Genomic DNA, 56151 nt, shown 5'->3' with positions numbered 1-56151 from the left:
CGCCGCAGGTCACCGATGGTGAGCGCGCGGCTCAGCCGGCGGGTCGTCGCGCCGAGCTCGGGTCGCCGGAACTGCACCAGCCGGCGCAGTTCCGCGGGCCTCGGTAGCTGCCGCGCCGTCGAGATGGGCGCGAGCGGGAGCCTCCGTCGCACGTGGTGATCCCCTCGTGGGTCCGCCTGGGTCGCTCCCGCGAGCCAACGCCCCGGGTCGCGGCGGGCGCAACTCGACGGAGGGCTCAGGCGCCGAGGCCGGCGAGCCGCGCCGTCGATCGCTCCGGTCGCGACGCGACCGTCGTCCCGACCAGCAGGGAGCACACGACGGCGATGGCCGCGATCACGGCGGGGAGCCCGACGACGTCCGCCGCCAGCGGCACCGCGACGACGACGGCGGCGGCCGTCAGGATCAGGGCCGGGCGGATGACCGGCCGGTCCACGATCGGGGCGTGCACGGCCCAGAGGAGGACCAGGAACGCGCAGGTGGGGATCGCCACGGCGTAGCCGACGCCGGTCGCCGACACGTCCACGGGGTGACCGGTGTGCTCGACGGCGACCTCGAGGCCGGCGCCGAGGGCGGCGAGCGCCGCGAAGATCCCGTAGTGGCCGTACCCCCACAGGAACGACCGGTGGCGGCTGCGGGCGAGCCCCTCCCCCGCCGGCTCCAGGAAGTACAGCCACCAGAGGGCGAAGAGGAGGACCAGCCCGCTGACGGCGATGGTCACGAGGGACCGGCTCACCCCGGCGCCGTCCGCGGTCGCGGCCTGCACCCCGGTCGACGCGGCCAGCACGCTCTCACCGAGCAGGATGATCACGAACAGCCCGTAGCGCTCGGCGATGTGGTGCGGGTGCCAGCTGGTGCGCCGGGTCCGCTCCGCCCACCGCGGCACCGCCAGCTCGAGGACGACCAGGCCGAGGAACACCGGCAGCAGCGCCGTCTCCGGCAGGACGCCGGTCTCCGCGCACACCAGGCGGGCCAGCCAGCCCACCTGGACGACGGAGATCCCGAGCGCGTAGCGGAAGGCGGTCCGCCGGCCGTCGGGGTCCTCCAGCCCCGCCCGCACCCACTGGGCCACCAGCCCGACCCGCATGACCAGGTAGCCGACGGTGACGGCCCGGTAGTCCGACTCGGCGAACGCGGCCGGCACTCCCGCGGCGAGCACGAGCACCCCCGCCATCTGCACCATCGTCATGAGGCGGTAGGGGACGTCGTCGGTGTCGTAGGAGGAGGCGAACCAGGTGGAGTTCATCCACGCCCACCAGATCGCGAAGAAGACCTGGAGGAAGGGCGTCAGCTCCTCGAGGGCGTGGCCGGCCGCGATGCCGTGGGCCAGTTCCGCGGTGATGCTCGCGACGGCGACGACGAAGGTGAGGTCGAACAGCAGCTCCAGCGGGCTGGCGACGCGGTGTGCCTCGTCGGTCGGCCGTCCGCGCATGCGGACGCGCACTCGTCGCCCCGAGGGGCCGGCCTGATCCGTCACCGCGCCAGCCTAGGCAACGCGACGGGCCCGTCGCGGCGGAGAGAGATGCCCTCGGCGCGGTCCCCGCTCGCCGGGGAGACCGCGGATCAGTGCGCCAGTGCGTCCCCGGTGGCTCGCCGGATCGCCTCGTAGCAGTCGCAGGCGTGCGACTGCAGGCGTGGCCGGTCGGTGATGCCGATGGACCCGCGGGTGTAGGTGATGCAGCCGTCCTCGGCCAGGGACTGGGCCACCTCGCTGACCGACGTGCGGCGCACCGCAAGCATCTGGGCGAGGAAGTGCTGGGTGAGGTCGAAGCGAGAGCTGTCCATGCGGTCGGCCGTCATGAGCAGCCACCGGGCGGCTCGCTGGCGCACGGTGTGCACCCGGTTGCAGGCGGCGTTGCGGCTCACCTGGGTGAAGAGGGCCTGGGCCGACCGCTGGAGCATGGCTGTCAGCGGGCCGTCGACCTCGGCGATCTGCTCCCGGAACTGGTCGACGCCCATCGCCAGCGCCCGACCGGCCACCTGGACCAGGGAGCGTTCGGTCGGGGCGTCGGCGCCGAGGAACACCGAGAGGCCGACCACGCTCTCGCGGCCGATGGTGGCGGTCTCCACGACCTGGTCGGCGTCCAGGTCGGCCACGACGGAGACGACGCCGACGAGCGGGAAGAACACGGCCTGGATCGGTGCCCCGGGCTCGTGCAGCACCCGCCCCAGGGGGAGCGGTACCTCGTGCAGATCCGGCAGCAGCGGGGCGAGGGCGTCCTCGTCGAGGCCGGCGAGGACGGCGTTGCAGCGTGCCGTGTTCGCAGAAGTCGGGGCGATGGCCACGAGTGGCTCCTCCGTGCCGTGTCACCGGGTGCCGAGACCGCAGGCGGGACGGGTGATCCCTCGTCCATGGTCCGTGCGCTCGGGCGGAGGCTGCCCCTGCGAGCGGGGCGGTCCCATCGTGACAGACGGGGAGCCGCAGTGACGACGAGCGGGGCACCCCATCCGGTGCAATGTCAGGTACCGTGCACACGTCCACTCGGCCGGCGCCGTGACCGGGTGGATGTCCCCGTCACCATGGCGGTGGTCAGCCACCTCGACCCGGGACGAGGGAGGCGGGCTCATGACCGGCTCCGCGGGCGCCTCCGGCACGCCGGGCATCCGGGAGGCGCTGGGCGAGCTGGCCGGCCTGCTGCTCGCCGAGGAGAACACCCAGTCGGTGCTGCAGCGCATCGCCGACCTGGTCACGCACGTGATGCCGGAGAACAGCGAGGCCTCGATCACGGTGATGCGCGACCAGCAGGCGATGACCGCGGCCTCCACCGGGGAACTGGCGCGGCACCTCGACGAGACGCAGTACGAGCAGGGTCACGGCCCGTGCATGGACGCCGCCGTCGGCGGCGAGTTCACCGAGATCACCGACGGCCGCTCGGAGAGCCGGTGGCCCGACTACATGGAGACCTTCGTCGAGCGCGGTGCCCTGAGTTCGCTGGCCGCGCCCGTACCCGCCGTGCAGTTCGCGGCGGCGCTGAACGTGTACTCGCCGGTGACCGGTGCCTTCACCGACGAGCACCGTCGCGCCGCGGCCGAGTTCGCCGCCTACGCCGCGGTCGCGCTGGCCAACGTCGACGCACTCCAGGACGCCCGCGACCAGGCCGAGAACCTGCGGTTGGCGATGGAGTCCCGGGCCGCCATCGAACAGGCGAAGGGCATCGTGATGGAGCGGTACAAGGTGACCGTCGACGAGGCCTTCCGGCTGCTGGCCGGCGTGTCCATGCACACCAATCGCAAGGTGCGCGACCTGGCCGAGCACCTGGTGCTCACCGGAGAACTGGACCTCTGACCCGCCGCACGAGACGGACGAGGCGACGACCCCGCGCCGCCCACGCACCACCGAACGCGCAGCCACCGCCTGACAGGACCGCCGATGACCGACCCCACCACCCCCGCCGAGAACCCGGCACCGGCCGCCTCCGGCGAGCTCACCTCCACACCGTCGGCGGAGCTGGCCTGGGCGTTGAGCCGGATGGCCGGGCTCGTCCTGTCCCGGGAGACCGTGGACACCGCGCTCGAACTGGTCACCGCCCTCGCCGCGACCGCCACCGCGGGCACGCTCGGGTCGGCGGTCACCATCGTGGACGAGCACGGCAAGCGCTCCCGGGCCGCCTCCAACCAGGCGGCCGAGCAGGCCGACGCCCTGCAGTACGAGCTCGACGAGGGCCCGTGCCTGACCGCCTGGCGGACCCGGGAACTGGTGCGCATCGACGACACCACGACCGATGCCCGCTGGCCCCGGTGGAACGAGGCGGCCAGCCGGCTGGGCGTGCGCTCGGTGCTCAGCGCACCGCTGCTGGCGGCCGACGAGTCGATCGGCGCCATGAAGGTCTACTGCGAGCGCCCGGTGAACTACGGCCCCCACGACGAGCACGTCATGCGCCTGCTCGCGGCGCAGGCCGCCATCCTGCTCGCCAACAGCCAGAGCCTGCAGGAGGCCCGCCGGCTCAGCCGTCAGCTCACCGACGCGCTCACCAGCCGGGACGCCGTCGCCCAGGCGATCGGGGTGCTCCTGGCCAAGGGCGCGGCCGACCGCCAGGACGCCTTCGCCACGCTTGCTGCCACCGCCCGCCGGTCCGACCGGCCGATCGAGGACGTCGCCCGCGCCCTGCTCGCCGCGGTGACCGCGCGCACCAGCGACTCCGCTGCCACCTGAACCGTCCGCGATGATGACGAGCAGTGAGCGCTACCGACGCATGGACGCCGCCCGGGTGCATGCCCAGCTGAGCGTGCAGGACCTGTGGCTGCGTTACCTCGCTCTCGGTGGCACCGGTGACGCCTTCGACCTCGACGGCTACCTGCAGGGCCTGGTGCCTCTGGACACCTTCCAGCAGGACGTCCTCGCCCAGGCCCTCAACGAGGCCAGCAGAGACGTCTACCAGAGCCACCTGGTCCCGTTGTCCACACCACCGGCGGTGGACGGCCGGGACGACGACCGGCTCCGCAGGCTCATGGACCAGCTGCTCGGCCATGGAGCGCCGGCGCCCGGGCCCGACCTCCGGCCGGGCGGCGACCCGGAGGCCTGAGGGCCCGCGGACCGGCCGTGCCGTGCCGCGGGCCGCGGTGCCGGCGCACCGGCGTCGGCACCGGCGGCACGCCTGGGGGACCAGTACGGTCGGGCGGCTCACCGTCGGACCGGAGGTGTCCGTGTCGCTCCCGCCGCCGCCCGCTCCGGGCTGGTCCCTGCAGCTCGTGGCCGCCGCCTACCGCGTCCAGACGCGGCTCAACCGGCTCCTGTCCGACCGCGCCCGCCGCCGCGGGTGGACGACCGCGGCGCTGGGCTACCCCGGCTACGCCGCACGGGGCCGGGCGCGGGTCCGCGGGCGGCTGCTGCTCGCCCCGGCCGGCACGGACCCGAACGCCCGCCTCGACATCCCGGGCTGGCGCCGCCTGCTGACCCTGGAGCAACCGCACGGCGAGATCGACGTCAGCCTCGGGAGCACCCGGGTCCGGGCGCGCGCCGACGAGGCGGGGCTGATCGACCTGACCGTCCCGGTCGACCTGCCACCGGGACCCGGTGCGGCGCTGCTGCACGTGGACGGCCGCCCGCCGGTGCCGGCGCCGGTCCACGTCGCGGCACCCGACGCGGTCCGCGGTGTCGTCTGCGACATCGACGACACGGTGTGGATCACCGGCATCCGGCATCCGGTGCGGGCCGCCTGGCGCACGTTCGCGGGCAACGGCGAGACCCGGCGTCCGGTGGCCGGCATGGCGGCACTGCTGACCTCCCTGGCCGCCGCGGCGCCGCACGCGCCGGTCGTCTACGTGAGCAACGGACCGTGGAACCTGGCCGGGCCCATCACCCGCTTCCTGGCGCGCAACGGCTTCCCGCCCGGCGCCCTCCTGCTGACCGACTGGGGCATCAGCCCGCGCGCGTGGTTCCGCAGCGGACAGGCGCACAAGCGGGCGTCCCTGGAACGGCTGGTCCTCGACCTGCCCGGCGTGCGCTGGGTGCTGGTGGGGGACGACGGCGAGCACGATCCCGAGATCTACCGCGACTTCGCGCGCTCGCACCCGGAGCAGGTGGCCGCCGTCGCGCTGCGCACGGTCGCCCCGATGGGCACCGCCGCGCCGGCGGGCGACGAGCGGGTGGGTGCCGTTCCCGTCGTCCGCGCCGGCGACGGCACCGCGCTGGCCGCACGGCTGGACCGGTGGGGCGTGCTGCCCGTGCCGGTCAGCTCCGGCGGTCGACGACGGCGAAGGCGACCGCTCCGACCGCGATCTCCGCGACGAGCAGCAGGGTGAGCACCATCTCCGCGCGAGCGCCGAGCCCGATCGCGATGGCCGCCACACCGGTGAGCGGCACCGCGAGCAGCCCGAGGACGGCGAGGGAGCGGGTCAGCAGGGCGTCGTCGCGCTCGTCCCCGGTCCGGGTCCAGGCGCGCTCGAAGGTCGTCGCACTGCCGGGGCGCCGACTCACCCGCCAGGCCATCACCCCGGCGCCCGCCAGGCTGGCCGCCGCCCCCCACAGGAAGCCGGCGCCCATGTCGCCCGGGCCGTACTCGCGCAGCGCCAGCCCGGTGACGATCAGCAGCGTCAGTGCCACGAGGGCGGCGCCGAGCGCGAGCGCCGGCTTGGGGCGGGTCCGTCCGACAGTCGGCACGGGTCTCTCCTCGGCAGTGTGCGGGCGGGTCGCATGGTCAAGCGACCTTGACAGGACGAGCGTGCTCGACATGGACGGACATGTCAAGTCCCCTTGTCACCCGCGCGGCGAGCGTCCGCGGCTTCGCGGCCGACGGCGGCACCGTCGTCGCGCTGGGGCCGGAGCCCGGGCCGGTGCAGCGGGTCGCCGCGGAGACCGGCGGCATCGCGGTCGTCGGTGACGCGGCCGGGCCCGCCGACGTGCGGTGGGCGGTGGCGGCGGCGCGAGAGGCCGGCGGGCTCGACGCGGTGGTCACGAGCGCCGGCGGCGGCAGCCGGTCGGGCGGGGTCCTCGACGTCGACCAGGAGGCCTTCGACCGCGAACCGCGGGTCGACCTGACCACGGCGGTGGTCACCGTGCGGGAGACGCTGCCCGCCCTGCTGGAGCGGGGTGGCGGCTCGATCGTCGTGGGCGCGTCCGTGGCGGCGCTGGCGTCGGCACGGGGCCTGATGACCTACACCACCGGGAGGACCGCCCTGCTCGGGTTGCTCCGGTCCCTCGCCGTCGACCACGGACCGCAGGCAGCTCGGGCGAACGTGGTCGCGCCCGGCGGCACGCGCACGCGGATGCTGCAGCCGATGATCGACCGGGTGGCCGAGCGCCTCGGGTCCGACGAGGACGACGCCGTCCGGCGGCTGACCGCCGGGACGCCGCTGCGCCGGTTCGCCGACCCCGAGGAGATCGCCGCGGTCGCCCTGTTCCTCGCCTCCGACGCCGCCTCGTTCGTGACCGGCAGCACCATCGTGGCCGACGGTGGACGGTCCGCGGTGGACGTCGGGACGCTGGCCGCGGACCTCATCGGCTGACGGGGCCCGGCTCACGGCCGCAGCGGCAGGGCCACCACCTCGAACGGCGCCGTCGGCGTCGGCTCCTCGAACCGGCTGTCGACCAGCAGCAGCCGCCCGCGTGCCTCCTTCGCCGTGGTGAAGACCCGGGCGGGGTCGGTGGGGGTCTCCTGCAGCAGCCGGGCGGAGTCGGCGTGGCGGCCGAGTTCGAGCGTGGTGAGCACCCGCGAGAAGTTGCGGACGACGGTCAGCGTCGACCCCCGGAGCACCAGCCCGTCGGCGTCGGTCAGGTCGACGTCGCCGGTGTCGATCGGGGTGACCGCCCCGCTGCGCAGGTCGAAGCGCCACAGTCGGCCGACGTTGCCCTGCGCCACCACGAGAGCACGCCGGTCCGGCGAGACGACGATCCCGCCGAGGTTGAAGCCCGTCTGGGTCGGGATCGTCCCCGTCGCGTCCACCCACACGCGGGCCATCCACTGCCCGTGCTCGCGGGCCACCCGGAAGACCTGCGGCGCGTTGGAGTTGGTGACGTAGGCGGCCCCGTCGGGGCCGATGGTCACGTCGTTGAGGAAGGCGTCGGGCACGCCGAGGTCCAGCGCGGCGAGCAGGCGGCCGTCCGGGGCGTAGACCCACAGGTCGGGGCGGTCGGCGTCGATCCCGTTGGGCCCCCCCGCGACGTAGACCCGGCCGCGGTGGTCGGTGGTGATGCCGCGGGCGGTGGTGCGCCCGTCCGCGCCCTCGTCCAGCCAGACCTCGGTCTCCCCGGTCCGCACGTCCCCGCGGTGGATCTCGCCGCCGGTGGTCTCGCTGACGTAGAAGGTCCGCTCGGCCGGGTCGACGCCGATGCCCTCGAACTTCGACACGTACTGGTCGCCGTCCAGCCGGTAGGTGGCGGGGCGTTGCCCGACGCCCTCGTGCGCGGCCGCGGGCGGTGCGCCCAGCAGGGCGGCGACCCCGAGCGAGAGGACGGCGGCGGGGAGGAACGGGCGGCGCATGGCGACTCCTGGGTCCGATGGCGGTCCCTCCACCGTGCCGGGCGCTCCCCGGCACGGCATCGGCCGGACGGCGACCCCCGGGGCGCCGTCCGGGGGGCGCGGTCCTGGCCGATCGGATGATGCCGCGGACGCCCGGCGGCCCGTAGCGTGTCCCAGTTGTGACCGAGCTCCGGCGCCGGGACGGCGTGCACGGCATCCTCGCCGGCGTCGGCGGGACCGGGTGGCTCGACGGAGCCGTGGTGCTCCTGACCACCGCGTCCGCGATCCGGTACGTCGACGCGCACGGCGCCGACGGCCGCACGCCGGCCGTGCTGGCCGGCGCCGCGGTGCTGGTCGCCGTGTACGCGCTCCAGCGCCGGGCCGTCCGCCACGGACACCGGAGGCGGGCGATCGCGGGCTGCCTGGCCCTCGTCGCGACCTGGCTGGTCCTCGTGGTCCTCGCGCCGTCGTTCTCCTGGGTCGCGGTGCCCCTGTCGTTCGTGGCCCTGCGGGTCCTGCCGTACGCCGCGGCCGGCGCCGTGGTCGCCGGCATGACCGCGACCGTGGTGGTCGCCTGGACCCTCATGCTGGGCGCGGTCGACCCGACGATCGTCGTCGGACCGGCCTGCGTCGCCGGCCTGGCCGTCCTCGCCTACCGCGCGCTGGACCGCGAGGCGGTGGCCCGCCAGGAGCTCCTGGGTGAGTTGCAGGAGGCCCAGGGCGACCTCGTCGAGGCCCAGCACTCGGCCGGCGCCCTGGCCGAGCGGGCCCGGCTGTCCCGCGAGATCCACGACAGCGTGGCGCAGGGGTTCTCCAGCATCAACCTCCTGCTGCAGGCGGCCGAGCAGTCGTGGTCGGCCCGGCCGGACGCCGCCCGTCAGCTCGTCGCCCAGGCCGCCGCGACCGCGCGGGAGGGGCTGGACGAGGCGCGCCGGGTGGTGCGCGACCTGGCCCCCGCGGAGGTGTCGGCGGGAGCCGGTCCGGCGCTCGAGGCGGCGCTGCGGCGCACCTGCGAGCGCGCCGTGCAGGGCACCGACGTCCGCGTCGCGGTGCACGTCGACGGCCGGCCGGTCGACGTCCCGGCCGACGTGGCCACGGCGGTGCTGCGGACGGCGCGCGGCGCCCTGGCCAACGTCGTGGAGCACGCCGGCGCGAGCACGGCGACGGTGTCCCTGACCTACCAGCCCGACACGGTCTCCCTCGACGTGCGGGACGACGGCCGGGGGTTCGACGTCCGGCGGTCCGGCACCAGCAGGGACGGCCGGGGCAGCGGCCTGGCCGGCATCCGCAGCCGCGCCGACCAGTTCGGCGGCGCGGTGGCGGTGGAGACGGCGCCGGGCGAGGGCACCGCGATCGCCGTCTCGATCCCGCTGAGGAGCGCCGATGGACGGCGCTGAGGCGATCCTGATCGTCCTCGTCGACGACCACCCGGTGGTGCGGGCGGGGCTGCGGGCGCTGCTCGAGGGGCAGCCCGACCTGGCGATCGTCGCCGAGGCCGCGGGGGCCGCTGAGGCCGATGCAGCAGTGGCTCGCACCCGGCCCGACGTCGTCCTCATGGACCTCAACCTCGGCCCGGGCGAGGGCGGCGCGGAAGTGACCGCGCGGCTGCGGGCCCGCCCGGAGCCCCCGCGGGTCCTCGTGCTCACCACCTACGCCACCGACGCCGACGTCCTGGCCGCGCTCGACGCGGGAGCGGGTGGCTACCTGCTCAAGGACGCGCCACCCGACGAGCTCTTCCGCGCGGTGCGGGCGGTGGCCCGGGGCGAGACCGTGCTGGGCTCGGAGGTGGCCGCGATCCTGGTGCGGCGGGTCAGCTCCCCCGAGCCGGCACTGACCGAGCGGGAGGTGCAGATCCTCGGCCTGCTCGCCGGCGGTCTGGGCAACCGGGAGATGGCCCGCCGGCTCCTGGTCAGCGAGGCGACCGTGAAGTCCCACCTCTCGCACATCTACGGCAAGCTCGGCGTCGACACCCGGGCCGGCGCGGTCGCCACGGCCATCGAGCGGCGGATCATCCGCGCCTGACCCCGGTCACGAGCGGTCCTGCCGGAAGACCACGACCAGCACGCGTAGCACCAGGACGACGGCGACCACGAGCAACCCGTAGCCGAACACCGGGAACAGTCGCACCGAGTCGGTGACCTGCGGACCGCCGGGCATGTCCAGGAAGAGCACCGCCATGAGGCCGGCCGCGGCCCCCAGCAGCGCGGACAGGGTCAGGTGCACCAGGCCGGTGACCAGCCGGCGGTCGCGGGCGTCGGCGAACAGCCGGACGTTGACCCCCAGCCGGCCGTGCTCGACCGCGTCGGCGATCCGGTCGACCCGGCGCGGCAGCCGCCGCAGCAGTGGCAGCAGCGCCGCCAGCTCCTCCTCGGCCGACCGCCGCAGCCGCTGCGGGGTCAGCGACTGCGCCACCCGGCCCCGGCCGGCCGCGCGGGCCTCCGCGACGAGGTCGAAGCCCGGGTCGATCAGCGCCAGCGTCCCCTCCAGCGTGGCGAAGGTGCGGAAGACCGCGGCCACCTGCGCGGGGATCGGCAGGCGGTGCGCGGTCACGAGCCGGAACAGCGCGCCGAACGCGGCGGCCCCCACCGACGCACCGGGCGCGGTGAACCGGACGATCAGCACGCCGAGGGCACGCTCCAGCTCCCGCTCGTCGATCTCCGGCGGCCGGTCGAGGAGCTCCAGCAGCGCATCGCCGGCGGTGAGGGAGTCGGTGCTGCCGAGCGCGGCCATGAGCCGGCCGAACGCCGTCCTGGTGGTGCTGTCCAGGCGCCCCACCGAGCCCAGGTCGAGCAGCCCCAGGGCCCCGTCGGCCTGCAGCAGGACGTTCCCGGGGTGCAGGTCGACGTGGAACAGACCGTGGTCGAGCACCTGGTCGAGGACCGTGGCCAGCAGCGCGCCGGCGACGGCCGAGCGACGTCCCGGGCCGAGCTCCGCCAGCGCCGGGCCGGCCGACCCGAGCGGCGTCCCCTCCAGCCGCTCCATGACCAGCACCCGCCCGGTCGACAGGGCGGCATGCGGCGTCGGCACCCGGACCCCGCGGCTCGGTGACGCGCGGAGGGCCGCGGCCATCGCGGTGAGGTTGTCGCGCTCGGTGGTGAAGTCCAGCTCCTCCCGCAGCGCGTCGGCGAAGCCCGTCGCCAGCCCGACCAGCCCGAGCGAACGACCCCACGGCGTCCGGGCCTCGAGGGTCCGGGCGAGCGTGAGCAGGATGTCGAGGTCCCGCTCGACGACGGCGCAGACGCCGGGCCGCTGCACCTTGAGCACCACGTCGGCACCGTCGAACGACCGCGCCGCGTGCACCTGGGCGACCGAGGCGGCGGCCAGCGGCTCGGGATCCACCGCGGCGAACACCTCCTCGACCGGTCGCCCGAGCTCGGCGAGCAGCACGGCACGCACCTCCTCCCACGGGACCGGCGCCGCCTCGTCCTGCAGCGCGGCGAGCTCGTCGGCGAACTCCGCCGGCACCAGGTCCCGCCGGGTGGACAGCTGCTGGCCGAGCTTCACGAAGGTGACGCCGCCCTCGTCCAGCGCGCGGCGGAGGGACCGCGCGAGCTCCCGTCGCGCGGCCGCGGACTCCACCCCGGCCGGCCGGCGTCCCCGCAGGAACCGGCCCAGGCCGTGGCGGACGGCGATCTGCAGGATCTGGGCGTACCGGTGCGCCCTGGCCGCCCGGCTGCGCCACCCCCGCCAGAGCTCGACCGGCCCGGGCAGGGAGCCCTCGGGCACGACCACGTCGGCGATCACGACCACCGCCATCGCCGCCAGGCTGGCGCAGCACAGGGCCAGGGCAGCGAACAGCAGCGCGGTCCCCGGATCGGCCTGCTCCGGGTCGGGCAGGAACGCCTGCAGGACCGGCCCCGCGACCAGCAGGGCCAGTGCGGCCGCCAGCACCGCGCGCACCGGCCCCAGCCGGACACCGAGCAGCCGCCGGATGACGGCGCCGAAGAGGAGGACCGTCAGCACGACGGTGGGGACCAGCAGGACTCCCTCGAGGATGCCGTCCATGTCGCCGACCTCTCCCTGGGCACCGTGCCCCGTGCCTACGTGCCAGGTCCCCGGGCAGTCAACCCGCGCGCCGGCGGTGGGCCGGGATCGGCGCTCAGCCGACCAGGGGCCGGAGGTTCTCGCTCCACACGTCCCAGCCGAGCCGGGCGATGAGCGCCGTGACCACCACGAGGAAGGCGACGCGGATGAAGCCGCTCCCCCGGGCGGTCGCCGCCCGGGAGCCGAGGTAGCCGCCGAGCATGTTGGCCGCGCCCATGAGCAGCCCGAGCCCCCAGAAGACCGACCCGTGCGGGACGAAGAACAGCAGGGCACCCAGGTTGGTGGCCACGTTGACGATCTTGGCCTTCGCGCTGGCGGACAGGAAGTCGTACCCGAGTAGGGACACCATGGCGAAGACGAGGAAGGACCCCGTCCCCGGACCGAGGACGCCGTCGTAGAAGCCGATCACGGACCCGACGGCGACGGCGACCCCGTGGTGCCTGCCCCCGCGGTGGCGCAGCGCCGTCACCTCGCCGAGCGCGGGCCGCAGCAGGGTCACCCCGGCGATGAGGACGAGCGCGACGACGATGACCGGCTTGAACACCGCGGCCGGCAGCAGCGAGGCGAGGGACGCCCCCGCGAAGCTGCTCACGAGCGCGACCGCGGCCATGGGCAGCGCCGTCCGCAGGTCGGGGCGGGCGCGGCGGTGGTAGGTGACCGCGCTGGTCGCCGTGCCGAACACCGACGCCAGCTTGTTGGTCGCCAGCGCCTGCACCGGGCTGAGCCCCGGCACGAGGAGCAGCGCGGGGAGTTGCAGCAGACCACCGCCCCCGACCACGGCGTCGATCCACCCGGCCGCCAGCGCCGCCACGAGCACCAGCACGAGGACCGTCGGGGTCAGTCCGTCCGGGAGCAGGCCGGCCGGCAGGGCGTTGATCATCCGCGCCGGCGCGGCCGGGGGCCGGCGACGTCGTCCTGGCTCAGCACGGGATCGACAACCGCGCAGACGTCGCTCTGTTCCCCGGCGGGCGGACCGCCGGACCCCGACACGTCCGCCCGCGCGGCTCCGCGCGTCCGGGCACACATTCCACCAAGAGGCCGCCGGACTTTCGCGCGGGTTGTGCCAGTGCGCCCCTCGGGGCCCGGACCGTAACGTCACAGACAGCAGCCAGGCCGTACCGGTCCGTCACTTCCGGTGCGGCACGCATCCAGTCGAGGAGCCCCCCGTGTCGTCGTTCTCCCGCCCGTCCCTGACCCTGCTCACCGACTCGTCCGCCCCGGCGACCTGGACCGACACCACGCCGGTCGACGAGTCGTGGCGCCTGGACGCGCTGTGCGCCGAGACCGACCCCGAGGCGTTCTTCCCGGAGAAGGGCGGCTCCACGCGCGAGGCCAAGCGGGTCTGCGTCGGCTGCGCCGTGCAGACGGAGTGCCTGGAGTACGCGCTGTCCAACGACGAGCGGTTCGGCATCTGGGGCGGCCTGTCCGAGCGCGAGCGCCGGCGGCTGCGCCTGCAGCGGCGGATCCCGCTCAGCGCCTGACGGACCCCGGGCGGCTCAGGCTGCCCGGTGGGTGATGACCCCGCGTGCCGCGAGATCGGCCCGGATCCGCTCGGCACGGCCACGGCGGACGGCGGCACGCTCGCGCAGCATCGACGCCAGCACCGGGTTGCCCAGGCGTTCGGCCCGGACGGTCAGCACCGTGGCCAGCTCCACGTCCATCGCGGCCCGGCGGATCCGGTCAGCGAGCTCGGCGCCGCCTGCCGGTGCCCGACCGGTCAGCCGCGGCGCGGGGTCCGCGGCCACGGCGGCGATGATGCGGTCGACCGCATCACCCCGGCCGGCCGGTGAACCGGCCGTCCGCGTGGTGGGAACTGCCAGCGTCATCGCGCTCCCCCTGCCTCCTGGCGGCCCCGCTCCGACGTGGAGCGGCCCTGTCCGAGCAGCCCCGACGACGGTGCGCCGGGCCGGACGGATCGAGCATGCCGCCGGACCGGCGGACCGGTACATCCCCCAAGCCGGGTGGACGTCGGCCGGCTCGTCCGGGATCGCCCGCGCCCACGCCCACGCCTCTTGTCAAACGCGAATGAGGCGTTCACTGTTGCGTCGTGCTGATCGCGGAGCAGGACCACCGGGGATGGGACGCCGTCGAGATGGCCCGGCTGGTGCGCGCGGGAGAGGTCACCCCCGCGGACCTGGCCGAGACCGCCCGCGCGCTGATCGAGCGCTGGGCGGGGCTGAACGCCGTCGCCGCCGTCGCTGATCCCGACGCCGCCGTCCCCGGTCACCCGGCGACGGCCGGCCCGCTGGCCGGCGTCCCCGTGGCCGTCAAGGAACTCCTCGCCTGGCCCGGACTGCCCTGGACCATGGGCTCCCGGCTGATGGCCGGCACGCCGGCGCCCGGCGTCTCGCCCTACGCCGCCCGGCTCCGGGACGCCGGTCTGGCGGTGGTCTGCTCCGCGACCAGCTCGGAGTTCGGGCTGCTCGGCAGCACCGAGACGGCCCTGCACGGCGAAACGCTCAACCCCTGGCGCGCGGGCCTGTCGGCCGGGGGCTCCTCGGGCGGGTCCGCCGCGCTGGTGGCCGCGGGGATCGTCCCGCTGGCCCACGGGAACGACGGCGGCGGCTCGCTCCGCGTCCCCGCCGCCCTCACCGGCGTGTTCGGGTTCAAGCCGTCGAACCGGCGGTGCGTCCCCACCGGCCCCGACCTCCCCGGTCTCCCCGCGCTGGTCGTGGACCACTGCATGAGCCGCTCGGTGCGCGACAGCGCCCACCTGCTGGCGGCCACCGAGCGCACCGGCCCGGACGCCGTGCACCCGCCGATCGGGCTGGTCACCGGCCCGGACCCAAGGCGGCTCCGGATCGCCGTGCTGGTGCCGACGCTGACCGGGCGCCAGCCCGACGAGGCCGTGCGGCGCGAGCTGGAGCGCGCCGCCGGGCTCTGCGCGTCCCTCGGCCACCGCGTCGACGTGACCGACGCCCCGGACGTCGACGGGGCCGCGGTCAGCCAGGGCTTCTTCACCGCGGCCGCGCTCACGATGACCCAGGTCGCCGAGGCGTTCGCGCCGGTGCTCGGCCGGCCGCCGGGGCCGGCCGAGCTCGAGCCGTTCACCCTCGAGCTCATCGACTGGGCCGCGACGCTCGGCCCGGACGCGCCGGCCGCCGCGGAACGGGCGTTCGCCGCCGCGGCCCGCGCCTACCTGCGGCTGTTCCGGCGGTGGGACGTCGTCCTCAGCCCCACCCTCGCCCGCACCTCCTGGCCGCTGGGGCACCTCGCCCCGGCGGCCGGCCGGGAGACGCTGATCCGGCGCACCGAGGAGGCCGTGGGCTACACCCCGATCCACAACGTGGCGGGCTGCCCGGCCATGTCGCTCCCGCTCGGCCGGGACGACGGGCTGCCGGTCGGGATCCACGCCGCCGCGGCGCCGGGGGCCGACCGGGTGTTGCTGGCCCTGGCCTACGAGCTGGAGGCGGCCGCCCCGTGGGCCGGGACCCGGCCGGACCTCACCTGGCTGGCGACGTCGTCCCCGTCAGCCTGATGGCGCAGGTCCTCAAACCCGCCGTCCGCGCCCGGATCGAGACCGCGGCCCTGCGGTGCTTCGCCGACCGCGGCTACGGGCGCACGTCGATGGCCGAGATCGCCGCCGCCGCGGGCACCGCGCCGGCGAACGTCTACCGGTACTTCGCCTCGAAGGAGGCCCTGTTCGCCGCCGTCGTCCCCGCGGACCTGCCGGCCCGTCACGACCGGCTGCTCGACACCCGGGTCGCCGCCCTCGCGGAGGGACGCGCCCACGGCCCGGCGGCGGCGGAGCTGCTCGACTTCTGGCTCGACCAGCGCCTGGCCGTCGTCGTCCTGCTCGACCGGGCCGAGGGCACCCCGGTCGCCGGGTGTCCCGACGCGTTCGTCCGGCGCCTCGTCGAGCACGCGGAGCGGAGCCTGCCCGCCCCGCCGTCCGCGGTGCACCGGGAGGTCCTGGTCCTCGTCTTCGACAACACCCGCCGGGCACTGGCGCACATCCTGCGCACCGCCGAGGACCGCGAGCAGGCCCGCGCGATGATCGCCGCCTTCTGGAGCTACCAGCTCCCCGGCCTGGACGGCCTCATGGCCGCGCTCCGGGCCGCCGCGCGGGACGGGTCAGGGTCGTCCCCCACGGCGGCGGACGGAGTTGGGGGGGCCACCTGATTGCCGGTCGGGTCCGGCGTCGCGACGCTGGCGACCGGAGCGACGCCCGTCGCTCCCGAGCCCGCACCGCGACCTGACGCGAGGGACCATGCGCTCGTCCGACCCCTCCTCCCCCACCCGCCGCCGGCCGGCCCGGAAGCTGCCTCCCGGCTCACCCCGGGCGAGCCGCGGGTCGGCGTCGGGACGGGCGGGACCCCGCTCGCGGACCGGCCCGACGGCGTGGGCGCGGGCCTGGCTGGGCCGTCTGGTCGCCCGCCGGATCCGGACGCGGGGCATCGACCTCTCCCGGCTGACCTTCCTCCCGGAGAACGCGCGGGTGCTCCTGCAGCGGACCGGGACCGACCCGGTGCCGCGGCTGGCCGAACTGCGCTCCCGCGGGCCGGTGCACCGGCTGGACCTGCCGCTCGACCGCACCGTGCACCTGGTGACCGGCCACGCGGAGACCCGCGCGGTCCTCAGCGACCGGACGGCGTTCAGCAACGACATCCGGCCTCTGCTCGGCGGGGGCGGCCCCGCCTCGGCCGAGGACGTCGGCGGCCTCGGCTTCACCGACCCGCCGCTGCACACCCGGCTGCGCGGGCTGATCGCCCCGGAGTTCACCCGGCGCCGGCTGCAGCGGCTGGAGCCGACGATCGAGGGGATCGTCGCCCGGCGGCTCGACGCCCTGGCGACGGCCGGGCCACCGGCCGACCTGGCGCGCGTGGTCTCCGCCGCCGTCCCCCTGGAGACCATCTGCGGCCTGCTCGGGCTGGCGGCTCCCGACCAGGAGGTCCTCGCCCGGCTGGGCAGCCGGCGGTTCGACGCCACCGGCGGAGCGGCCGGCGCGTTCGGCGCGGTCTCCGACCAGCGCCGGCTGCTCTTCGACGCGGTGGCCGCCCAGCGCAGCGCGCCCGGTCCGGGACTGATCGGCTCGATCATCCGGGCCGAGGGCGAGGACGTCTCCGACGCCGACCTCGCGGGGCTGGCCGACGGCATTCTCACCGGCGGCTACGAGACCACGGCCGGGATGATCTCCCTCGGCACGGTGGTGCTGCTGCGCGAACCCGCGTGGGCCGACGTGGTCCGCAGCGGCGCCCCCGACGAGGTGGAGCGCGTCGTGGAGGAGCTGCTGCGCCACCTGTCCGTGGTGCAGCTGGCCTTCCCACGGTTCGCCACCCGGGACATGGACCTGCTGGGCACCCCGCTCCGGACCGGCGACGTCGTCCTCGCGTCGCTGAGCGCGGCCAACCGCGACCCGGCCTGGGCCGGCCCGCACCCCGACGAGGTCGACCCGGCGCGGCGGCCGGTCGGCGGGCACCTGGCGTTCGGCCACGGGCTGCACCGCTGCGTCGGCGCCGAGCTCGCCCGCCTGGAGCTGCGCATCGTGCTGCCGGCGCTGTTCCGCCGCTTCCCGGACCTCGCTCTCGCCGTCCCGGCCGACCGGCTCCGCTACCGCCGGTTCTCCCTCGTCCACGGCGTCGAGGAGCTGCCCGTCACGTTCTGACCCGCACGTCGGGTCCGGTGGCGCGGGCCGGACGGCTCAGCCGCGGTAGTTCACGTGCACGTGGTCGAAGTGGTTGGCCGTGGGGCTGCCGCGGTTCTCCATGGGCTTCCACGAGCCGCCCGGCGAGCTGAGCATCCGCTGCTCCCAGATCAGGTAGTCCACGCCGAGCTCGGCCCAGTGGGCGACGTGGTAGGCGACGACGGCGTCGCCCACCGAGGAGCTGCACATGTAGTCCGCCGCCAGCCCGGACGGGTGGCCGCCCGGATCGGTCGCGCTGGCCCGGGTGCCACCGATGCTGCTGATGCCGGCGACGTTGCTCATGACCGCGTTGGCGGCGGCCTGGACCACCGGCTTGACGTTGCCGGCGCTGTTGTTGATGCGGGCGACCACCGAGGCGGCCGGGGCCGCGGCGGCGGTGGCGGGGGCCGCGTCGAACCCGCGGGAGGGGGTGTCCTCGGCGGCGTCGGCCCGGGAGGCCGCCACGGCCGCGGCCTCGGCCTCGGCGGCTGCGGCGGCCTCCGCGGCCTTCCGCGCGGCGGCCTCCTCGGCGGCCCGCGCGGCCTCGGCGGCGGCGGCCTCCGCGGCCAGCCGGTCGCGCTCGGCCTGGTCGGCGGCGGCCTGCGCCTGCTGAGCCGCGGTCTGCTCGGCCTCGCGGGTGCTGCGGGTGGCCGTCAGGTCCTCGAGGGGCTGGAGGTCCAGCGGCTGCGGGTCCTCGGTCGCCTCGAGCGGACCGGCCTGAGCGGTCAGGCCGAGCTGCTGGGCGACGCTGACCGACTCCGACGTGCCGGCCTCGGCCTGCGCGGTCGGGTCCACGCCGATCGCGACGTTGACCAGGACGGCGCCGGCCACGGCGACGCCGAGGTAGAGCGCGGGACGGCGGACGGCGGCCGGCGGACGACGGCGCGAGCTGGGCGCCCGGCGGGAGCCGCCGGACGTGGTGGTGCGGGGGGCCATGAGGGAGAGGACTCCGTGGGGTGCGGGTGCGGCAGCGCCCCGGCGGGGGCGGTGCCTGCGAGGAGGAGGGCAGCGGGGGCTGCGGCGTCCCGGGAGGAGCCGGGCCGGCGCGGGCGCACCTGGGAGGCGGCGGTCAGCCGGTCGAGCGGAGGGTGCTCGGGGGCCCGCGGGCGGCGTCCGGACGGGACGGCCGCGGGCGTCAGGTGCGGGGGTGCGCCCGGGAACGGCAGTGCCGGGGACGGCGAGGTGGTGCAGTGGGGCAAGGGCGCGCCATCCGGCGGCTCTCCGTTCTTCCGATGGCCGCCTGCCGAGTTAGCTGACGGGTTCGGGCGGGAAGCAGCCCTACCCGTCCCGGACGATGCGCCCGGGAGCGGGATTCACCCCAGTACTCCGGTGGGTCCCCGGCTCGCCCCGGAGGGCGATTCGGCGGCGTCCGCTCGGACTCCCCGGACGGGGCGTGACGACCGACTGGACCCGGCCACGGTAACCGGCGTTATGCAGTTGTGACAATCGGAGGTCGCCGATTCGTCGGGTGACGCTCGTCGCGCCGCCCGCACGCGACGGTCCGGTCGTGTAGGGGGCGCCGGCACCTCGGCATCCCGGGCGCCGGCTCCGGGTCAGTCGCCCGGCTGCGCCCCGTCGTCCGGGGCGGCGTCCTGCTGCCGGCGGAAGCGCAGCGACTCGACCAGCACGTACCCGAACAAGACGCCCCACGCGAAGCTGAGGAACGCCGCCCCCCAGTCGGCGTCGACGAGCTGCAGCACCAGCTGCACGAGGTTGTAGGCGAGCGCCCCGGCGGCGAGCACCTGCACACCCCGGTTGCCGAACCACGGCGGGCGGAGGGGAGCGGCGGCCACGGCGCCACGCTAGGACGACCTCGAGGTGGTCGGCGAGGCCGCCGACGGCGCGGTGGTCGTGCCGCTGGTCGGCTCCCTGCACACCGACGTCGTCCTGATGGACGTCCTTCGGCGACGACGAGAACGTCTGCGCGGCGCTGCGCGCCGGCGCGGACGGGTCCTGACCGTCTGCACCCCGAGGTACGGCTCCTCGGCGATCTCCCCGTTGGACAGCCCGCGGGCCACCAGCCCGCACGTCAGCACCCCTGCGCTGACCGGGGCGGACGCCGGGACCCGCGCTCAGCCGGCCTCGGCCCAGGAGCCGACGACGGCCACGTCGAGCGGGAAGTCGACGGGGAAGTCGCCGAACAGCAGCCGGCCGGCGGTGACCGCCGCGCGGCGCACCTCCTCGGCGACGTCCGCGGCCAGGTGCTCCGGGGTGTGGACGACGACCTCGTCGTGGAGGAAGAAGACCAGGTGCGGGCGCTGCTCGACCCGCCCGGTGCCGCCGAGGCGCCAGAGCCGGTTGCGCAGGTCGGCCAGCCAGCACAGCGCCCACTCGGCGCCGGTGCCCTGGACGACGAAGTTGCGGGTGAACCGGCCCCACGCGCGCCGTCGCCGGTCCCGGTCCTCCCGGTGGTCCCCCTCGTCCGGCGGCTCGCCGAGGTCCACCGCGCGCTGCGCCCACGCGCCGGCCGGCAGCGGTGACCCGCGGCCGAGCAGGGTGTGCACCACCTCGCCGCGCTCCCCCGCGCGGGCGGCCTCCTCGACCAGTCCGATCGCCCGGGGGTACCGGCGGGTCAGCCGCGGCATCATGCGTCCGCTCTCCCCCCGGGTGGCGCCGTACATCGCGCCGAGCATGCCCACCTTCGCGTCGGCCCGGGTGGCCACCGCCCCGCTCGCGACCATCCCCTGGTACAGGTCCGAGGCCCGGGCCGCCTCCGCCATCGCGGCGTCCCCGCTCATGCCGGCGAGCACCCTCGGTTCGAGCTGGGCGACGTCGGCGACCACGAACCGCCAGCCCTCGTCCGCGACCGCCGCCGGGCGCACCTGTGCGGGCATCGACAGGGCGCCCCCGCCGGTGGCTGCCCAGCGCCCGGTGACCACGCCGCCGGGGAGGAAGGACGAGCGGAACCGGCCGTCGCGCACCCACGCGTCCAGCCACGCCCAGCCGTTGGCGGAGAGCAGCCGGGCCAGCTTCTTGTACTCCAGCAGCGGTGCGACGGCGGGGTGGTCGACCTGCTCCAGCGTCCACGACCGGGTGTCGTCGACCGGCAGACCCGCGGTCTGCAGCGCGCGCAGGACCGCGGCGGGCGAGTCCGGGTTGAGCTCCGCCGCGCCGAGGGCGGCGCGGATCTCCTCGGCCAGCCGCTCGAGCACCACCGGACGATGGCCGGCCGGCGGTCGGGGGCCGAGCAGGTCGGTCAGCAGCCGCTGGTGCACGTCGGCCCGCCACGGCAGGCCGGCGGCGGTCATCTCGGCCGCGACCAGGGCGCCGGAGGACTCGGCGGCGAGCAGCAGACCGAGACGGCTGCGCTCCGGCGACGCGGCGAGGACCGCCTGCTGGCGCTCGTCCTCGGCGACCGGGTCGAGGCGGTCGGCGGGGTCGTCGAGCGGGAAGAGGGCGGCGTCCGTCGCCGTCTCCGGCTGGAGGGCGTCCCAGCCGGCGGTGTCGTCGCCGGCGAGCAGGTCGTGGTCGGCGAACGGCGTCCGCCGCAGGACGGCGTGGGCCAGCCGCAGGTCGGTGCACCGCTCGACCCGGACGCCGGCGGCCAGGAGGGCCGGGTACCACCGCGTCGTGTCGTCCCAGACCCAGCGGACCGGCGCCGACTCCCGGTCGCGGACGTAGCGGGCGAGCTCGGCGGCGGGCAGCGCGACCACCCCGGCCGACGCGGAGCCGGCCTGCTCGTGCGCCTCGACGACCCCCTCGCCGCGGCGCCGGAGCACGATCCGGTCCACCCGCGCAGTCTCGCCGAGGGGTCCGACGGCGCGGGGACCACCCCGGACGCCCGGGGTCAGCCCCGGTCGGTCCCCGGCTCGACGCCGAGGAGCCGGCGCAGGCCGCGGACCGGGGCCCGGACCGACCAGAGGGCCAGCCGCCCCGGGACGCCGGCCACCGCCCGCGCCGCGCGCAGCCCGAGACGGAGCAGATCGGCGTACTCGGCCGGCCGCGGCGTCCCGGTGGGCGTCGCGGAGGGCGTGGCGGCCGGCGCCCCGGAGGGCGTGGCGGCCGGCGCCGGCGGCTCGGGGACCAGGAGGTCGATCGCCGTGTGCCGGCGCGGGCCCCGCAGCGAGGCGAAGGACGGGATCGCCGGGGCGTCCGGCGACTCCTCCTCGGCGCGGGAACCCCCCGAGGCGGGCTCGGGGACGACGAGCCGGATCGCGGTCACCAGCCCGGGACCGAGGCCGGCGACGGCCGCGAGGTCACGCCGGGTGAGGGCCGCCAGGTCCTCGATCCGGACGATCCCGGCACGGGTGAGCGCGGTGACCGCCCGCGGCGGGAGGCCGAGGTCCTGGATCGTCCTCGCGGGCACGTCGTCCCCCCGGGACCTGGTCGGCATGACGTCGGAGCCTATCGACCGCCCCGGAGGGGCCGGCGGGGTGCTTGGCTGGGCCGGCGGTGCCGCTCGGCCGACCGCCGGAGGGAGTTCCGATGCCCGTCCAACTCGACCACACGATCGTCTCCGCCCGTGACCGCCGGGCGTCGGCCGCCTTCCTCGCCGACGTGCTCGGCCTGGGCCCGCCCACCACGTTCGGCCCCTTCGCGGTCGTGTCGCTCGACAACGGCGTCTCCCTCGACTTCATGGAGGACGACGCCCCGCACCCGCGCCACTACGCGTTCCTGGTCGGCGAGGAGGAGTTCGACCAGATCCTGGGTCGCATCCGCGCCCGCGGCCTGGACCACTGGGCCGATCCGTTCGAGCAGCACCCGGGCGAGGTCAACACCGACGACGGCGGGCGGGGCGTGTACTGGAAGGACCCCGACGGCCACGTCCTGGAGATCATCACCCGGCCCTACGGCGGATGACCCCCGGGTCGCGCCCCGCCCACCAGCCGAACCCACCGGTTCCGACGACGACCGCCAGGACGGCCACGTAGGCCCACAGCCACGGGTCCCCGGCCTCGACGTCCGCCCGGTGCCCGACCAGGACGCCCAGCTGCAGGACGCCGAACGCCGTGTAGGCAGCGGCCGGGACCCGGAGCCGGCTCAGGTCGCGATCCCGGATGACCAGGGCGGCGCCCAGGCCCAGGGCGATCAGCCAGGCACCGATGACCTGGGAGCTCAGCGGCATGAGGTCCCACGGCCAGAAGCGGGTGACCGCCTCCGACTCGTGGTGGACCGTCAGACCCCCGAGGAACAGCACCGTGCCGGCCGCGGCCAGGACGACGCCCTGCGCACCCAGCAGCCCGGCCAGCGACCGGGGCATGGGGCGGTGGAGGACCCGCGACCGGACGTGGTCCCGGTCCTGCCGGGACACGAGCACCCAGCAGGCGACGGGCACGACGAGGTAGACGGCCAGCCACACCCACGCGGCGAGCCGCCCCGGGAGGGTCCCGCTCATGAGGTTCAGCTTGTGGGTGTGGACCAGCGTCGCGACGAGCGTCAGCCAGGTGAAGGTGGCGACCGTGACGACGGCGATCCGGACCTCGTGCCAGCCGTTCCGGCGCAGCGCCAGGAGGGAGAGGAGCGAGCCGGACGCGTACGCCGCGCCGAGCCACGCCGCGGTGAGCTCCATGTGGATGCTCCAGGCGAACTGGTGGTGCGCGCCCGGGAGCAGCACCAGGGCCAGGACGGCGAGCGTGGTCAGGCTCAGGAACGCCCGGAGCAGCCAGCGCGTGCCGGGACGGACGCTGCCCGGGAGCCCACCACCGGGCCCCCCCACGGGTGGCAGCACCTCGTCCGGCGGGCGGCCGACCGGCGGCGACCCGACCGGCGCACGCAGGTCGGGGCGGACGGGGTCGAGGACGGCCATGGAGCTCCCTCCGGTGGAGCGCGGGACGGGGACCGGCTGTGGTGCCGCGTGCCGCACTCGCGGCCCTGACGTCATGGCGTCCAGCCTCGCCGGGCCGGGCCCGCGGGACATGACCAGAACTGGTCGACTTCCGCGGCCTCCGTCTGGTCGGATCTGACCAGACGGAGGCCGCCCGCCCCCCGGGACGTCAGTCCCCCGGTGTCGCGGCCCCCGCTGGGTCGTCCGGGGCGCCACCGTCCCGGCCCCCGGGCCCGCCGCGGTCGTGGAGGGCCTGCTCGACCCGCTCGGCGATCCGGGCCTCCAGGTCGGCCAGGCGCTCGTCGGCCTGCTCCTGGGTGAGCCGGCCCTCGGCGACCGCCTGCGCGATGCGCTCCTGCGCGGCCTCGGTGAGCGCGCTGACGAGGGTGTCGACCGGGACGCCCCGGTCCTCGGCGACGGAGGCCAGGGTGGCGCCGTCCACGTCCAGGGCCGTGCGGAGCCCGGCCTCGTCCATGCCCAGCGCCGTGGCGGCGGCGGACAGGTCCAGCCGGCTCCCGCCATGGCCACCTCGCTCCCCGAGTCCGGCCTCGGCCAGGGTGGTCGCGACCTCGTCGGCCTGCTCCTGGGTGAGGGACCCGTCGGTGACCAGGCCGGTCAGGGCGTCCCGGACCCGGTCCGCGGCCGAGGACGCCGCCGTACCGGCCGTCTCGGCCAGCGCCGGGACGGCGACGGCGAGGCCGGACAGGCTCAGCACCCCGGCGGTGGTGGTGGCGATGACGAACTTCCTGCGCACTGGGACTCCTCCACGCGGCCGGACCATCCGGCCGTCGGCCCCAGCCTCGGGGCGGGTCCTGTGCGCCGGCTGTCACGGGACGGGTACGGAGCTGTGCACCCGACCGGCTCCTGCTCGCCTCGGCCGGACTCCTCACCGGCGCGGCCCGTTCGCCGCACCGGTCCGGGTGTGGGCCCGGACGCCGGGACGGCGTAGCATGGCCTCTGGTCGCTGTTGCGCCTCTGCTTCGTTCTCGGACGTCCGCAGTCGTCTCTGCCTGACGTTCCCTCTCGGTCCTGCCGGTCGGTGCGGCGACCTCCGGCCGGCATCTGCCGGTCCGGAACACACCAGCACGAGATGAGAACAGCATGGCTCAGGGCACTGTGAAGTGGTTCAACGCGGAGAAGGGCTTCGGGTTCATCGCCCAGGACGGCGGCGGCGCCGACGTCTTCTGCCACTACTCCGCCATCAGCGGCAGCGGCTACAAGTCCCTCGACGAGGGCCAGCAGGTCGAGTTCGACGTCACGCAGGGCCAGAAGGGCCCCCAGGCGGAGAACGTCCGCGTCCTCTGACGCGATGAGCTGAGGGCCGTGACGCACCGCGTCACGGCCCTCAGTCGTGTCCGGGGCAGCTGCCACGATGGCCCGGTGCTGCTCGCCGACGTCCTCGCCGCGTCCACCGCGGTCACGGCCACCCGCTCCCGGACGGCGAAGGCCGCGGCGATCGCGCAGCTGCTGCGCCAGGCCGGCGCGGACGAGGTCGAGCCGGTCACCGCGTGGCTGGCGGGCGAACCACGACAGGGCCGGCTCGGTGTCGGCTGGCGCACCCTGGCGCGGATGGCCGGCGAGGGTGCCGCGACGCAGTCGCTGACCGTCGCCGGCGTCGACAGGGCCCTCACCGGGCTGGCCGCCACCACTGGCCCCGGCTCGGCGGCCCGCCGGGACGCGGCGCTGAGCGCCCTGCTGTCGGCCGCCACCGCCGAGGAGCAGCGCTTCCTGGTCCGGCTGCTCACCGGCGAGCTCCGTCAGGGGGCGCTGGAGGGCGTGGTGCTCGACGCTGTCGCGGTCGCGGCGGAGGTCCCCGGAGCCGCTGTCCGCCGGGCGTTCATGCTCTCCGGCCGGCTCCCCGAGACCGCGGCCACCGCCCTGTCCGGCGGGGTGGCCGCCCTCGACGCGGTCCGCCTGGAGGTCGGCCGGCCGGTGCGGCCCATGCTCGCCAGCCCCGGCTCCTCGCTGGACGCCGCGCTCGCCGACCTCGGCACCGACGTCACCGTGGAGTTCAAGCTGGACGGCGCGCGGATCCAGGTGCACCGCGACGGCGACGTCGTCCGCGTCTGGACGCGCACGCTGCGCGAGGTGACCGACGGCGTCCCCGAGCTCGTCGAGCGCATCCGCGCCCTGCCCTGCCGCACCGCCGTGCTCGACGGCGAGACCCTCGCCCTGGACGACGACGGCCGGCCGCGTGCCTTCCAGGACACGATGAGCCGCTTCGGCAGCGGCGCCGGTGGGGAGGCGGCAGACGTGGGCGTGCTGCTCAGCCCGTTCCTCTTCGACGTGCTGCACCTCGACGGCCGCGACCTCCTCGACGAGCCGCTGGCGGTCCGGCTCGACGCACTCGACGACCTGCTGGCCGCCGACGAGCACGCCCCGCTGCGGATGCCCGGCGTCCGGTGCCCCACTCTGGAGCAGGCGGCCGCGGTGCTGGACGACGCGCTCACCGCCGGCCACGAGGGCGTCGTCGTCAAGGCCCTCACCGCGCCCTACGCCGCCGGCCGGCGCGGCAAGGCGTGGCAGAAGGTCAAGCCGGTGCACACCCTGGACCTGGTCGTGATCGGCGTGGAGTGGGGCTACGGCCGTCGCTCGGGCACGTTGTCGAACATCCACCTCGCCGCCCGTGACCCCGACGGCGGCGACCCGGTCATGGTCGGCAAGACCTTCAAGGGCATGACCGACGCGCTGCTGGAGTGGCAGACCCGCACCTTTCCGGAGCACGCCCGCGAGACCGCGGAGTGGGGGCTGCTCCTGCGGCCGGAACTGGTCGTCGAGATCGCCCTGGACGGCGCGCAGCGCAGCACCCGCTACCCCGGCGGTGTCGCGCTGAGGTTCGCCCGGGTGCTGCGCTACCGGCCGGACAAGACCGCCGCCGAGGCCGACACCATCGACGCCGTGCGCGGCCTGCTCGCCGACGCCTGAGGACCGCGGGCTCGCCGCTCCCTGAGCGGCGCCCCTCGCCGTACCGGCTGACGTACCCTGCGTGCGCCTCTCCGTCGGAGGGTGGCCGAGCGGGAGGCGACAGCGGTGAGTCGACCCAGCGCGGACGTGCCCGCGCCGGCCGTCCTCGCCGCCGTGCTGGACCGGCTGCCCGACGGGGTCGGCGTCCTCGACGGCGACGGGACGATCTGCTACGTCAACGCCGCAGGTGCGGGCCTGCTCGGATCCCGCCCGGCACAGCTGCTCGGCCGCGTGCTCTGGGAGGCCGTGCCCGAGCTGGCGGACACCGTCTTCTCCGCCTTCCTGCTGCACGCGCGGCGGGTGGGCACCCCGGTGACCTGGCGCGGCTTCCACGCCCCGGCCGGCCGGTGGCTGACCGTGACCGCCGAGGTGGTCGGCGACCTGCTGCACGTCCGGGTCGCCCCCGCCGGTGGCGGCGACTCGGCGGCCGGGCCCGCCGGATCCGGGAGTGCGGGGGACGACGACCCCGGCGCCCTGCGCTTCCTCACCGAGGTCTTCGAGGCCCTGAGCGGCACGCTGGACACGACCGAGTCGGCCCACCGGCTCGCGCGGTTCGTGGTGCCCCGGCTGGCGGACTGGGCCACGGTCACGGTGCTCGGGGAGGACGGCGCCCCCGCCCGCTCCGCCCGGGCGCACCGGTCCCCCGAGCGGCTGGCCGACGTGGACACCTACCTGGCCGGCCGGGTGAGCGCGCCCCGCGACCGGTCCTCGCTCACGGCGGCGCTGCTGTCCGGGGAACCGGTTCAGCTGACCTCGATCGACCCCGAGTTCGGCGCACCCTCGCTGCCCAACCGGGCGGTGCGGGACGCCTGGCGGCGGCTGGACCCGACGTCCTGCCTGTTCGTCCCGCTGCAGTCGCGGGGCGAGCCCATCGGTGTGCTGTCCCTGGTCACCTGCGGGAGCCGGCCGCCGCACAGCGAGGCGGAGATCGCCACGGCGGTGGAGGTGGCCCGGCGCGGCGCGCTGGCCCTGGACAACGCCCGCCTCTACGGCCGGCAGTTGGAGGTGGCCGAGACCCTGCAGCACAGCCTGCTCACCCCGCCGCCGCAGCCCCCGGGCCTGGAGATCGCCGTCCGCTACCGGCCGGCGAGCACGCACGCCCTCGTCGGGGGCGACTGGTACGACGCCTTCCGCCAGGAGGACGGCGCCACCCTGCTGGTCATCGGGGACGTCGTCGGCCACAACGTCGCCGCGGCCGCGGCGATGGCCCAGCTGCGCAGCGCGGTGCGCACCCTCGCCTACGACAGCCCGGGCAGCCCCGCCCGGACCCTGGACCGGGTGGACCGGGTGCTGACCGGGCTGGCCGTCGGCACCCTCGCCACCGCGCTCGTGGCCCGGGTGGACCTGCCCGCCGCCGACGGGACGCACACCCTGCGCTGGTCCTCGGCCGGGCACGTGCCCCCGCTGCTGGTGCGCCGTGAAGGCACGGTGCAGGTGCTCGACGCGCCGCCGGAGCGCCTCCTCGGCACCCACGAGCCACTCCCCCACACCGACCACGAGGCCTGCGTGCGCCCCGGCGACACGGTCGTCCTGGTGACCGACGGGCTGGTCGAGGCCGGCCGGATGGGCATCGACGAGGGCCTGGAGCGGCTCACCGGCGCGCTCGCCGAGCTGGGCGGCCTGCCGGTCGACGCGCTCTGCGACCGGCTGCTGAGCCGGATCGTGCCGCACCGTGCCGACGACGACATCGCCGTCCTCGCCGTCCGCTGCACCGGTCCCGCGGACTGATCGCCGGCCCTCAGAGCGAGGCCACCCGCGGCGCGACCTCGGTGCCCAGCAGCTCGATGCCGCGCAGCAGGTCGGCGTGGGCCAGCCGCGGGTTCGTCATCTGCAGGGAGATGCGCTCGACCCCGCCCAGCTGCCCGGACACCCGCTCGATCTTCGTCGCCACCGTGTCCGGGTCACCCATGAAGAAGGCGCCGTCCGGCCCGCTGGTGGCGTCGAACTGGGCGCGGGTCGGCTCGGCGAACCCGCGCTCCCGGGAGACCTTCGTGAACATCTCGTGCCAGCCCGGGTAGATCGTGTCGGCGGCGGCCCGGGTGCTCTCGGCGACGAAGCCGAACACGTGCAGGCCGACCCGCAGCGCCTCCGGCGGGTGCCCCGCCTCCGCCCCGGCGCGCCGGTAGAGGTCGACCAGCGGGGCGAACTGGCGGGGCTCCCCGCCGATGATCGCCACCATGAGCGGCAGCCCGAGCAGCCCGGCGCGGACGAAGGACTCCGGCGAGCCGCCCACCCCCACCCAGATCGGCAGCGGGTCCTGCAACGGCCGGGGGTAGACGCCCTGACCGGTCAGCGGCGGGCGGTGCCGGCCGGACCAGGTGACGTGCTCGGACTCCCGGATGCGCAGCAGCAGGTCGAGCTTCTCGTCGAAGAGCTCGTCGTAGTCGCGCAGGCTCAGACCGAACAGCGGGAAGGCCTCGGTGAACGAGCCCCGGCCGACCACGAGGTCGATCCGGCCGCCGGAGACCAGGTCGAGGGTGGCGAACTGCTGGAACACCCGGACGGGGTCGGCGGCGCTGAGCACGGCCACGGCACTGCCCAGCCGGATGCGGGAGGTGCGGGCCGCCGCGGCCGCCAGGATCACCGGCGGCGCCGAGTCGTAGTACTCCGGACGGTGGTGCTCACCGATGCCGAAGGAGTACAGCCCGACCCGGTCGGCCAGCGCGATCTCCTCGAGCAGGTGCGCCATCCGCTCCGCGGGGCCGACGACCCGCCCCGTCGAGGGGTCGGTCACCGCCGAGACGAAACTGTCGACGCCGAGGTGCATGGCCGTCCTCCCGGGGACTGGTGCTCGCCGCGCCCGACCGGCCGGTCACACGCCCGACGGCAGTGAACCAGGACCGGGAGCTGCTCGTCCCGCAGCAGCCCCCGGGGCGCGCTGGAGCGCGGCCGGACGCCACTCCCGGCATCCGGAAGGTGCTCTGGGCCGGGCACGGGCGTCCCGCCCAGCATGGCCCGGGACATCCGGGCACCGGCATCCGCGGGACGTCGGAGCAGCAGAGGGAGAGCACATGCGACGGCAGCGCACACACGGCCGGGTCACCGCACTGTTCCTGACGGCGGGCCTGCTCGCGGCCTGCGGCGGTGGGGACGAGGAGCCGAGCGCCCCGGCTGACCAGGCGCTCAGCAGTGACGATCCCGTGTCGATCCGGGTGGGCGCCCTGCCGGTCGGCGACATGGCACCGCTGTACCTGGCCGTCCAGGAGGGGTTCTTCGAGGACGAGGGCCTCGACGTGGAGATCCAGCAGATCCCCGGCGGCGCGGCCGGGGTCCCCGCGATGGTCTCCGGGGAACTGCAGTTCAGCTCCTCGAACTGGGTCTCGGTGATCCTGGCCGCGAGCGAGGGCCTCGACCTCCAGATCGTCCTCGAGAACTCGGGCAACACCACCGGGGTGAACGCGATCCTGACCGGCGCGGACTCCCCGCTGCAGAGCGTGGCCGATCTCGCCGGCCAGTCGGTCGCGGTGAACACCCTCGGCGGCCCCACGGAGATCGTCGTCCGCGAGTGCCTGCGCGGCAACGGGCTGGACCCGGACGAGTACTCGCTGGTCGAGATCCCGTTCCCGGACCAGGGGTCGGCGATCGCGGAGGGGCAGATCGCCGCCGGCCTGGTGGCCGAGCCGTTCGTCACCCTCGGCACGGAGCAGGGACAGCAGACCCTCGTCGACACGCCCACGTGCACCCCGCGGCTGGAGGGCTGGCCGCTGATCGGCTGGGCCGCGACCGCGCAGTACACAGCCGAGAACCCCGAGGTGGCAGCCGCCTTCGCCCGTGCCATGGACCAGGCGATCAGCTTCGCCGCCGACAACCCCGACGCGGTCAACGAGATCGTCCAGACCTTCACCAGCCTGACGCCCGAGCTCGCCGAGCGGGTCGTGCAGCCCGGGTGGCTCGAGGAGACCGAGCCCTCCCTGGAGCGGGCCGAGCTGACCCAGGACCTGATGATCGACAACGGGCTGCTGGACGAGCCGGTGGACGACCTCGAGTCGCTGATCTTCACCACCGACTGATCCCCGCCGGTCCCGACCACCCGAGACGGAGCACGCATTGAAGGTCGCCCAGGCAGTCGCCGAGGCGCTCACCCGGCTGGGTGTCGAGCAGGTGTTCGGCGTCGTCGGCAGCAGCAACTTCCACCTCACCAACGCCCTGGTCGGCAGCGGCGCCCGCTTCGTGGCCACCCGGCACGAGGCCGGCGCGGTGAGCATGGCCGACGCCTACGGCCGGCTCAGCGGCCGGGTGCCGGCCGTCTCCCTGCACCAGGGCAACGGGCTGACCAACGCCCTGACCGGGCTGACCGAGGCGGTGAAGAGCTCCACTCCGCTGCTGGTCCTGGCGGCGGACACCCCGCCGGCCGACCGGCGGTCGAACTTCTACGTCGACCAGGAGGCCCTCGTCCGGGCGGTGGGCGCCACGCCGTTCACGCTGAGCGGCCCGGGCACCGCGGTCGCCGAGGCGACGGAGGCCTACCGCAGGGCCGCCGTCGACGGGGCGACCGTGGTGCTGAACCTGCCCCTCGACGTCCAGGACGCCGACGTCCCCGACCTCGGGTGCCGGCCGGCGCTCCCCCTGCCGGACGTCCGTGCTCCCGCCGCCGGCCCGGACGCGGTCGCCGAGCTCGCCGACCTGCTCGCCGCGGCGTCCCGCCCCGTCTTCCTCGGCGGACGCGGCGCCCGGTGGTGCGCCGACGAGCTGTCGGCGGCCGCCGACGCCTGCGGTGCCCTGCTCGCCTCCACCGCCGGTGCCCGCGGCCTGTTCGCCGGCAGTCCGTGGGACCTCGACGTCGCCGGCGGGTTCTCCACCGACACGACCACCGAGCTCATCGCCGCGGCGGACGTGGTGGTCGCGTGGGGCGCGTCGCTGAACGTGTGGACGGCGCGGCACGGCGCGCTCTTCGGCGACGGCGTGACGCTCGTGCAGGTGGACCGCGACGTCGATGCGCTCGGTGCCCAGCGTCCGGTCGGACTGGGCCTGGTGGGTGACGTGGCGCAGACCGCCGTCGCCCTGACGACGGCCCTGGCCGCCCGGGAGCACTCCGCGCGGGGCTACCGGACCGAGGACGCCGCGACCCGCATCGCCGCAGGCGCGCACTGGCGCGACGTCCCGTACGACGACACCGGCGACGACGGCCACATCGACCCCCGCACGCTGACCCTCGCCCTGGACGAGATGCTGCCTGCCGAGCGGGTCGTCGCCACCGACCTGGGCAACTTCTCCGCGTACCCGCAGCTGTTCCCCCGCGTCCCCGACGTGCGCGGCGCGTGCCTGCCGATCGGCTTCGGGTCGATCGGGCTCGGCCTGTCGGCGGCGATCGGCGCCGCGCTCGCGCAACCCGATCGGCTCGTCATGGCCGGGCTCGGGGACGGCGGGTTCATGATGAGCTCGGTCGAACTGGACACCGCCGTGCGCCTGGGCCTGGGCCTGCTCCTGGTCGTCTACAACGACGACGCCTACGGCGCGGAGACGCAGATGTTCGGACCCGAGGGCCATCCCGTCGACATCGTCGTCTTCCCCGACACCGACGTCGCAGCCATCGCCCGAGGGCACGGCTGCGACGCGGTGACCGTCCGCACGGTCGCCGACCTCGACGCCGTCGCCACCTGGCTGCGCGGGCCCCGCGACCGGCCACTGCTGGTCGACGCCAAGATCACCAGCTTCCCGTCGTTCGTGATGGACCAGATCCACGCCGCGGGTATGTGAGCGCCGCTCCACCCCCTCCCGCGGCCCTCCGTCGAGGGCCGCTCCCACAGATCAGACAGGAGACCCGATGGTCATCGACGAGTCCGTGATCGGCAGGGAGCTGCCGAGCTTCACCGTCGAGCTGGAACGGGGGCGGGTGCGGCTGTTCGCCGAGGTCATCGGTGACGACAACCCCGTGTTCACCGACCTGGACGCCGCCCGCGCCGCCGGCCACCCGGACCTGCCGGTGCCGCCCACGTTCCTCTTCGGCTTCGTCCTCGAGGGGGCGAAGAGCACCCAGTGGCTCGACGACCTCGGCATCGACCTGGGCAACGTGCTGCACGCCGAGCAGAGCTTCACCTACCACGACACCGCGCACGCCGGCGACGTGCTCGTCTACCGGCCGCGGATCGCCGACACCTTCGAGAAGAAGGGCGGTGCGCTGCGCTTCGTCGTCCGGGAGATCAGCGTGACCCGGGAGGACGGCAGCCCGGTCGTCGACCTGCGCGACTCGATCGCCGTCGTCCGGCCGGCTCCGGCGGACGCCCGATGAGCGCCGCAGCGGTCGAGCCCGGGACCCAGCTGCCGGACCTCCCCCTCCCCCCGATCAGCCGGGCGACCCTCGCCCTCTTCGCCGGCGCGTCGGGTGACCACAACCCGATCCACATCGATCTCGACTTCGCCCGGGCCGCCGGTCAGGACGACGTCTTCGCCCACGGCATGCTGTCGATGGCCTACCTCGGGCGACTGCTCACCGACCTGGTGCCGGTGGGAGCGATCCGCAGCTACACCGTGCGGTTCGCGGCCATCACCCCCGTGCACGCGGAGGTGACCTGCCGAGGCACCGTCGCCTCCGTCGAGACGGTGGACGGCGAGCGACGCGCGCGGCTGCAACTGGAGGCCCGGCTGGCCGACGGGACGGTGACCGTCCGCGGCGAGGCCGTCGTCGCCGTCCAGCAGTGAGCACCGCGATGGGCACGCTGACCGACCAGGTGGCACTCGTCTCCGGCTCCGGCCGAGGCATCGGTCGGGCCATCGCCCTCAAACTCGCCCGCGAGGGAGCCCGCGTGGTGGTCAACGACCTCGACGCCGAACCGGCCGGGCAGACGGTGCGCGACATCGAGGACGCCGGGGGCACCGCGGTCGCCTGCGTGGGCAGCGTGACCGCTGACGACTTCGCCGAGCGGTTCGTGGCCACCGCCGTGGACTCCTTCGACGGGCTGGACATCATCGTCAACAACGCCGGCTACACCTGGGACACCGTCATCCAGAAGATGGGCGACGACCAGTGGGACGCGATCCTCGACGTCCACCTCAAGGCCCCGTTCCGGATCCTGCGGGCGGCGCAGCCGGTGATCCGGGAGCGGGCGAAGGCCGAGCAGGCCGGCGGCGGGCGGGCCGCCCACCGCAAGGTCGTGAACATCTCCTCGGTGGCCGGGCTGACCGGCAACGCCGGGCAGGTCAACTACTCCGCGGCCAAGGCCGGGATCCTGGGGTTGACGCGGACCATGAGCAAGGAGTGGGGCCGCTACAACGTCACGGTCAACGCGGTCGCGTTCGGCCTGATCCGCACCCGTCTCACCGAGGCGCCCGCCGACGGGACCGGCGCCATCGACGTCGAGGGCCGCCGGATCAGGGTCGGCGTGAACCCCGAACTGCTGGCCGGCCTGGAGCACGGCATCCCGCTCGGCCGGGGTGGGACCCCGGAGGAGGCGGCCGGCGCGGTCTACCTCCTCTGCACCCCGGAGTCGAGCTACGTCAGCGGGCAGGTGCTCGTCTGCGGCGGCGGCTTCGCCGGGTGACCTGGAGCGCGGGTCAGGGCAGCCGGAGCACCGTCTTGGCCGCGGCACGCCCCTCGCCCAGCTCCCGCAGTGCGTCGGCGGCCTCGGCGAGGGGCCGCACACGGGGCTCGGTCACCACCAGCCGCCCGCCCTCCAGCAGGGACCGCAGCTCGTCCCAGGCCGTGCGGGCGTACCCGGGGTCGCACCGGAGGTACTCGGCCAACCCGGCGCCCAGGACCGCGGTGTTGGCCAGCAACAGCCGGTTGACCCGCACGGTGGGGATGTCGCCGCCGACGAAGCCGAGCACGACCACCCGCCCCTCGGGGGCCAGCGACCGCAGGGTGTCGGGGAAGCGCTCGCCGCCCACGGGGTCGAGGACGACGTCGACCCCGCGGCCGTCCGTGAGCTCCCGGACGGCCTCCCGCCACCCGTCGGCGCCGACGACGTGGTCGGCCGGGACGGGCAGCGGCCGGCCGGGGTCGCGCACGATCGCGATCGAGGGCAGGCCGAGCGCCCGGCACAGGGCCAGCGCCGCCTGGCCGACGCCGCCCGAGGCACCGTGCACCAGCACCGACTCCCCGGTCTCCACCCTGGCCCTCCGGCGCAGGGCGAACCAGCAGGTGAGGTGGTTCAGGGGGAAGCCGGCCGCGGCGTCGTCGGAGATGCCGTCGGGCAGCGGCAGGACCCGCTCGGACGGAGCCGCCACCACCTGCTGCCACGTGCCCCGTTCGCCGAGCACGGCCACCCGCTGGCCGGGCGCGAAGCCGCTGCCCGCCGGCGCCGACCGGACCGTGCCGGCCGCCTCCAGGCCCAGTACCAGGGGCAGCGGGTGGCGCACCTGGTAGGCGCCGGTGCTCATCAGCAGGTCGGGGTAGGCGACGCCGGCGGCCGCCACGTCGACCAGCACCTCACCCGTCCCGCCCTCCGGGACCGGCAGGTCGGCCGGCTCGAGCCCGTCGGGCCCGGTCAACGACGTCAGCTGCTGGGCGAGCACGGCTCCTCCTGAAGGGTCCCGACCGGTGCGGCCCGGCGGGCCGCCGACCCTAGCCGCCCGGCTCCATCCCACCCCACCTCCCGGAGGCACCCACATGCGCGTGGCCCTGTCGCTCAGCACCGACCAGACCCGGACCGTTCCCGAGGCGCGGGACGCCGAGACCGCCGGCTTCGACGCCGTCGCCAGCGGCGAGCACCTGTTCTTCCACGGCCCCATCGGCAACGCCTTCGTCACCCTGGCGGCCGCGGCGGGGGCGACGTCCCGGATCCGGCTGGTCAGTTCCCTGACGATCCTGCCGGTGTACCCGGCCGCCCTCGCGGTCAAGCTCGCCACCACCCTCGACCAGGTGTCCGGCGGACGGTTCGAGCTGGGCGTGGGCATCGGCGGGGAGTTCCCGGCCGAGTTCACCGCGGCCGGCGTCGACCCGGCGACCCGTGGCGCCCGGGCCGACGAGGCGCTGGAGCTGGCGCGCCGGCTGTGGTCCGGCGGCCCGGTGACGTTCGACGGCCGGTTCACCTCGGTGCCCGGACTCGAGCTCGCGCCCGGCCCGGTCCAGGCCGGGGGCCCGCCGATCTGGCTCGGCGGACGCAGCGATGCCGCCGTCCGGCGCGCGGGCCGCTTCGCCGACCACTGGCTGCCCTACATGTACACCCCGGAGCAGCTGGCCAGCAGCCTGGTGCGGGTGCGGGAGGAGGCAGAGCGGGCCGGGCGGGACCCGCGGTCGGTGCGGGGGGCCGTCTTCTGCTGGGGGGCGGTCGACGAGGACCGGGCCCGCGGCCGCGAGCTGGCGATCCGCGGGGTGAGTGACGCCTACCAGCAGGACTTCACCGGCCTGGCCGACCGCTATCTGCTGCTCGGGACGCCGGACGACGTCGTCGCACGGGCGACCGAGTATGCCCAGGCGGGGGCGGACTCGCTGGTGTTCCAGCCGGTGCACGGCTCGGTGCGCGAGGCCGTGGTGGCCTCGTTCGCCGCCGACGTCCTCCCCAGGCTGCACGCACTCCGCGACACGGGCCCGGAACTTCCACGTCGCAGTTGACGCGCGTCACGCGGACTTCTAGCTTTCGGGTGTGACCTCCGTCGCTCTCGCCGAGGCCGGGCCCGCCGAGCGGGCCACCGCACCGCGGGTCCGCGGGCGGACCGGTCCCGTGACGGTCCGGGCGCTGGCGATCCTCGACGCGTTCAGCGCCGACCAGCCGGTGCTCACCCTCACCGACGTCTCCCGCCGCTCGGGACTGCCGCTGAGCACCGTGCACCGGCTGACCGCCGAACTGCTCCGGTGGGGCGCCCTCGACCGGGGTGCGGACGGCGGATACCGCATCGGGCTGAGGTTGTGGCAGGTCGCCGTCCTGGCGCCGCGAGCCACGGGCTTGCGCGACGCCGCACTCCCCTTCCTCGAGGACCTCAGCCAGGTGACCCGGGAGAACGCGCAACTGGGCGTGCGCGAGGGCACCGAACTGCTGTTCGTCGAGCGGATCGCCGGGCGGTGTGCCGTGCCGGTCCTCACCCGCACCGGCGCCCGCTTCCCCTTGCACGCCTCGGGCCTGGGCCTGGCCCTGCTGGCGCACGCGCCCGCTGACGAGCAGGAGGCGGTCCTGGCCCGGCCGCTCGCGGGCTACACCCCCTGGACGCTCACCCGTCCGGACGCCGTGCGCGCCGCTCTGGCCGACGTCCGGCGGCTCGGTCACGCGGTGAGCGACCGGCAGGTCACCACGGACGCGCTGTCGGTCGCCGCGCCGGTCCGGGACGCCCGAGGTGAGGTCCGGGCCGCGGTCTCCGTGGTGGTCCGGGCGCGGGGCGCGCGGGTGGAGAGCCTCGCAGCCCTGGTCACCTCGGCGGCGCGGGGCATCGGTCGAGCGCTGCCCGTCCCGCCTGCTCAGCCGCCACGATCGGCCACCGGACGGGCGCACGGCCGCCCCCGGCCTCCGCGCGCGGACGAGGTGTGAGTGGCCCGGCCGCCCCGCCGGTGCCGGCGGAGGACCGCCGGTCCACCGGCTCCGTGACCGCCCGGGCGTTGAGCCTGCTCGGCGCCTTCACCCCCGACCGCGCGTCGCTGTCCTGCTCCGACCTGGCCCGCCGGACCCGCCTGCCGCTGTCCACCGTGCACCGCCTCGCCGGCGACCTGGTGACCTGGGGGGCCCTCGAACGCGACGCCGACGGGCGGCTGCGGATCGGACTGCACCTGTGGGAGGTGACCTCGCTCGTGCCGCACGCCCTGCAGCTGCGGGAGTCGGCGCTGCCCTTCCTCGCCGACCTGAGCCTGGCCACGCAGGAGAACGCGCTGCTCGCGGTGCCGGAGGGCCCCGACGTCGTGCTCACCGAGTGGGTCGCCGGTCGCGCCGCGGTGCCGGTGACCCTGCGGGTGGGCGGACGGATGCCGGTGCACGCCACCAGTGCCGGGCTGGTCCTGCTCGCCCACGCACCCGTCGGTGTGCAGGACCAGGTGCTCGGCGGGCCGCTGCCGCGCCTGACCGACCGCACGATCACCGCACCCGACCGGCTGCGCCGCGTGCTCGCCGACATCCGGTGCCGGGGTCACGCCGTCAGCGACCGCATGGTGCACCCCGACTCCCTGTCGGTGGCGGCCCCCGTCGTGGACGCCGGAGGGCGGGTGGTCGCCGCACTGTCCCTCGTCGTCCGCGCCGGGAGCACCGACGCCGCGGCCGTGGCGCCGCTGGTGCTCGCGGCCGCGCGCGGGGCCGGACGGGAGCTCCGGCGCTGCGGCGACGGCAGCCGGTCGGTCCGGCCGTCGGCCCCCGGGCTGACGACCGGCTGACCGATGGGTCGCGCGACTCAGCGCCGGCGCCACCCGCTGGCGACGAGCTCGCCGAACGACTCGTGGGCCCGCGGGCCCAGGACGGCGGCGGCCCGGCGGTAGACGTCGGCCGACTCCCGCGCGGGCCAGCCGGCCGGCAGGTGCTCCAGGGGCAGCCCCGGGTCCACCCCGAGCAGGTGCACCCAGTGGGCGTTGAGCAGGGTCAGCCGGGCGATCGGGTCCCCGGTGCCGGCGTCGGGCTCGGTCCACTCGCGGAGGAACTGCTCGTGCTCGGCCCTCAGCGCCGGGAGGTCCCACGCCCGCTCGACGAAGAGCCGCACCCGGGAGCCGGACAGGGGCCGGGCGAGGAAGCCGTCGGCGACGATGTCCGCCTCCTCCGCGGTGGCACCCAGCACCCGGTCGAGGTCCACCCGCCCCGGTGCGATCCACAGACCGTCCCGCAGGCAGCCGAACCCGGCCCACGACAGTCGCGAGCGCAGTTGGTGGCGCAGGTCGCGGCGGCTCTCCGGCAGGGAGAAGCTCAGCAGGGTCCAGGCGTCGGAGTCCCGGTCGAACGGGGCGGCGGCCAGGATGCGCACCCGCCCGTCGCGCAGCACCCGCCGAGCCACGTCCGTCAGGGCGAAGGTGGCCACCCGCCCGGTCTGCTCGCGGGCCAGGAACCCGCGGTGGACCAGCCGGGTGAGGGTCGCACGGGCGGCGGCGTCGGTCACCCCGAGCTCCCCGAGCACGTGGAGGAAGACCCGGGTGGGCAGGGGTTCGTCCCTGCCGTCGAGCACGAGGGCGCCCAGCAGGCTGAACAGCAGCTGCTGGGGCCGGATGCGCGCCCCTCGCGTCACGGGCCCGACGCCCAGGCCCGCCTCGCTGCGGCTCCCGACGTCCGGCAGCCCAGCCGTTGCCCTGCCCGACACGGTTCCTCCGCTCCACCGTCCCCAGCCCCGGGGCTCTGCAGTTCCCGCCAGTGTTGACGCCCGTCACGTGCGTGTCTAGCTTCACTCCGCGCGGGGGTGATCGCGGTCACCGCAGCCGGCCCCGCGCGACGCGCAGGAAGAGGACACCCGATGCACGGAACCCTGGCCTGGCCGCTCGAGCACGCCGCCCGGCCGCACGGCGACAGGCTCGCCGTGATCGACGGCGACCGCCGGCTGACCTACCGCGAGCTGCACGACCGGGTGCGGCGGCTGGGCACGGGCCTCGCCACCCTGGACCTGGCCCCGGGCGCCTTCGTCGGCGTGCTGATGGGCAACTCCCTCGAGCACCTCGAGGCGTGGCTGGCGGTACCCGCCTCCGGGCGGGTGCTCAACACGCTGAACACCCGGCTGGCGGTGCCCGAGCTGGCGTTCATGCTCGACGACTGCGGCACCGAGGTCCTGGTCGTCGACGCCGAGCACCTCGAGACCGGCCGGGCGTTGCGGGACCGGTGCCCGGGCCTGCGGGAGCTGGTGTTCGCCGGAGCGGGCGAGTGCCCGCCCGACTGCGTCCCCTACGCCGCGCTGCTCGCCGAGGCGGGCACGGCCCCGCCGGACCTCGATCCGGACACCGTGGCGGCGGTCTCCTACACCGGCGGGACCACCGGCCGGCCCAAGGGCGTGCTGCTCAGCCACGCCAACCTGATGGCCAACACCAAGCACCTGTGGCACACCGACGGGTTCCAGCGCGAGGACCGGTACCTGCACGCGGGCCCGATGTTCCACGGTGCGGCGTCCCAGATGGTCCACCCCGTCACCTGGGTGGGCGCGACCCACGTCATGCTGCCCCGCTTCACCCCGGACGGCTTCGCCCGGCAGGTGGCCGACCACGGGGTCACCGTGTCGGTGCTGGTGCCGACGATGATCGCGATGCTGCTCGACCACCTGGAGCGGCACCCGGCCGACCTGAGCAGCCTGCGACTGCTGCACTACGGCGCCTCCCCGATGTCCGCCGATGCCCTGCGCCGGGCCATGCGGATGCTCGGCTGCGACTTCCTGCAGGGCTACGGGATGACCGAGGCCGGCGTGGGCGCCACCTGGCTGCCGCCGCAGGACCACCGGCTGGCGCTGGCCGGAGAGCACCCCGAGCGGCTGGCGTCGGTCGGCTACGCGATCCCGGGGGTGCAGGTGGAGATCCGGGACCTCGGCGGCGCACCGGTGGCCGACGGGACCGTCGGGGAGGTCTGGGTCCGCGGCCCGAACATCATGCAGGGCTACCTCAACCGGCCCGAGGAGACCGCGCACGCACTCGTCGACGGGTGGTACCGCACCGGCGACCTGGCGTACGGCGACGCCGCCGGCTACGTGTTCCTCGTCGACCGCCTCAAGGACATGATCATCAGCGGCGGGGAGAACGTGTACTCGATCGAGGTGGAGCGCGCGCTCGCGTCGCACGAGGCCGTCGCCGAGGTGGCGGTGATCGGCCTGCCCGACGACCGCTGGGGTGAGCGGGTGCACGCGGTGGTCGTGACCACCGCCGGGTCCGCCGTGACCGAGGCCGAACTCGCCGAGCACTGCCGCGCGCGGATCGCCGCGTACAAGGTGCCCAAGTCGATCGACGTCCGCGCCGACCCGCTGCCCAAGTCCGGCGCGGGGAAGATCCTCAAGCAGCAGTTGCGCCGGCCCACGACGCCGGACCCGGGCGAGACGTGACCGGGCCGGCAGCCGGCGACGACGCCGGCATCCGGTTCCGGCCCGCGGTCGACGGCGTCGCGCTGGTCACCCTGGGCGGCGCCCCGTCGCACGCCCTCACCCGCGCGGACTGCCGCGCGCTCGGGCAGGTGCTCGACCGGGTGGACGCCGACACCGACGTCCGGTGCCTCGTCGTGACCGGCACCGGCCGGGTGTTCTGCGCCGGTGCGGACCTCCGGGAGGAACGAGGCCTGGCCGCGGACGAGCTGGCGGGGTTCCTGGCCGGGTTCGCCGGCACCCTCGACCGGCTGCAGGACCTGCGCGTACCCGTCGTGGCCGCGGTCAACGGTGCAGCGGTGGGCGGTGGCCTGGAGCTGGCGCTGTGCTGCGACGTCCGGATCGCCGCCGACGAGGCGTTCTTCGTGGCTGCCGGGGTGAACGTCGGGCTGATGGCCAGCGTCTGGCGGCTGCCGCGCGTGGTGGGACTGGGCCCGGCCACCGAGATGCTGCTCACCGGCGGGCGCTACACCGCCCGGCAGGCGGCCGGGTGGGGGCTGGTCACCGGGGTCCACCCGGCAGCCGACCTCCTGCCCGCGGCGCTGACCCTCGCCCGGCGGATCGCGACGAGGCCCCCGCTGTCGGTGGAGGCCACCAAGGCCGCGGCGGCCCGAGCGCTCGAGCGGGACCGGTCGGAGGCGACGGCTCTCCAGCACCGCGCCCTGCTGCAGCTGGTGGCGACCGAGGACCACGCCGAGGCCGTGCAGGCGTTCCTCGACGAGCGGGACGGCGTCTACCGCCGGCGGTGATCCTCGCGGGCGGTCACCAGCTGCCCCCACCACCGCCACCCGCGGCCCCGCCGACCGACGTCCCGGCCCCACCGGCCGGCGCCGGCGGGGCCAGCGCCGGGTTCGTCGGCGACGAGAACACGAGGAGCGCGGGCCACACCGGGGTGCTCGACGCGCCCGGGGCCGGGGTGTACCAGTCCGGCGCCACCGCGGCGCCCGAGCGGTCCACCGCCCGGCTCCACTGCTCGGCCACCCCGAGGGCCACCGCGTGCGGCAGGTACCGCACGGCCGTGTCGGTCCGCGCGGCGCCGGCGAGGTCGGGCACCCGCACCGGCTCGGTCAGCCACCGGGGCTCGGCGGCCGCGAGGGAGTCGCGGAAGGCCGCGGTCCGCTCGCGCAGCTGCGCTCCGGCGGCCGTCCGCCGCGGCATCCGCCCGGCCAGGCCGAGCAGCACCAGGCCGGCCAGCGCCACCCCGGTGCCGGCCAGCGCCCAGGTGGTGGTGAGCGCGAGGACGGCGGTGAGCGCGGCGCCGCCGAGGAACACCAGCGCACCGGCGGTCCACCACCGGCGCCGGACGGCGGCCGGGTGGGCGGTGAACCAGCCGAGCGCGACGACGTCGTCGTACACGGCGGCGCAGGTCCGGGACGCGATCGCGCCGAAGCGTGCCTGCAGGTCCGACAGGGTCACCACGTCCCCCTCGGCGAACACCTCGTCGAGCAACTGCCGCTCGTAGCCCCGCAGGTCGTCCCCGCCGTCCGCGGTCCGGACCAGCCGCCAGTCCGCCGGCGGGTCGCCCTCCGCGCGTGCGCCGTCGGGACCGTCGACCTCCTCGATCCGCAGGGCACCCCGGACGGCGAGGTCGAGCAGGGTGGCGGTCACCTCGTGCCGCTGGGCGTACCCGTCGAGGACGGTGCCCAGCTGGGCCGGCCGGGCGTCCGCCGGCGGGGTCAGCTGCGCAGCGACCGGCTCCCCGCGCCGCGGCCACGCGCTCCCCCGCCGGCTCCGCGCCAGGACCGGGAGCACGAGGGCGAGCAGGCCGGCCAGCGCGAGCCCGCCGGTGGCCGGCGTGAGGCGGAAGGCCAGTGCCGGGCTGAACGTCTCCTCCAGGACCGGCTCGGCGCCGGCGAAGGTGCCGGCCGGGAAGGTCGCGCCGACGGTCAGCCCCTCGCCCGGGTCGAGGTCGGCGGCGGCGGCCCGCAGCTCGCCGCCGGGGCCGGTCTCGGCGGCACACGGCGTCCGCGCGTCCGCTCCGCCGACGACGCAGTCGACCGCCGACGGCACCGCCCCGGGCGGGCCGGACAGGCGCACCCGCGCCTGCTCGATCGGCACCTCCCAGCCGGTGCCGACGGCGTTCCACGCCAGTCGGTCGCCGTCGGCCCCGGGGTCGGCGACGGCGGCCACCCGGTAGGTGAGCACGTAGGTGTGCCGGCCGCTGATCTCGGTGTCCTCGTCGCCGACGCGGATGCTCAGCCCGCCGTCCTCGCCGCTCACCTCGGTCGCCGTCGGGGCTCCGGTGGGGCTGCGGACGGTGACGTCGTCGACGGGGTAGCGCCGGTCGAGGGTCTGCTCGAGGTGCACGCGGTCGGGGACGGACCGGACGATCCCGTGCCGCTCCTCCCCGGCGAAGTCGTAGTCGATGGTCTCCTCGACGGTCAGTGACCCGTCCGCGGCGGCCGTGATGCCGATGTCGTAGGAGCGGATCCGCTCGCCCGCGCCGTCCCCGCTGCAGCCGGCGACGGCCAGGACGCCGGTGACCAGCAGCAGCGCAGCCAGCCGCCGGGCCGCTCCCCGGCCCATCGTTCCCCGTGCCGGCATGTCCGCCGCCTCCCCGTCCCGGTCGCGCGAGAGTCCTCCCGCCCGATCATGGCCGACGGCGCCGCACCCCCGCCGCAGCCACCCGGGCGCACCCCCACCCGCCCGGCCTCGCCTAGATTGGCCGGGGAACGGCCGCAGCGGCCGGCCACCGACCCACCGGCGGAGGGGGCTCCGTGACCACGGACGTCACGTCAGGACGGCGAGCGGCTCCCGGGGCGGAGTGGGCGGCCCCGGGGCTGGACCTGTCCGCCTACCTCGCCCGGATCGGGCACAGCGGACCGGTGCAGCCGACCGGCGAGACCCTGCACGTCCTGCACCGCGCGCACGTCGCCACCATCCCGTTCGAGAACCTCGACGTGGTGCTGGGCCGCGGCGTCGCCGTCGACGTCGACAGCGTGCAGGCCAAGCTGGTCGACCGGGGGCGCGGCGGCTACTGCTACGAGCACGCCACGCTGTTCGCCGCCGTCCTGGAGCGGATCGGCTTCTCCGTGGAGCGGCTGCTGGCCCGGGTCGGGGAGGACGAGGTGCGCCCCCGGCCGCGCACGCACATGGCCCTGCGGGTGCGCTCCGACGACGGGGACTGGCTGGCCGACGTCGGCTTCGGCAACGCCCTGCTCGAGCCGATCCCGTGGGGTGAGAGCGGCCCCCGTCCTCAGGGCGGCTGGACCTACCGGATGCTGCGCGGCACCGAGGACACCTGGCTGGTGCAGGAGCAGGCCAGCGAGGGCTGGCGGACCCTCTACCGCCTGATCGAGGAGCCGGTGCACGCCTCCGACGTCGTGATGGCCAACCACTTCACCTCGACCCACCCCTCCTCGCCCTTCGTCGGCCAGGCCGTCGCGGTCCGCAAGCACGACGACGTGTTCGTCCGGCTGCGCGGCCGGACCCGCACGCTGGTGCGGGCCGACGGCTCGGTCGACGAGCGGGACCTGACCGACGAGGACGTGGCCGCGCTCCTCCGCGACGACGTGGGCCTGCCGCTCGACGACGCGGAGCTGGCCCGGCTGCAGGGGACGCTGCCGCCCGCCCCCTGACCCCTCTGCGCTCAGCCGCCCGGCGTGGCCACCAGGTCCGGGGTGAACTGGGCCCGGGCCGTGTCGGCCGCGGCGGCGATCTCGTCGGCCGTCGCGGTGCCACTGGCGCCGATGACCTCACTCCACGCGGCGATGCTGCCGGCGGAGTAGTGCTGCCCCTCCAGGGTGTTCTCCCAGGCGGCCGGGTCGGCCACCACGACGCCGCGCAGGTAGGTGCCCAGGGCCAGGAAGGACACGTCCCACCCCGGCCCGACGTAGAGCGCGCCCGCACCGCTGCCGGCGAACTCGGCCGGCACCGTGTGCTCCAGCTCCAGGACGGTGCGCCCGGCCGCCTCCGCGGTCAGCCGCACGGTGACGACGCTCTGCGGCGCGCCCCAGGTGACCGCCAGGTGCCGCGGCGGCTCGCAGGTGACGATGTCGCCCCCGACGTTGCCCTCCAGCTGGTAGCTGCCGCCCGGACGCAGGTCGCCGGTGACCGGCAGGAACCAGCGCACCAGGCGCTCGGGGTCGGTGACGGCGTCCCAGACGTCGGCCACGGCGGCGGGATAGGTGCGGCGCAGCCGGACGGCGAACAGGTCCGTGCCGTCGTCCTCCCGGCGCTGCACGTCCCGGTGGGCGGCGGTCAGCTCGTCGATCAGGTCCTTCATGTCGGGTCCTCCCGGTCGGCCCCCGGCTGCGCGCCGGGCGGCTGCTGGTCCCTCCTGCGTCGGTCGCGCTCGCCGCGGGCCAGCTCGGTGGCCAGCGCATCGAGGTGCTGGTCCCAGAACCGGCGGAAGCGGTCGAGCCACCGGTCGACGTCCCGGAGGGGCGCGGAGTCGACGGTGTAGAGCCGGCGGGCCCCGTCGGCCCGGACGTGCGCGAAGCCGTTCTCGCGGAGCACCCGCAGGTGCTGGGACACCCCGGGCTGGGAGATGCCGAACTCCTCGGCGACCACGGCGGCGATCGCCCCCGCGGACTGCTCGCCGTCGGCGAGCAGCTCGAGGATGCGCCGGCGGACCGGGTCGCCGAGGACGTCGAACGCGTGCACGGGCCGAAAGCTACACCCGTCGCTTATATGAGTCCAGACGCAAACGAGCCGGGATCAGCGACAATCAGCGCGCCCCGACCGCGCAGCGCCCCGAGGAGCCGCCGCATGCCACTCCCTTCCGTCCCGCTCGCCCGGCTGGGCTTCCTCACCATCGGCTCGTTCGACGCCGCCGACCCGGGGCCCGGACACGAGCGGACGCTGGCGGTCGTCGAGCTCGGCGAGCGACTGGGGCTCGACAGCGCCTGGGTGCGCCACCGGCACCTGCAGTACGGGATCTCCTCCCCGCTGACGGTCCTGGCCGCGGCGAGCCAGCGCACCCGGCGGATCGAGCTGGGCACCGCGGTCACCCCGCTGGCGTGGGAGAACCCGCTGCGGCTGGCCGAGGACCTCGCCACGGTCGACGTCCTCTCCGGCGGGCGGCTCAACCCCGGGGTCAGCGTCGGCCCGCCGATGCACTGGGACGACGTCAAGGCGGCGCTCTACCCCCACACCGCCGACACCGAGGACTTCGGCTACGACCGCGTCGCCCGGCTGCTGCGGCTGGTGGCCGGCGAGCCGGCCAGCACCTTCTCCGGCCGGGAGGGCGTGGTCGAGGAGTTCTCCGCCCGGGTGCAGCCGCACTCGCCCGGGCTGCGGTCGCGGATGTGGTACGGCGGGGGGAGCCTGCGGTCCGCCCGCTGGGCCGGCGAGCAGGGCATGTCCTTCCTGACCAGCAGCGTGGTCAAGGCCGGGGACGCCGCAGCGGGCGACGGCGCGGACTTCGCCGCCATCCAGCGGGCGCACGTGCGCGCCTTCCGGGCCGCGCACCCCGACGGCGACGCGGCCCGCGTGTCGCAGGGGCTGGTCGTCATCCCGACCGACTCCGCCTCGGCCGACCAGCGCGCCCGGTACGCCGCCTACGTCGAGGCCCGCACCCCCCGCACGGCGGCGCCCCAGGGACCCGCCCAGCTGCTGTTCGCCCGCGACCTGCTGGGCACCTCCGAGCAGATCGCGGAGGAGCTGTACGCGCACGCCGGCTTCCAGGAGGTCACCGAGGTGGTGTTCGCGCTGCCCTTCAGCTTCGCCGACGAGGACTACGCGCAGATCCTCACCGACATCGCCACCCGGCTGGGGCCCGCCCTGGGGTGGCGGCCGCACGGCATACCGTCGGCGGGGTCGGGTAGTGCCCGGCGGAACGGGATCGGCGCCCGACCAGCGGGCCCACCCTCCTGAGGAACGGGACTGGCCCCACGGATGAGCGGCAACGCGACCCACCGATTCACGAACACGACGGTCCTGGCCGTACAGGCGGTCGACGCCCCGCAGGTCATCACCTCGGCCGCCCTCGACGAGCGGCTGACCGAGACCTACCAGCGGGTGGGCCTGCGCCCGGGCCTGCTGGAGCGGCTGGCCGGCATCCGCGAGCGCCGCTGGTGGGCCGAGGGGGCGACCTTCGTCGACGGGGCGGCGACGGCGGGGGCCAAGGCGATCAGCGAGAGCGGCGTCGACATCGCCGACATCGGCCTCATGGTCAACACCTCGGTGAGCCGCCGGTACCTGGAGCCCTCGACGGCGGTCGCCGTCCACCACGCCCTGGGCCTGCCCCCCTCCTGCCAGAACTTCGACGTCACCAACGCCTGCCTGGGGTTCGTCAACGGCATGGAGCTGGGCGCGGCGATGATCGACTCGGGCATGGCCGAGTACGTGCTGGTCGTCAACGGCGAGGACTCCCGCCCGGTGCAGGAGCGCACGCTCGAGCGGCTGTCCGCCCCCGACACCGTGTCCCGGGACGTGATGGCCCAGTTCGCCACGCTGACCCTCGGCTCGGGCGCGGTGGCGATGGTCCTGGGACGCGCCGACCGGCACCCCGAGGGCCACCGCCTGGTCGGCTCGGTCAGCCGCGCCGGCAGCGAGCACCACGAGCTCTGCGTCGGGGACAACGACATGATGCGCACCGACCTCAAGGGCCTGCTCGACGCCGGGCTGGCGCTGTCGGAGCAGCTGTGGACCGACGCCCGCGCCGACTTCGACTGGGCCGGGGGCATGAGCCGCTACATCGTCCACCAGGTGTCGAAGGTGCACACGCGGGCGATGTGCGACCGGTTCGAGATCGACCCGGCCCTGGTGCCCACCACCTTCCCGACCCGGGGCAACCTCGGCCCGGCGTCGGTGCCCTTCACCCTCGCCGACACCAGCGACACCCTCGTCGACGGCGACCGGGTGCTGCTCATGGGCATCGGCTCGGGGCTCAACGCCTGCTGCCTCGAGATCGCCTGGTGACGGCGGCGCCCACCCCCGGCGTCCCGACCGACCTGCCCGGGCTCGACCCGGCCTGGTCCCGCCGCCTGCGCGTCGCCGACCGCACCGGCGCCGAGCACGACTGGCACGTCCTCGACACCGGCACCGCGGACCCGGTGGGCACGCTGCTGTGCGTGCACGGCAACCCCACCTGGTCCTACCTGTGGCGGCGGCTGCTGGCCGGCGCCCCGCCGGGCTGGCGCGTGGTCGCGGTCGACCAGCTCGGCATGGGCTGGTCCCAGCGGCTGTCCGCGGCGCGCACGCTGCGCCAGCGGGTCGACGACCTCGGCGACCTCACCGCCGCCCTCGGCCTGACCGGGCCGGTGGTCACGGTCGGGCACGACTGGGGCGGGGTGATCTCGCTGGGCTGGGCGCTGGCGCACCGCGAGCAGCTGCGCGGGATCGTGCTGGCCAACACCGCGGTCGCCATGCCGGAGGGGGACCTCGGCCCGGCGCTGATCCGGCTGGCCCACGCCCCCGGCGTCCGGGCGGCGGTCACCGTCGGCACACCGGTGTTCGTCCGGGCGACGACCGCGCTGTCCTGGCCGCCGCTGCCGGCCGGCGTCCGCCGGGCCTTCGCCGCGCCCTACCGCTCGGCGGCCCGCCGGCGCTCGGTCGGGGACTTCGTGGCCGACATCCCGTTCGCGCCCGGCCACCCGTCCCGCCCGGTGCAGGAGTCCATCGCGGAGGGCATCCGCTCCCTCGACGTCCCGGCGCTGCTGCTGTGGGGCCCGCGCGACCCGGTCTTCGGCGAGCGGTACCTGGCCGACCTGCGGACGCGGCTGCCGCAGGCCCGGCTGCACCGCTACGAGGGCGCCTCGCACCTGCTGCCCGAGGACGCACCGCAGTACGCGGACGCCGTCGGGCAGTGGGTGGCCGACCTCGACCGGGCGGCGCCGGCCGACCCCGCCCCCTCCGCGGTGGACGACGGCCGCCGGCTGTGGTCGGCACTGGCCGACCGGGCCGGCGACGACTCCCCGGCCGTGGTCGAGGTCGGCGGGGGAACCGTCAGCTGGGCCGCGCTGGCCCGGCGGGTCGAGGACCTCGCCGCGGGGCTCGCGGCCGCCGGCGTCCGGCCCGGGCACCGGGTGGCGCTGCTGGTGGAGCCCTCGGCCGACCTGACCGCCGCGGTCTACGCCGTGTGGCGCGCCGGCGGGGTCATCGTCGTCGCCGACAAGGGACTGGGGCTGGCCGGCATGCGCCGCGCGCTGCGCAGCGCCGCCCCCGACCACGTGATCGGCGGCCTGCCCGGGCTGACCGCCGCCCGGCTCATGCGGCTGCCCGGCGCCCGCATCGCCGCCGGGGGCGCCCGGGCCGCGGCGCGCGCGCTGGGCGCCGGGCACGACCTGGCCGGCCTGGAGCGGCGCGGCCCGTCGGCCCCGGCACCGGCCGGCCTCGGCCCGGACGACGACTGCGCGGTGCTGTTCACCTCCGGCGCCACCGGCCCGGCCAAGGGGGTCGTCTACACCCAGCGGCAGGCGCTGGCGCAGCTGCAGCTGGTGCGGTCCACCTACGGCCTGACCGCCGGCGACCGGTTCGTGGCGGCCTTCGCGCCGTTCGCCCTGCTCGGCCCGGGGCTCGGCATCGCCTCGGCGGTCCCTGACATCGACGTGACCGCGCCCGGGTCGCTCACCGCCGCGGCACTCGCCGACGCGGTCGCCGCCGTCGGCGCCACCGTGGTGTTCGCCTCCCCCGCGGCGCTCCGCCGGGTGGTCACCACCGCGGGCGACCTCCCGGACGAGCGGCGCGCCCCGCTGGCGGGGGTCCGCCTGCTGATGTCGGCCGGCGCGCCGGTGCCGGCGGCGCTGCTGCGCGCGGTGCGCGCGGTGCTCCCGGCGGCCGATCCGCACACCCCCTACGGGATGACCGAGGTGCTGCCGGTCACCGACGTGTCGCTCGCCGGGATCGAGGCGGCCGGCGACGGGGAGGGCGTCTGCGTGGGCCGGCCGCTGCCCGGTGTGGAGGTCCGGCTGAGCCCGCTGTCGGCCGACGGCGCCGCCGACGGGCCGCTCACCGACGAGCCCGGCTGCACGGGCGAGGTCTGCGTGCGCGCGGCCCACGTCAAGGACCGCTACGACGCCCTCTGGGCCACCGAACGGGCCACCGCCCGGCCGCCCGGCTGGCACCGCACCGGGGACGTCGGCCACCTCGACGACGACGGCCGGCTGTGGATCGAGGGCCGGCTGCCGCACGTCGTCGCCACCGCCGCCGGCCCGGTCACGCCGGTCGGCATCGAGCAGCGGGTCGAGCGGCTGCCCGGGGTGGCGGCGGCGGCGGCCGTCGGCGTGGGACCGGCGGGCGCGCAGGTGCTGGCGGTCGTCGTCGTCCCCTCCTCCGCTCCCGCCCGCCGGGCCGCGCTGCGGCCGGCGTCCTCCGAGCTCGCGGACGCCGTCCGGGCCGCGGCCGGGACGGAGCTCGCGGCGGTGCTGGTCGCCGGCGCGCTGCCGGTGGACATCCGGCACCAGTCGAAGGTGGACCGCCGGGAGGTCGCCCGGCAGGTGGCGCGGGCGCTGGCCGGCAGCGGCACCCTCGGGTCGTCGCGGCGCCGGTCCCGCCGGTGAGGGTGCTGGTCACCGGGGCCAGCGGGATGCTGGGCCGGGCCACCGCCGCCCGGCTGATCGACCGCGGCGACGACGTGACCGTGCTGCAGCGCCGGCCGGCGGGCCTGCCCTGCGCCGAGGTGCTCGCCGACGTCGCCGACCCCGCGGCCGTGGCCCGCGCCGCCCGCGGTCAGGACGCCGTCGTCCACCTCGCCGCGAAGGTCGACGTCACCGGCCGGTGGGCGGAGTACGCCCGCGCCAACGTCGAGGGCACCGCCAGCGTCGTCGCCGGCTGCCGCGCCGGGGACGTCGGCCGGCTGGTGCACGTCTCCTCCCCGTCGGTGGCGCACGCCGGGTCGGCCCTGGCCGGAGCCGGGGCCGACCCGGCCGACCCGGCGCGCGCCCGGGGGCACTACGCGCGGTCCAAGGCCGAGGCCGAGCGCCTGGCACTGGCCGCGGACTCCCCCGGCCTGGCCGTGCTGGCGATCCGGCCGCACCTGGTGTGGGGGCCCGGGGACACCCAGCTGGTCGAGCGGATCGTCGCCCGTGCCCGCGCCGGCCGGTTGCCGGTCCTGGGTTCGGGCGCCGCGCTCATCGACACCACCTACGTCGACAACGCGGCGGCCGCCCTCGTCGCCGCTGTCGACGCCTGCGGGCCGGTGCACGGCGAGCCGCTGGTGGTCTCCAACGGCCAGCCGCGCCCGGTCGGGGAGGTCCTCGCCCGGCTGTGCGCCGCCGCCGGGGTGCCGGGCCCGCGCGGCCGGGTGCCGGTCGCCGCGGCATGGGTCGCCGGTGCCGCCGTCGAGGGGGTGTGGGCGCTCCTCCGGCGGCGGGCCACGCCGCCGATGACCCGCTTCCTCGCCGAGCAGCTGTCGACCGCGCACTGGTTCGACCAGCGGCGCACCCGCGCGGCGCTGGGTTGGGCACCGCAGGTGGGCCTGGACGAGGGCTTCGCCCGCCTCGCCGCCTGGTACGCCACCGCCTGAGGACGATCCGCCCGGCGCGCCGGTGAGTCCGCGGCGCACGGCCGGGGTAGGGGCGTGGTGGCCGGCGTCACAGCGCCGGGTCCCGATCCGAGAAGAGGGAGACGACATGCCCGACGTCCCGCAGCCGGTCACCGACAACTCGATCCAGGTCCGCCAGCTCAGCCACTACCAGTTCAGCTGGACCGCCGGCGAGCCCGGCAAGCCGGGCACCTACACGCTGCAGCTGGTCCTCGACCAGGGCGCCTGGGAGGAGGTCCTCACGCTGGACCCGGACGACGCGGACAACCTGCAGGACCTGCTCGCCAACACCAAGACCGTGCACTACGACGTCGGCCGGCGGGTGCTGATGTTCGGGGTCACCCGCACCGGCGACTGAGCTCCTCGCCAGCGGGGCCGGCCCGGCCGGCCCCGCTGGCGGGCCACCGGCGGCCGCTCAGCTGCCGATCTCGGTGCGGACGGCGTACAGCTCCGGGAAGAACGTGAGGTCGAGGGCACGCCGCAGGAAGCCCACCCCGGAGGAGCCGCCGGTGCCGGTCTTGAACCCGATCGTCCGCTGCACGGTGCGGAGGTGGCGGAACCGCCAGAACTGGATGTCGTCCTCGATGTCGACCAGGCTCTCGCAGGCCTCGTACACCCCCCACGGCGTCTCGGCCGACTCGTAGATCTCCCGGAACACCGGCACCAGGTCCGGCTGGAACGTCCACGCCTCGCGGACGTCCCGCCCCAGGACGGCGGGCGGGACGGCGAAGCCCAGCCGGGCCAGGAGCCGGAGGAACTCGTCGTAGAGGGTCGGCTCCTCGAGCAGCCCGGTGAGCATCGCGGCGGCCGCGGGGTCGCCGGCGAACACCCGCAGCAGGGCGCGGTCCTTGTTCCCGAGGACGAACTCCACGGCCCGGTACTGGGCGGACTGGAACCCCGACGCCGTGCCCAGCGAGCCGCGGAACTGGGCGTACTCCCGCGGGGTCAGCGTCGCCAGCACCGACCACTGCTCGGTGAGGGTCCGCGCCACGTGCTTCACCCGCGCCAGGCACTTCAGCGCCGGCCCCAGGTCGTCGTCGGACAGGTACCGGCGGGCGGCCCGCAGCTCGTGCAGGACCAGTTTCAGCCAGAGCTCGCTGGTCTGGTGCTGGACGATGAACAGCAGCTCGTCGTGGTGCTCGGGACGGCTGCGCGGGTGCTGGGCGGCCAGCAGCCGCTCGAGGTCGAGGTAGGCGGCGTAGCTCAGGCCCTGGCCGAGGTCGGTCCGGATCGAGTCCTCGAGCGGCCGGACCGACCGGCGCGGTTCCTGCTCCGACGCTGCCACGGCCGCGAAGGTAGCGCGCCGTCCGCGGGGCCGGGGGCGAGGCGGTCCCGCCTCCCGGGACGCGGCGGTACCGTCCGGCATGACCGACGTCGGAGAGCTGCGTCCCCTCGTCCTCTTCGACGGGACCGGCGACGACCAGCTGGGCGAGCTGTGCTCGCTGGGCACCGAGCTGACCTTCGCGCCGGGCGACGAGCTGTTCCGCGAGGGCCGCCCCGCCGACTCGTGGTGGGTCCTGCTGGAGGGCCGCATCGACCTCGTCCGGCACCTGGGCCACGAGGAGACGGTGCTCGGCGCGATGGACGTGCCCGGCCGGTGGGCCGGCGGCTTCCGGGCGTGGGACGAGCACGGGGTGTACCTGGCCACCGGGCGCGCGGCGACCCGGGGCCGGGCCTTCCGGGTGGCGGCACCGGCGCTGCGCGCGTGGTCGACCAGCTGGTTCCCCTTCGGCGTCCACGTGATCGAGGGCCTGGTCCGGACGGCGCGCAACTTCGAGAGCGTGGCCCGGCAGAAGGAGGCACTGGCCTCCCTGGGCACGCTGGCGGCGGGGCTGGCGCACGAGCTGAACAACCCCGCCGCGGCGGCGGCGCGGTCGGCCGACGCCCTGGGCACGGAGTGCGAGGTGCTGTTCTCCTCCGTCGGCGAGCTGGTGACCGCGGCCATCAGCCCCGACGGGTTCACCGCCCTCGACGGGCTCCGCCGGGAGCTCGAGCCCGCACCGGCCGGGGACCCGATGGCGGTGGCCGACCGCGAGGACGCGCTGGCGGCCTGGCTGGCCGACCACGACGTCCCCCGCGACTGGCTCCTCGCGCCCGCCCTGGCCGCCGGGGGCGCCGACCCCGCCTGGTGCGACCGGGTGGCCGCGGCGCTGGGCCGCGACGCGCTCGACCCGGCGTTCGCGTGGGTGGCCAGCACGCTGTCGGCGACGGCGCTGCTCGCCGAGGTCCGCGAGTCCACCAGGCGGGTCTCCGAACTCGTGGCGGCGGTGAAGTCCTACTCCCAGCTCGACCGGGCCTCGATGCAGCGGACCGACGTCGTCGAGGGGCTGGAGAGCACGCTGGTGATGCTCGCCGCCCGCATCCCGCCGGGCGTGCGCGTCGTGCGCGACCACGGTCCCGACGTGCCCCCCATCCAGGCGGCGGCGGGCGAGCTCAACCAGGTGTGGACCAACCTGGTCGACAACGCGCTGGACGCGATGGCCGGGCAGGGCACCCTCCGGGTCTGCTCCCGACGGGACGGGCGCGGCGTGCTGGTGGAGATCGGCGACACCGGGCCGGGCATGTCCCCGGAGACCCGGGAGCACGCCTTCGACCCCTTCTTCACCACCAAGGGCGTCGGCGAGGGCACCGGCCTGGGCCTGGACATGGCGCGCCGCATCGTCGCCCGGCACCGCGGCGAGATCTCCATCGACCTCCGGCCCGGCGAGACGGTGCTGCGCGTGCGGCTGCCCTGACCCCCCGGCTCAGGTGAAGGCCTGCTGCATGTCGTCGGAGACGGTGGACCGGTCGGGGACACCCCCGTCGGCGTGCTGCTGGGGGTCCCGGCCGGCCGACGGCGGGGCCTGGATCGCCACGACCGCCGGGTCGATCCGCATGACGGCGTACCCGGCCACGGCGCCGGCCCCGAACCCGGGCGCGAAGATCCGCTGCGGTCGGGCGATGACCCCGTCGCGCACCGCGTCGTGGATGGCCAGCGGGATGCTCGCCGCCGACGCGTTGCCCACCCGCTCGATGTTGAAGTAGAGCCGGTCGGGGCTCAGCCCGGCGCGCTCGGCCAGCTGGGTGACCATCGTCTTGTTGGCCTGGTGCGGCACGATCAGCTCGACCGCGTCCAGCAGGGTGCCCGACCCGCCGTCGGGATGGGGCAGCGCCCCGAGCTCCTCGATCATCTGGGCGAGGTAGCGGCCGGCCAGCGCCTTCACCTGCGGGCCGAACACGGTGATGTTGTTGTCGAACTCCGGGTTGGGCCAGATGATCGAGTTCACCTCGCTCGCCGGGCCGCTGGCGTAGGTCTGCAGGAAGTCGATGTCGGGTTCGGTGCCCTCGGGCGCCTCCCCGACGACCACCGCGGCCGCGCCGTCCCCGAAGATCATCCGCGAGGTCCGGACGTTGCCGATCTTGTCGGAGAACTTCTCCACGCAGACCACCAGCACCGGCCGCCGGACCTCCTGCAGGATGCGGGTGGCCTCGGCCAGGCCGTAGGGCATGCCCGCGCAGGCGGCGATGATGTCGTAGGCGGCGTGGGTCTGGTAGATCCCGAGCTGGCCGCACAGGTAGGTGGCCACCGAGGGGATCAGCCGCGAGCTGGTGCAGGTGCACACCAGCACCCCGCCGATCTCCTCGGGCCCACGGCCGGCCTTGTCCAGCGCGGCCTCCGCGGCCCGCAGGGCCAGCTCCTCCAACGGCAGCGAGCTGTACTTGCGCTCCTCGATCCCGGTCTTCGTGCGGATCTCGTCGGCGCTCATGGGCGACCAGTTGTAGGCGGTGTTGCGGATCAGGTCGTCGTTGCTGCACACCTGGTCGCCGTGCACCGCGGTGAGGGCCTCGATCCGCGGCATGACCGTGAACTGCCGCCGGACGTCGATCTCGGGGAACGGCCGCACCGGCTGGCGGGACTCCCGCGGCGGCGCGGCCGACCGGGTGGGCGCGCCGCTCTGCAGCCGCCGCAGGAACGCCCGGACCTGCGCGTCACGCGGGTGGAAGGGCACCACGAAGTCGTCGTCGCGCAGCTGGGAGGCCTCGACCAGCTCCACCTTCGCCCGGTCCCACGGGTACTGGTTGTGCAGCACCATCGCCCAGCGGTGCAGCGCCTCCAGCTCCGGCACGTCCTCGGAGACGTCGAGGATGTCGGTGTAGTCGTACACCGGGTAGTCCGGGTCGTAGTCGGGCAGCCTGAAGGTCAGGCCCTCGGAGCGCTCGAGGAACTCCGCGACGGTCGGCTTGAGCGCCGGCAGCGTCGTCGCGTGGTGCTTGCGGTGACCGAAGACGTCGAACAGGACGCCGAAGATGCGGTCCTCGACGTCGGCGTCCCACCGGGCCGGGAGCGTCGGGTAGGCCGCCTCGACGGCGGCGACCTTGGTCTCCCCCTCCTCCCACGGTCCGACGACGGGCATGAACACGTCGGACCGGGTCCGCGGCACGTCGCCCCAGCGGGTCGGCCGCTTGTCGTACATGGTGATGGAGAACCGGTTGGCCCAGAACAGGTTGAGGGCCAGGTCGCGCATCAGGGTGTAGCGGTTGTCGTAGGAGCCGGTGCGGACCCGCTCCAGGATGTCGGTGCCGCTGGGGGCCTTGGTCTCGAAGTCGCGGCGGATGACGCTGTCGAGCTGCTCCAGCGTCTCGATGGCCGAGAAGTCCAGCTCCGGGATGACGTTCTCGGGGAACACCATCCGGCCGTGCCGGTTCAGGACGAACGCGTTCATGCTGGTCCTTTCGGGTCCTGGGCTGGGACGGGATCAGGTCCGGTCGGTGCGCGCCATCCCCCGCTCCACGGCGTCGATCAGCCGGGGACGGAGCTCGGCGGCGGGGATGATCGCGTGCACGGACCCCATCCGCCGGGCCCGCTCGATGTCGTGGATCGCCTCGAACTCGGCGGCGACCTCACCGAGCTTCTCGGACCGGACGGCCGTGCGCAGCGCGGCCAGCTCGACCCGCAGGTGCGCGGCCTCGACGCCCTCGGCGGCGGCGGCGGCCGCCTCGAGCTGCTGGACGCGGGGGTCCTTGGCGGTGCGCTGGTCGACGTCCCGGGTGAAGACCACCGCGGCGGCGGGCGCCCCCCCGAGGACCGAGGCGTAGGAGCCCTCGACCGCCAGCACCTCGATGCTCTCGTTGAGGACGCCGGAGAACACCACGAAGGCACCGCCGTGGTAGCGGGACACCACGCAGAAGACGATCGGGCCCTGGAAGTTGACCATCGCCCGGCCGATCTCCGCGCCGTACTCCAGCTGCATGTTGCGCAGCGACTCCGGGGAGCCGTCGAAGCCGGACAGGTTCGCCAGCACCACCAGCGGCCGGTTGCCGCTGGTCGCGTTGATCGCCCGGGCGGTCTTCTTCGACGACCTCGGGAACAGCGTCCCGGCCGTCCACTGGTCCGGTCCGTCGGCGGGGTAGGCGCCGCGGCGCGGGATCGGGCGGGACTCGATGCCCAGCAGGGTCACCGGGTGCCCGCCGAGGTGCGCGTCCATGACGACGGAGGTGTCGGCGTCGGCCATGCCGGCCCACCGCTCCAGCGGCGGGTGGTCGGCGTCGGCGACGGCACGCATCACCGTGCGGA

Annotated in this window: 55 protein-coding genes and 1 riboswitch (2 of these 56 cut by a window edge); of the genes, 32 read left to right on the top strand and 23 right to left on the bottom strand. The window is 75.9% G+C overall.

Annotated elements, in window-relative coordinates; all coding sequences use genetic code 11:
• From GCU56_RS01255 to GCU56_RS24955, 3 genes are all read right to left on the bottom strand, one after another.
• Positions 1-152, bottom strand: partial view of an alpha-hydroxy-acid oxidizing protein gene (locus GCU56_RS01255; protein WP_163479685.1) — the start only. The gene continues 1126 nt to the left of window position 1, outside the view; 152 of the gene's 1278 nt are visible here — the first part of the coding sequence; it begins with the start codon at positions 150-152; its stop codon lies off the left edge, out of view.
• Positions 153-235: 83 nt separating this feature from the next.
• Positions 236-1429, bottom strand: coding sequence for a low temperature requirement protein A (locus GCU56_RS01250; protein WP_163479684.1), 1194 nt, complete (start codon positions 1427-1429; stop codon positions 236-238).
• A gap of 131 nt (positions 1430-1560) precedes the next feature.
• The gene (locus tag GCU56_RS24955) at positions 1561-2283 is read right to left on the bottom strand and encodes a helix-turn-helix domain-containing protein (RefSeq protein WP_163479683.1); all 723 of its coding nucleotides are present in this window, start codon (positions 2281-2283) and stop codon (positions 1561-1563) included.
• A 280-nt stretch (positions 2284-2563) separates the two neighbouring features.
• Between GCU56_RS24955 and GCU56_RS01240 the strand changes: the two genes are divergently transcribed.
• The 4 genes from GCU56_RS01240 (at position 2564) to GCU56_RS01225 (ending at position 5739) form a co-directional block, all read left to right on the top strand.
• Positions 2564-3283, top strand: a complete 720-nt coding sequence (locus GCU56_RS01240; RefSeq protein ID WP_163479682.1) for an ANTAR domain-containing response regulator — start codon at positions 2564-2566, stop codon at positions 3281-3283.
• Between the two features lie 84 nt (positions 3284-3367).
• Positions 3368-4150, top strand: a complete 783-nt coding sequence (locus GCU56_RS01235; protein ID WP_163479681.1) for a GAF and ANTAR domain-containing protein — start codon at positions 3368-3370, stop codon at positions 4148-4150.
• Between the two features lie 13 nt (positions 4151-4163).
• Positions 4164-4520: a hypothetical protein gene (locus GCU56_RS01230; protein WP_163479680.1), complete on the top strand. Its 357-nt coding sequence runs from the start codon at positions 4164-4166 to the stop codon at positions 4518-4520.
• 121 nt (positions 4521-4641) lie between these two features.
• The gene (locus tag GCU56_RS01225; protein ID WP_163479679.1) at positions 4642-5739 is read left to right on the top strand and encodes a phosphatase domain-containing protein; all 1098 of its coding nucleotides are present in this window, start codon (positions 4642-4644) and stop codon (positions 5737-5739) included.
• On the opposite strand, the gene GCU56_RS01220 is transcribed toward GCU56_RS01225, so the two are convergent.
• Positions 5669-6097: a hypothetical protein gene (locus tag GCU56_RS01220; protein WP_163479678.1), complete on the bottom strand. Its 429-nt coding sequence runs from the start codon at positions 6095-6097 to the stop codon at positions 5669-5671. The genes GCU56_RS01225 and GCU56_RS01220 overlap by 71 nt on opposite strands.
• Before the next feature lie 80 nt (positions 6098-6177).
• On the opposite strand from GCU56_RS01220, the gene GCU56_RS01215 reads away from it, so the two are divergent.
• Positions 6178-6942: an SDR family NAD(P)-dependent oxidoreductase gene (locus tag GCU56_RS01215; protein WP_163479677.1), complete on the top strand. Its 765-nt coding sequence runs from the start codon at positions 6178-6180 to the stop codon at positions 6940-6942.
• A gap of 11 nt (positions 6943-6953) precedes the next feature.
• On the opposite strand, the gene GCU56_RS01210 is transcribed toward GCU56_RS01215, so the two are convergent.
• Positions 6954-7916, bottom strand: coding sequence for an SMP-30/gluconolactonase/LRE family protein (locus GCU56_RS01210; protein ID WP_163479676.1), 963 nt, complete (start codon positions 7914-7916; stop codon positions 6954-6956).
• A gap of 158 nt (positions 7917-8074) precedes the next feature.
• Here GCU56_RS01210 and GCU56_RS01205 point away from each other — a divergent pair, with 158 nt between their 5' ends.
• Both GCU56_RS01205 and GCU56_RS01200 read left to right on the top strand, forming a co-directional pair.
• Positions 8075-9292, top strand: coding sequence for a histidine kinase (locus GCU56_RS01205; RefSeq protein ID WP_204331242.1), 1218 nt, complete (start codon positions 8075-8077; stop codon positions 9290-9292).
• Positions 9279-9917, top strand: coding sequence for a response regulator (locus GCU56_RS01200; protein ID WP_163479675.1), 639 nt, complete (start codon positions 9279-9281; stop codon positions 9915-9917). Before GCU56_RS01205 ends, GCU56_RS01200 begins: the two co-directional genes overlap by 14 nt.
• Before the next feature lie 6 nt (positions 9918-9923).
• Here the strand turns inward: GCU56_RS01200 and GCU56_RS01195 are convergent, their stop codons facing one another.
• Both GCU56_RS01195 and GCU56_RS01190 read right to left on the bottom strand, forming a co-directional pair.
• On the bottom strand, positions 9924-11900 hold the full coding sequence (locus tag GCU56_RS01195) for an ABC1 kinase family protein (RefSeq protein ID WP_163479674.1): 1977 nt from the start codon (positions 11898-11900) through the stop codon (positions 9924-9926).
• Positions 11901-11994: 94 nt separating this feature from the next.
• Positions 11995-12819, bottom strand: coding sequence for a sulfite exporter TauE/SafE family protein (locus GCU56_RS01190; protein ID WP_163479673.1), 825 nt, complete (start codon positions 12817-12819; stop codon positions 11995-11997).
• 286 nt (positions 12820-13105) lie between these two features.
• Here GCU56_RS01190 and GCU56_RS01185 point away from each other — a divergent pair, with 286 nt between their 5' ends.
• A complete protein-coding gene (locus tag GCU56_RS01185) occupies positions 13106-13420 on the top strand; it encodes a WhiB family transcriptional regulator (protein WP_163479672.1) in 315 nt (104 codons plus the stop codon).
• A gap of 15 nt (positions 13421-13435) precedes the next feature.
• Here the strand turns inward: GCU56_RS01185 and GCU56_RS01180 are convergent, their stop codons facing one another.
• Entirely contained in the window at positions 13436-13765 is a 330-nt protein-coding gene (locus GCU56_RS01180; protein WP_163479671.1) for a hypothetical protein, read from the bottom strand.
• Positions 13766-13986: 221 nt separating this feature from the next.
• Between GCU56_RS01180 and GCU56_RS01175 the strand changes: the two genes are divergently transcribed.
• The 3 genes from GCU56_RS01175 to GCU56_RS01165 all read left to right on the top strand — a co-directional run bounded on the left by GCU56_RS01175 (position 13987) and on the right by GCU56_RS01165 (position 17544).
• Complete coding sequence (locus GCU56_RS01175) at positions 13987-15417, top strand: amidase family protein (RefSeq protein WP_163479670.1); 1431 nt, start codon at positions 13987-13989, stop codon at positions 15415-15417.
• Complete coding sequence (locus GCU56_RS01170) at positions 15417-16061, top strand: TetR/AcrR family transcriptional regulator (RefSeq protein WP_163479669.1); 645 nt, start codon at positions 15417-15419, stop codon at positions 16059-16061. The genes GCU56_RS01175 and GCU56_RS01170 overlap by 1 nt, the downstream gene beginning before the upstream one ends.
• 88 nt (positions 16062-16149) lie before the next feature.
• A complete protein-coding gene (locus tag GCU56_RS01165) occupies positions 16150-17544 on the top strand; it encodes a cytochrome P450 (protein ID WP_163479668.1) in 1395 nt (464 codons plus the stop codon).
• A 36-nt stretch (positions 17545-17580) separates the two neighbouring features.
• Here GCU56_RS01165 and GCU56_RS01160 read toward each other — a convergent pair whose 3' ends face one another.
• From GCU56_RS01160 to GCU56_RS01145, 4 genes are all read right to left on the bottom strand, one after another.
• The gene (locus GCU56_RS01160) at positions 17581-18498 is read right to left on the bottom strand and encodes a hypothetical protein (protein WP_163479667.1); all 918 of its coding nucleotides are present in this window, start codon (positions 18496-18498) and stop codon (positions 17581-17583) included.
• A 286-nt stretch (positions 18499-18784) separates the two neighbouring features.
• Positions 18785-18937: riboswitch (cyclic di-AMP (ydaO/yuaA leader) on the bottom strand.
• A 178-nt stretch (positions 18938-19115) separates the two neighbouring features.
• Positions 19116-19355, bottom strand: coding sequence for a hypothetical protein (locus GCU56_RS01155; protein ID WP_163479666.1), 240 nt, complete (start codon positions 19353-19355; stop codon positions 19116-19118).
• A gap of 279 nt (positions 19356-19634) precedes the next feature.
• Positions 19635-21293 carry a bifunctional 3'-5' exonuclease/DNA polymerase gene (locus GCU56_RS01150; protein WP_163479665.1) on the bottom strand — a complete coding sequence of 553 codons (1659 nt, stop codon included), beginning with the start codon at positions 21291-21293 and terminating at the stop codon, positions 19635-19637.
• Positions 21294-21349: 56 nt separating this feature from the next.
• A complete protein-coding gene (locus tag GCU56_RS01145; protein ID WP_163479664.1) occupies positions 21350-21895 on the bottom strand; it encodes a DNA-directed RNA polymerase subunit alpha C-terminal domain-containing protein in 546 nt (181 codons plus the stop codon).
• A 92-nt stretch (positions 21896-21987) separates the two neighbouring features.
• Here GCU56_RS01145 and GCU56_RS01140 point away from each other — a divergent pair, with 92 nt between their 5' ends.
• Positions 21988-22362, top strand: coding sequence for a VOC family protein (locus tag GCU56_RS01140; RefSeq protein WP_163479663.1), 375 nt, complete (start codon positions 21988-21990; stop codon positions 22360-22362).
• On the opposite strand, the gene GCU56_RS24390 is transcribed toward GCU56_RS01140, so the two are convergent.
• Both GCU56_RS24390 and GCU56_RS01130 read right to left on the bottom strand, forming a co-directional pair.
• Positions 22340-23308 carry a hypothetical protein gene (locus GCU56_RS24390; RefSeq protein ID WP_163479662.1) on the bottom strand — a complete coding sequence of 323 codons (969 nt, stop codon included), beginning with the start codon at positions 23306-23308 and terminating at the stop codon, positions 22340-22342. The two genes, GCU56_RS01140 and GCU56_RS24390, sit on opposite strands and share 23 nt — an antisense overlap.
• 187 nt (positions 23309-23495) lie before the next feature.
• Positions 23496-24080: a hypothetical protein gene (locus GCU56_RS01130; RefSeq protein ID WP_163479661.1), complete on the bottom strand. Its 585-nt coding sequence runs from the start codon at positions 24078-24080 to the stop codon at positions 23496-23498.
• Between the two features lie 347 nt (positions 24081-24427).
• On the opposite strand from GCU56_RS01130, the gene GCU56_RS01125 reads away from it, so the two are divergent.
• The 3 genes from GCU56_RS01125 to GCU56_RS01115 all read left to right on the top strand — a co-directional run bounded on the left by GCU56_RS01125 (position 24428) and on the right by GCU56_RS01115 (position 28018).
• The gene (locus GCU56_RS01125; protein ID WP_163479660.1) at positions 24428-24631 is read left to right on the top strand and encodes a cold-shock protein; all 204 of its coding nucleotides are present in this window, start codon (positions 24428-24430) and stop codon (positions 24629-24631) included.
• A gap of 75 nt (positions 24632-24706) precedes the next feature.
• Positions 24707-26251 (top strand): ATP-dependent DNA ligase, encoded by a 1545-nt coding sequence (locus tag GCU56_RS01120; protein WP_163479659.1) that lies wholly within the window; start codon positions 24707-24709, stop codon positions 26249-26251.
• Positions 26252-26356: 105 nt separating this feature from the next.
• Positions 26357-28018 carry a SpoIIE family protein phosphatase gene (locus GCU56_RS01115; protein ID WP_163479658.1) on the top strand — a complete coding sequence of 554 codons (1662 nt, stop codon included), beginning with the start codon at positions 26357-26359 and terminating at the stop codon, positions 28016-28018.
• Between the two features lie 10 nt (positions 28019-28028).
• Here the strand turns inward: GCU56_RS01115 and GCU56_RS01110 are convergent, their stop codons facing one another.
• A complete protein-coding gene (locus GCU56_RS01110) occupies positions 28029-29057 on the bottom strand; it encodes an LLM class flavin-dependent oxidoreductase (RefSeq protein WP_163479657.1) in 1029 nt (342 codons plus the stop codon).
• Between the two features lie 244 nt (positions 29058-29301).
• On the opposite strand from GCU56_RS01110, the gene GCU56_RS01105 reads away from it, so the two are divergent.
• From GCU56_RS01105 to GCU56_RS01085, 5 genes are all read left to right on the top strand, one after another.
• On the top strand, positions 29302-30300 hold the full coding sequence (locus tag GCU56_RS01105; RefSeq protein WP_163479656.1) for an ABC transporter substrate-binding protein: 999 nt from the start codon (positions 29302-29304) through the stop codon (positions 30298-30300).
• 37 nt (positions 30301-30337) lie between these two features.
• Positions 30338-31987 (top strand): thiamine pyrophosphate-binding protein, encoded by a 1650-nt coding sequence (locus tag GCU56_RS01100; protein ID WP_163479655.1) that lies wholly within the window; start codon positions 30338-30340, stop codon positions 31985-31987.
• Between the two features lie 67 nt (positions 31988-32054).
• Positions 32055-32519: a MaoC family dehydratase N-terminal domain-containing protein gene (locus GCU56_RS01095; RefSeq protein ID WP_163479654.1), complete on the top strand. Its 465-nt coding sequence runs from the start codon at positions 32055-32057 to the stop codon at positions 32517-32519.
• Complete coding sequence (locus GCU56_RS01090; protein ID WP_163479653.1) at positions 32516-32929, top strand: MaoC/PaaZ C-terminal domain-containing protein; 414 nt, start codon at positions 32516-32518, stop codon at positions 32927-32929. Before GCU56_RS01095 ends, GCU56_RS01090 begins: the two co-directional genes overlap by 4 nt.
• The gene (locus GCU56_RS01085) at positions 32926-33768 is read left to right on the top strand and encodes an SDR family oxidoreductase (RefSeq protein WP_204331241.1); all 843 of its coding nucleotides are present in this window, start codon (positions 32926-32928) and stop codon (positions 33766-33768) included. The genes GCU56_RS01090 and GCU56_RS01085 overlap by 4 nt, the downstream gene beginning before the upstream one ends.
• Positions 33769-33781: 13 nt before the next feature.
• Here the strand turns inward: GCU56_RS01085 and GCU56_RS01080 are convergent, their stop codons facing one another.
• Complete coding sequence (locus GCU56_RS01080; protein WP_345771569.1) at positions 33782-34741, bottom strand: NADPH:quinone oxidoreductase family protein; 960 nt, start codon at positions 34739-34741, stop codon at positions 33782-33784.
• Between the two features lie 94 nt (positions 34742-34835).
• Between GCU56_RS01080 and GCU56_RS01075 the strand changes: the two genes are divergently transcribed.
• Genes GCU56_RS01075 through GCU56_RS01065 form a run of 3 tightly spaced genes read left to right on the top strand, consistent with a single transcriptional unit; the run spans position 34836 to position 37517 of the window.
• On the top strand, positions 34836-35780 hold the full coding sequence (locus GCU56_RS01075; RefSeq protein ID WP_163479651.1) for an LLM class flavin-dependent oxidoreductase: 945 nt from the start codon (positions 34836-34838) through the stop codon (positions 35778-35780).
• A 31-nt stretch (positions 35781-35811) separates the two neighbouring features.
• Positions 35812-36687 carry an IclR family transcriptional regulator gene (locus GCU56_RS01070; protein WP_345771568.1) on the top strand — a complete coding sequence of 292 codons (876 nt, stop codon included), beginning with the start codon at positions 35812-35814 and terminating at the stop codon, positions 36685-36687.
• Positions 36684-37517, top strand: coding sequence for an IclR family transcriptional regulator (locus GCU56_RS01065; protein ID WP_345771567.1), 834 nt, complete (start codon positions 36684-36686; stop codon positions 37515-37517). Before GCU56_RS01070 ends, GCU56_RS01065 begins: the two co-directional genes overlap by 4 nt.
• A 17-nt stretch (positions 37518-37534) precedes the next feature.
• Here GCU56_RS01065 and GCU56_RS01060 read toward each other — a convergent pair whose 3' ends face one another.
• On the bottom strand, positions 37535-38353 hold the full coding sequence (locus tag GCU56_RS01060) for a PaaX family transcriptional regulator C-terminal domain-containing protein (protein ID WP_163479650.1): 819 nt from the start codon (positions 38351-38353) through the stop codon (positions 37535-37537).
• Positions 38354-38575: 222 nt separating this feature from the next.
• Here GCU56_RS01060 and GCU56_RS01055 point away from each other — a divergent pair, with 222 nt between their 5' ends.
• Positions 38576-40135 (top strand): long-chain-fatty-acid--CoA ligase, encoded by a 1560-nt coding sequence (locus GCU56_RS01055; protein WP_163479649.1) that lies wholly within the window; start codon positions 38576-38578, stop codon positions 40133-40135.
• Positions 40132-40920: an enoyl-CoA hydratase-related protein gene (locus tag GCU56_RS01050; RefSeq protein WP_163479648.1), complete on the top strand. Its 789-nt coding sequence runs from the start codon at positions 40132-40134 to the stop codon at positions 40918-40920. The genes GCU56_RS01055 and GCU56_RS01050 overlap by 4 nt, the downstream gene beginning before the upstream one ends.
• A gap of 13 nt (positions 40921-40933) precedes the next feature.
• Here GCU56_RS01050 and GCU56_RS01045 read toward each other — a convergent pair whose 3' ends face one another.
• Positions 40934-42715: a DUF2207 domain-containing protein gene (locus GCU56_RS01045; RefSeq protein WP_163479647.1), complete on the bottom strand. Its 1782-nt coding sequence runs from the start codon at positions 42713-42715 to the stop codon at positions 40934-40936.
• 173 nt (positions 42716-42888) lie between these two features.
• Here GCU56_RS01045 and GCU56_RS01040 point away from each other — a divergent pair, with 173 nt between their 5' ends.
• Entirely contained in the window at positions 42889-43749 is an 861-nt protein-coding gene (locus tag GCU56_RS01040) for an arylamine N-acetyltransferase (RefSeq protein ID WP_163479646.1), read from the top strand.
• Between the two features lie 11 nt (positions 43750-43760).
• Here the strand turns inward: GCU56_RS01040 and GCU56_RS01035 are convergent, their stop codons facing one another.
• Together GCU56_RS01035 and GCU56_RS01030 are read right to left on the bottom strand one after the other, a co-directional pair.
• Positions 43761-44396, bottom strand: coding sequence for an SRPBCC family protein (locus GCU56_RS01035; RefSeq protein ID WP_163479645.1), 636 nt, complete (start codon positions 44394-44396; stop codon positions 43761-43763).
• Complete coding sequence (locus tag GCU56_RS01030) at positions 44393-44776, bottom strand: metalloregulator ArsR/SmtB family transcription factor (RefSeq protein WP_163479644.1); 384 nt, start codon at positions 44774-44776, stop codon at positions 44393-44395. Before GCU56_RS01030 ends, GCU56_RS01035 begins: the two co-directional genes overlap by 4 nt.
• A gap of 105 nt (positions 44777-44881) precedes the next feature.
• Between GCU56_RS01030 and GCU56_RS01025 the strand changes: the two genes are divergently transcribed.
• The 5 genes from GCU56_RS01025 to GCU56_RS01005 all read left to right on the top strand — a co-directional run bounded on the left by GCU56_RS01025 (position 44882) and on the right by GCU56_RS01005 (position 50955).
• Entirely contained in the window at positions 44882-45988 is a 1107-nt protein-coding gene (locus GCU56_RS01025; RefSeq protein ID WP_163479643.1) for an LLM class flavin-dependent oxidoreductase, read from the top strand.
• A gap of 21 nt (positions 45989-46009) precedes the next feature.
• Positions 46010-47035: a 3-oxoacyl-ACP synthase III gene (locus tag GCU56_RS01020; RefSeq protein WP_163479642.1), complete on the top strand. Its 1026-nt coding sequence runs from the start codon at positions 46010-46012 to the stop codon at positions 47033-47035.
• Positions 47032-49614: an alpha/beta fold hydrolase gene (locus tag GCU56_RS01015; RefSeq protein WP_345771566.1), complete on the top strand. Its 2583-nt coding sequence runs from the start codon at positions 47032-47034 to the stop codon at positions 49612-49614. The genes GCU56_RS01020 and GCU56_RS01015 overlap by 4 nt, the downstream gene beginning before the upstream one ends.
• Positions 49611-50579, top strand: coding sequence for an NAD-dependent epimerase/dehydratase family protein (locus tag GCU56_RS01010; protein ID WP_163479641.1), 969 nt, complete (start codon positions 49611-49613; stop codon positions 50577-50579). The genes GCU56_RS01015 and GCU56_RS01010 overlap by 4 nt, the downstream gene beginning before the upstream one ends.
• Before the next feature lie 106 nt (positions 50580-50685).
• Positions 50686-50955, top strand: coding sequence for a hypothetical protein (locus GCU56_RS01005; protein WP_163479640.1), 270 nt, complete (start codon positions 50686-50688; stop codon positions 50953-50955).
• Between the two features lie 57 nt (positions 50956-51012).
• Here GCU56_RS01005 and GCU56_RS01000 read toward each other — a convergent pair whose 3' ends face one another.
• Entirely contained in the window at positions 51013-51882 is an 870-nt protein-coding gene (locus GCU56_RS01000) for a tryptophan 2,3-dioxygenase (protein ID WP_345771565.1), read from the bottom strand.
• 79 nt (positions 51883-51961) lie between these two features.
• Between GCU56_RS01000 and GCU56_RS00995 the strand changes: the two genes are divergently transcribed.
• Complete coding sequence (locus GCU56_RS00995) at positions 51962-53332, top strand: sensor histidine kinase (RefSeq protein ID WP_163479638.1); 1371 nt, start codon at positions 51962-51964, stop codon at positions 53330-53332.
• Positions 53333-53341: 9 nt separating this feature from the next.
• On the opposite strand, the gene GCU56_RS00990 is transcribed toward GCU56_RS00995, so the two are convergent.
• Both GCU56_RS00990 and GCU56_RS24950 read right to left on the bottom strand, forming a co-directional pair.
• Positions 53342-55300, bottom strand: a complete 1959-nt coding sequence (locus GCU56_RS00990; protein WP_163479637.1) for a 3-oxoacyl-ACP synthase III family protein — start codon at positions 55298-55300, stop codon at positions 53342-53344.
• A gap of 33 nt (positions 55301-55333) precedes the next feature.
• On the bottom strand, positions 55334-56151 hold the 3' portion of the coding sequence (locus tag GCU56_RS24950) for an ATP-binding protein (RefSeq protein ID WP_163479636.1). 4696 nt of this gene lie beyond the right edge of the window; 818 of the gene's 5514 nt are visible here — the last part of the coding sequence; its start codon lies beyond the right edge, outside the window — the gene reads right to left on this strand; the stop codon is at positions 55334-55336.

The organism is Geodermatophilus sabuli, assembly GCF_010686765.1.
GTDB classification, from domain to species: domain Bacteria; phylum Actinomycetota; class Actinomycetes; order Mycobacteriales; family Geodermatophilaceae; genus Geodermatophilus; species Geodermatophilus sabuli_A.
This window is presented reverse-complemented; position numbering and strand designations above follow the sequence as displayed.

Coding starts and splice junctions, on each gene's coding strand:
- GCU56_RS01230 (WP_163479680.1), top strand. CDS start 4,164: ATGACGAGCAGTGAGCGCTACCGACGCATGGACGCCGCCCGGGTGCAT.
- GCU56_RS01090 (WP_163479653.1), top strand. CDS start 32,516: ATGAGCGCCGCAGCGGTCGAGCCCGGGACCCAGCTGCCGGACCTCCCC.
- GCU56_RS01095 (WP_163479654.1), top strand. CDS start 32,055: ATGGTCATCGACGAGTCCGTGATCGGCAGGGAGCTGCCGAGCTTCACC.
- GCU56_RS01215 (WP_163479677.1), top strand. CDS start 6,178: ATGTCAAGTCCCCTTGTCACCCGCGCGGCGAGCGTCCGCGGCTTCGCG.
- GCU56_RS01190 (WP_163479673.1), bottom strand. CDS start 12,819: ATGATCAACGCCCTGCCGGCCGGCCTGCTCCCGGACGGACTGACCCCG.
- GCU56_RS00990 (WP_163479637.1), bottom strand. CDS start 55,300: ATGAACGCGTTCGTCCTGAACCGGCACGGCCGGATGGTGTTCCCCGAG.
- GCU56_RS24390 (WP_163479662.1), bottom strand. CDS start 23,308: ATGGCCGTCCTCGACCCCGTCCGCCCCGACCTGCGTGCGCCGGTCGGG.
- GCU56_RS01005 (WP_163479640.1), top strand. CDS start 50,686: ATGCCCGACGTCCCGCAGCCGGTCACCGACAACTCGATCCAGGTCCGC.
- GCU56_RS01165 (WP_163479668.1), top strand. CDS start 16,150: ATGCGCTCGTCCGACCCCTCCTCCCCCACCCGCCGCCGGCCGGCCCGG.
- GCU56_RS01250 (WP_163479684.1), bottom strand. CDS start 1,429: ATGCGCGGACGGCCGACCGACGAGGCACACCGCGTCGCCAGCCCGCTG.
- GCU56_RS01145 (WP_163479664.1), bottom strand. CDS start 21,895: ATGCCGACCAGGTCCCGGGGGGACGACGTGCCCGCGAGGACGATCCAG.
- GCU56_RS01240 (WP_163479682.1), top strand. CDS start 2,564: ATGACCGGCTCCGCGGGCGCCTCCGGCACGCCGGGCATCCGGGAGGCG.
- GCU56_RS00995 (WP_163479638.1), top strand. CDS start 51,962: ATGACCGACGTCGGAGAGCTGCGTCCCCTCGTCCTCTTCGACGGGACC.
- GCU56_RS01195 (WP_163479674.1), bottom strand. CDS start 11,900: ATGGACGGCATCCTCGAGGGAGTCCTGCTGGTCCCCACCGTCGTGCTG.
- GCU56_RS01025 (WP_163479643.1), top strand. CDS start 44,882: ATGCCACTCCCTTCCGTCCCGCTCGCCCGGCTGGGCTTCCTCACCATC.
- GCU56_RS01200 (WP_163479675.1), top strand. CDS start 9,279: ATGGACGGCGCTGAGGCGATCCTGATCGTCCTCGTCGACGACCACCCG.
- GCU56_RS01075 (WP_163479651.1), top strand. CDS start 34,836: ATGCGCGTGGCCCTGTCGCTCAGCACCGACCAGACCCGGACCGTTCCC.
- GCU56_RS01125 (WP_163479660.1), top strand. CDS start 24,428: ATGGCTCAGGGCACTGTGAAGTGGTTCAACGCGGAGAAGGGCTTCGGG.
- GCU56_RS01110 (WP_163479657.1), bottom strand. CDS start 29,057: ATGCACCTCGGCGTCGACAGTTTCGTCTCGGCGGTGACCGACCCCTCG.
- GCU56_RS01210 (WP_163479676.1), bottom strand. CDS start 7,916: ATGCGCCGCCCGTTCCTCCCCGCCGCCGTCCTCTCGCTCGGGGTCGCC.
- GCU56_RS01160 (WP_163479667.1), bottom strand. CDS start 18,498: ATGGCCCCCCGCACCACCACGTCCGGCGGCTCCCGCCGGGCGCCCAGC.
- GCU56_RS01105 (WP_163479656.1), top strand. CDS start 29,302: ATGCGACGGCAGCGCACACACGGCCGGGTCACCGCACTGTTCCTGACG.
- GCU56_RS01045 (WP_163479647.1), bottom strand. CDS start 42,715: ATGCCGGCACGGGGAACGATGGGCCGGGGAGCGGCCCGGCGGCTGGCT.
- GCU56_RS01170 (WP_163479669.1), top strand. CDS start 15,417: ATGGCGCAGGTCCTCAAACCCGCCGTCCGCGCCCGGATCGAGACCGCG.
- GCU56_RS01035 (WP_163479645.1), bottom strand. CDS start 44,396: ATGAAGGACCTGATCGACGAGCTGACCGCCGCCCACCGGGACGTGCAG.
- GCU56_RS01235 (WP_163479681.1), top strand. CDS start 3,368: ATGACCGACCCCACCACCCCCGCCGAGAACCCGGCACCGGCCGCCTCC.
- GCU56_RS01055 (WP_163479649.1), top strand. CDS start 38,576: ATGCACGGAACCCTGGCCTGGCCGCTCGAGCACGCCGCCCGGCCGCAC.
- GCU56_RS01180 (WP_163479671.1), bottom strand. CDS start 13,765: ATGACGCTGGCAGTTCCCACCACGCGGACGGCCGGTTCACCGGCCGGC.
- GCU56_RS01020 (WP_163479642.1), top strand. CDS start 46,010: ATGAGCGGCAACGCGACCCACCGATTCACGAACACGACGGTCCTGGCC.
- GCU56_RS01140 (WP_163479663.1), top strand. CDS start 21,988: ATGCCCGTCCAACTCGACCACACGATCGTCTCCGCCCGTGACCGCCGG.